The organism is Streptomyces tyrfis (genome assembly GCF_037034285.1).
GTDB lineage: Bacteria > Actinomycetota > Actinomycetes > Streptomycetales > Streptomycetaceae > Streptomyces.
The window spans coordinates 57,672-112,530 of the sequence record NZ_JBAGJZ010000028.1 but is presented as its reverse complement, the minus strand read 5'-3'; the positions used below and the strand labels follow the sequence as shown (position 1 = coordinate 112,530).

Genomic DNA, 54,859 nt, shown 5'->3' with positions numbered 1-54,859 from the left:
CTGCGTTTCCGACTCTATCAGACTCTTTCGCGTCCGATTCCCGGTCGAAGCGGGTTCGCCGTTCCGGTTCCACGCTTTCGCGTTTTCCCTTTCCGGCGGGGCCGACTCTATCAGGCCTTTTCCTTTTCTCCGACCAGGCTCCCCGCAGACATACGGATGCCGATCACGGAAAAGGATCGTGTGCTTCAAGAGTCGTCGTCGGCTCCGATTGCGGATCGCGGCGGGGCCAGACGGAGGTACGACCATACAGGCGGCCGATGGCCGAGGCAAATCGCCTCCGGCATCCCGGCAGGGGCGCGAATCCTCAGCAGTCGGGCGGAATCGGATCTTCTTATGACTTACGCTGCTGGACAGCACGCCGTCGTCCACCAGCCGTGACGGCACCACAACAGGCTCCACCCCTGGGAGGTTTCCCCATGACCACTGTGACGTCGCCTCTTGCCGGACGCGCCATCGGGCTCTCCGCCGTCCCGGATCCGGTGTTCTCCGGCGCGATGGTGGGGCCCGGGACCGCCATCGACCCCGCGCGCGAGCGTTCCGTCGCGGTGTCGCCGGTCGACGGCATCGTCGTCTCCCTCCATCCGCACGCGTTCGTCGTCGTGGACGAGCAGGGGCACGGCGTCCTCGTCCACCTCGGCATCGACACCGTTCAGCTCAACGGCGAGGGCTTCGAACTGCTCGTGAAGAAGGGGGACACGGTCGCGCGCGGCCAGGGCGTCGTCCGCTGGGACCCCGCGGGCGTGGAGGCCCTCGGCAAGTCCCCGGTGTGCCCGGTCGTGGCGCTGGAGGCCACCGCCGACTCCCTCTCCGACGTCCGCGAGAGCGGGGACGTGAAGGCGGGCGACACACTCTTCGGCTGGCAGTGAGGGACTCTGTCGCATGACGACGGACCGGATATCCACCGCGGCGGCACGGGCCGCCGCCCGACCGGGGACGGGTGAGATGGAGACAACGCTGCGAGGCGTCGGTGTGAGCCACGGGGTGGCGATCGGCGAGGTGCGCCATATGGGGACGGCGGTGCTCGAACCGCCGGCCAAGCAGATCCCGGCCGAGGAGGCGGAGCGCGAACAGGGGCGCGCCCGCCAGGCGGTCGAGGCCGTGGCGGCGGACCTGGTCGCGCGCGGCAATCTGGCCGGCGGCGAGGCCCAGCACGTGCTGGAGGCCCAGGCCATGATGGCGCAGGACCCGGAGCTGATGGCCGACGTGGAGCGGCGCATCGCCGTCGGCAGCACCGCCGAGCGGGCGGTCTACGACGCGTTCGCCTCCTACCGGGCGCTGCTCGCCAACGCCGGGGAGTACCTCGCGGGCCGGGTCGCCGACCTCGACGACGTGCGCAACCGGATCGTGGCCCGGCTGCTCGGCGTGCCGATGCCCGGTGTGCCGGACAGCGACGAGCCCTATGTGCTGTTCGCCCGGGACCTGGCGCCCGCCGACACGGCCCTGCTCGACCCCGCGCTGGTGCTCGGCTTCGTGACCGAGGAGGGCGGGCCGACCAGCCACAGCGCGATCCTGGCCCGGGCGCTCGGCGTGCCCGCCGTGGTGGCCCTCCCCGGCGCCACCGAGCTGGCCGAGGGCACGGTCGTAGCGGTGGACGGCAGTTCCGGTGAGGTCTTCGTCGACCCCGGCGCGGAGAAGCGTGCCGAGCTGCGCGAGGCCGCCGCCGCGCGCAGGGCCGCGCTGGCCGCCTCGACCGGTCCGGGGGCGACCTCCGACGGCCACAAGGTCCCGCTGCTCGCCAACGTGGGCGGGCCGGCGGACGTGCCCGCGGCGGTCGAGGCCGGCGCGGAGGGCGTGGGGCTCTTCCGTACCGAGTTCCTGTTCCTGGACGACAGCGAGCGGGCGCCGTCCGAGGAGAAGCAGATCGCGGCGTACCGGGCCGTGCTGGAGGCGTTCCCCGAGGGACGGGTCGTGGTGCGGGTGCTGGACGCGGGCGCCGACAAGCCGCTCGCCTTCCTGACGCCCGGGGACGAGCCGAACCCGGCGCTCGGCGTGCGCGGGCTGCGGACCCTGCTGGACCACCCGGAGGTGCTCCGGACGCAGCTGACCGCGCTGGCCAAGGCGGCCGAGGGGCTGCCGGTGCATCTGGAGGTCATGGCCCCGATGGTCGCGGACCGCACCGACGCGCGGGCCTTCGCCGACGCCTGCCGGGAGGCGGGGCTGGGCGCGAAGTTCGGCGCGATGGTGGAGATCCCGTCCGCCGCGCTGCGGGCGCGCTCGATCCTGCAGGAGGTCGAGTTCCTCTCGCTGGGCACCAACGACCTGGCGCAGTACACCTTCGCGGCCGACCGTCAGGTCGGCGCGGTGTCCCGGCTCCAGGACCCGTGGCAGCCGGCGCTGCTCGATCTGGTCGCGCTGTCGGCGGAGTCGGCCCGGGCCGAGGGGAAGAGCTGCGGCGTCTGCGGTGAGGCCGCCTCCGATCCGCTGCTGGCCTGTGTCCTGACCGGGCTGGGCGTGACGTCGTTGTCGATGGGCGCCGCGTCCATTCCGTATGTCCGCGCCACCCTGGCCAAGCACACGCTGGCGCAGTGCGAGCGCGCCGCCTCCGCCGCGCGTGCGGCGGACACCGCGGAGGAGGCGCGGACGGCCGCGCAGGCCGTGCTGTCGGGCGAGTAGCCGGGCGGCGCGGTGCCGAGGACCGGGAGGAGAGGGGCTCCCCGCCGCTGACGGCGGGGAGCCCCTTTTCGGGGTCCCGGTGGCGCCGGCCCGGCAGTCGTGTCCGGCGGTCGCGGGTCCGGGGCTCTCAGTGGTGTTCCCCCGGCTCGTCCGCGCCGATGTCGAAGCCCGCGCAGTACTCCACGTGCGGCTCCGGGGCGATGGGTTCGCCGGTGTCGGCGTCGGTGCAGTAGGCGTTGAAGACCTCGCCGGCGGTGAGCGGGACCAGACCGCCGCGGTCCAGCAGCCAGCCGTGCACCCGGTCCCGGGCGCCGGGGCCGCTCGTGCGCAGCACCACTCCTCCGGGCTTCTCCAGGGCGATCCCCACGGCGAGCACCATGACGAACTCGGCGCCCTCCGCCGACGCGAGACGGGCCGGGCCCGCCGCGTCGCGTTCGATGTGCAGGACGGCGAGCAGCCGTTCGTCCTCCAGGGGCGTGGAGCAGACCAGGTGGTGGGTGCCGGGCCCGGCCGTCTCCAGCATGCGCAGCAGGAGGTGGGACGCGCGGTCGAAGGCGCCGCGGCCGATGTCCTGGCCGCAGTCCGCGCAGTCCCCGAGGCCGGCCAGGATCATCGTGGCGTACGTCCGGGTGGCCTGGCGGACGGCCCGGTCGATCAGCAGCGGGACCAGGTCGTCGATGGGCTGTCCGGTGTACGCGACGGTGGCGCCGGCCGAGGCGATCTCGGCGGTGAAGCGGCTGCGGCTGGCGGGGGCGTCGGCGGCGATCCCGGTCTCGCCGCAGAACTCCTCGTACTCCTCGGGGTCGAAGAGCGCGACCGTGGTGTGGATGCCCTGTGCGGCAAGGGACTTGAGCAGGCGCTCGACCTGCCGGAGGTAGGCGGTGTGGTCGTCGAAGGCGAAGGTGCGGTAGCGGCGCATCGCCGCGAAGTCCCGTTCGTCGGCGAGCAGGCCGACGGTGCTGGGGGCTTCGCGGCGCAGCGTGCGCCGCGGGGAGGACCCGGTGCGGCCGCGGGGCCGCGCGGTCCCGCCGGGCCGGGGCCGGTCCCGGCCGGCTCCCTCGCTCCGGGGTCCGCCGGGTCCTGCGGCGTCCCGGACGGCCGGGTCCTGGCCGTCCGGGAGGTGTGCGGTCTTCTCGCGCCCGGTCCGCCGGACGTTCCTGCTGTGCGCCATGTGACTCCCCCAGTGCGCTGACGATCGTTGCTCACTCAGAGTAATCGCGGGCACTGACAAGGGGACGCTCAGCGACGGCGGCGGGCCAGGTCCTCGTAGAAGCGGAGGAGTTCGAGGTTGTCGATCGAGCCGGGGTTGACCGCCTTGGTCAGGGCCGTGCCCTGCAGGAGGCGCTTGACCGGAACCTCGATGCGCTTGCCCGTGAGGGTGTGCGGGATGCCGGGTACCTCAATGATCTCGTCCGGGACATGGCGCGGCGAGAGGTTCTCGCGGATGGTGTGCTTGACGCGGTCGCGCAGCGCGTCGTCGAGCACGGCGCCGGGGGCGAGATGGACGAACAGCGGCATCCAGTAGCCGCCGTCGGGTTCCTCGATGCCGACGACGAGGGACTCGCGGATCTCGGGGAGCCGCTCGACGGCCTCGTAGATGTCCGCGGAGCCCATGCGGACGCCCTGGCGGTTGAGGGTGGAGTCGGAGCGGCCGTGGATGACGACCGAGCCCCGTTCGGTGATGGTGATCCAGTCGCCGTGCCGCCAGACGCCGGGGTACATGTCGAAGTAGCTGTCGTGGTAGCGGCTGCCGTCGGGGTCGTTCCAGAAGCGGATCGGCATGGACGGCATGGGGGCGGTGACGACCAGTTCGCCGACCTCGCCGATGAGCGGTCTGCCCTCGGGATCCCAGGACTGGAGGTCGGTGCCCAGGCACGGGGCCTGGAGCTCGCCGATGTGCACGGGGAGGGTGGGCACCGCTCCGGCGAAGCAGCTGCACACGTCGGTGCCGCCGCTGACGGAGGCGATCCACAGGTCGCCGTCGACCTCGTCGCGCAGCCACCGGAATCCGTCGGGCGGCAGCGGGGAGCCGGTGGTGGCGACGCACTGGACGCGGGAGAGGTCGAGGTCGCGGCCCGGGTGGAGGCCGGCCTTGCGGCAGGCCATGACGTAGGCGGCGGAGGTGCCGAAGAGGGTGGCGCCGGTCTGTTCAGCCACCCGCCACTGGGCGCTGATGTCCGGGAAGCCGGGGCTTCCGTCGTACAGGACGAGCGTGGTGCCGGTGAGCAGGCCGGAGACGAGGAAGTTCCACATCATCCAGCCGGTGGAGGTGTACCAGAAGAACCGGTCGTCGGGGCCGAGGTCGCAGTGCAGGCCGATCTGCTTGAAGTGCTCCAGCAGGATGCCGCCCTGGGACTGGACGATCGCCTTGGGGAGCCCGGTGGTCCCGGAGGAGTACAGCACCCACAGCGGATGGCCGAAGGGAACGGGTTCGAAGACCGGCTCCGTGTCGCCCGCGGTGAGCTCCGACCAGGCGAGTGCCCCCTCCGGGGCGTCGGTGCCCAGCAGCGGGATGTGGACCACGGCGCGCAGGGTGGGGAGTTCCCGGCGCAGCTCCGCGACCGTGTCGGCGCGGTGGTGCTCCTTGCCGCCGTAGCGGTAGCCGTCGACGGTGAACAGCACGACGGGTTCGACCTGCTGGAAGCGGTCGAGGACGCTGCGGGCGCCGAAGTCGGGGGCGCAGGAGGTCCAGACGCCGCCGACGGCCGCGGTGGCGAGGAAGGCGATGACGGCCTGGGGGATGTTGGGGAGGTAGGCGCTGACGCGGTCGCCGGGCCGGACACCGAGTTCGCGCAGCGCGGCCGCCAGCGACCCGACGCGGCGGCGGAGTTCGGACCAGGAGATGGCCGACTGGGCGTGGGTCTCGTCGACGTGGAGCAGTGCCGGGGCGTCGGCGCGCAGCGGGTCCTCGGCGGTGCGCAGGGCGTGTTCGGCGTAGTTGAGGGTGGCGCCGGGGAACCACTGGGCGCCGGGCATGGCGCGGTCGCCGACGACGGACTCGTAGGGGGTGGAGAACCGCACGTCGAACCACTCCGCGACGGCCTTCCAGAACGTGTCGAGCTCCTGGACGGACCAGCGGTGCAGCGCCGGGTAGCCGCCCTCGGCCGGTGCTCCGTGCCGCCCGGCCGCCCAGTCCTGGAAGCGGGTGACGGCCGCGGCGGCGATGCGGTCGGGGCCCGGCTGCCAGAGCGGGGTCTCGTCGGTTGCTGCGGTCATGGGGCGACTCCCTGGACTGTCCGGAAATACGCGGGTGGGCGTGGGCGCGCGCACGTGCCGGGGTGTGCGCGTGAGGCGGTCGTTACGGACGATGCCATGTGATCGTCGTTCGCACCAGGGTTCGCCGCCCATGCCCGCGCGTGGGGACATGTGGTCCGACCACGGGTGAACGGAAGTTGAACGGGGCCCGCACACGGTACGCCGGGTGGCAGGGTGAGCTGCATGGATGGTCGTGACCTGGTGCGCTCGGTGAAATTGATCGGTTCGGCGCGGGGGCTGCGCATGGTGCGCTCCGCCGTGCGCAGGCGGAACGCGGACGCGCGGGCGCTGCCGCGGCGCGGGGCGGAGCGGGCGAGGGTGCCGGGGCCGGTGACGGGGGCGGAGCCGGGGCCGGGCGGCGGTGTGGTGCGGTTCGCGCGGTCGGAGCTGCGGGTCCGGGTCGCGGTGGGGGGTGCGGTGTTCTGGAGCTGGGACGGGGCGGATCCGCTGCCGTCGTACGCGTTGTCCGGGGCGCCGCCGGAGGCGGATCCGCGGGCCCGGCTGGAGCCGGACAAGGAGGACGGCTGGCAGGTGGTGTCGGAGCGGCTGACCCTCGCGGTGTCGCGGCACGGGGCCGTGGAGCTGCGGACGCCGGGCGGGGTGCTGCTCCGGCGGGAGCTGCCGCCGCGCTGGTGGGAGCCGGTGTCGGGGGGCGACCGCCGGTGGGTGCAGCGGTCCGAGGTGCCTGCGGACGCCCGGTTCTTCGGGCTCGGCGGGCGGGCGTCGGGGCCCCGGCTGCGGGACGGTGTGTACCGGCTGTGGAACACCGATCCCGGCGGGCGTTTCGGGCCGGGCGACGATCCGCTGTCCCTGACGATGCCGGTCCAGCTGGTGGTGTCCGACGCGGGGACGCACCTGGTGTTCCACGACAACACCTGGTCGGGTCGGGTGACGCTGCACGAGGGCGAGGAGGGCGCGGGATCCGGCCACGACCGGCCGGGCACGTGCGAGGTGCGGATGGACGGCGGGCCGCTGCGGTGCTGGGCGATGGCGGGGACCCCGGCCCGGGTGCTGCGGACCTGGACGGCGCTGACCGGCGCCCCGGCGCTGCCCCCGTCCTGGGCGCTGGGGCCGCAGCACGCCCGCTGGGGGTTCGGGGACGAGCGCGAGGTGCGGCGGGTGGTCGCCGGGTACCGGGAGCGGGGGCTGCCGTTGTCGGCGCTGCATCTGGACATCGACCACTTCGACGGGAACCGGGTGTTCACCGTGGACCGCGAGCGCTTCCCGGATCTGCCCGGGCTGGCGAAGGAGCTGCGGGAGGAGGGCGTGCGGCTGGTGTCCATCGTCGATCCCGCGGTGAAGGCGGAGCCCGGGTACCCGGTGTTCGACGCGGGCGCGGCGGTCGGGGACCGGGGGGCGTTCGTGCGGGACGCGCGGGGGCGGGTGGTGCGCGGGGAGGTGTGGCCGGGCGAGTGCGTGTATCCGGACTTCACCGATCCGGAGGTGCGGGAGTGGTGGGGCGGGCTGTACGGGGAACGGCTCGCGCAGGGCTTCTCCGGGGTGTGGCACGACATGAACGAGCCGGTGTCCTTCGCCGCGTTCGGCGATCCGACGCTGCCGCGGTCGGCGCGGCACTGTCTGGAGGGCCGGGGCGGCGATCACCGCGAGGCGCACAACGTGTACGGGCTCGCCATGGCGCGCGCCGGGCACGAGGGGCTTCGCCGGCTGCGGCCGCGGGAGCGCCCCTTCCTGTTCTCGCGTTCCGGCTGGGCGGGGATGCAGCGGTACGGGGGCACCTGGTCCGGGGACGTGGCCACCGGCTGGCCCGGGTTGCGGGCGTCGCTGGCGCTGGTGCTGGGGCTCGGGCTGTGCGGGGTGCCGTACTCGGGTCCTGACGTGGGCGGGTTCGACGGGTCGCCGTCGCCCGAACTGTTTCTGCGGTGGTTCCAGCTGGGCGCGTATCTGCCGTTGTTCCGGACGCACTCGGCGATCGACGCGGGCCGGCGCGAGCCCTGGGAGTTCGGGCCGCGGGTGCTGGAGTACGCGCGGGCCGCGCTGGCGGAGCGGGAGCGGCTGCGGCCGTACTTCGCGACCCTGGCCCGGCTGGCCGAGCTGACGGGGGCGCCGTATGCGCGGCCGCTGTGGTGGCGGGCGCCGGGGGAACGGGCGCTGCGGGACTGCGAGGACGCGTTTCTGCTGGGCGACGCGCTGCTGGTGGCTCCGGTGCTGGAGGAGGGCGCCGGCCGCCGGGCAGTGCGGCTGCCGCGGGGCCGGTGGTACGACACGGCGACGGGCGAGGCCCACGAGGGCCCCGGGCAGGTGGTGCTGGACACCCCGTTGTCGCGGATTCCGGTGCTGGCGCGTGCCGGTTCGGTGCTGCCGGTGCGGGGGGCGGACGGGGGCGTGGAGCTGGAGGTGTGGGCTCCCGCCGCGGGGCGCCCGGGAGGCGGCTCGGCGGCGCCGGATCCGGGCGACGGGCCGGACCGGGCGGAGGTCGAACGCTATACGACGCGGCTGGAGGGCGGAAAGGTCGTGGTGGAGCGCGAGGGGGTGGCGGGGCCGGTGGGCCGCCCGGTGCGGGTGCGCGGGCTGTGAGTCCTGCGGGCGGCGGGCCGGGGCCGTCGGCCGCCCTGGGGCGGGGGCACGGGTCGCGGTCCCGCGCCGGCAGGGCGCCGGGGCCGGCCGTGCGGTGCGAGTGCGCGGGCAACGGGCGGGGCCGAGGCCCGGTGCGGGAGTCGGGCGGCCGGGCCGCGCGGGGCGGGCGGCGGCCCGGTCAGCGGTAGCGGCCCTCGAACCACCGCCGGACGGCGCGGGTGTGCAGCGGGAACGCGAGCTCGGTGGGCGCGCCCAGCACCCGGAAGCCGGAGGTCTCGTCGGTGGGCGCGGAGGGCGGGAGGGAGTCGGCGGGACGTTCCGGAAGGAGTCCGAAGAGGAGCAGATGCCCTTCCGGATCGCTGAGCGCGTCGGCGAGCCGGACGTCGCCCTCGGCGGCCTCGATGCCGGTCTCCTCGCGGAGTTCGCGGACGACGGCGTGCTGCCAGTCCTCGGCGTGGTCGATGAAGCCGCCGGGGAGCGCGGTCCCGCCGAGCCGGGGCGGGATGGTCCGGGTGATGACGACGAGACCGGCGCCGTCCCGGCCGGTGACGGGCAGCAGGGCCACGGCGACGGGCAGCGGGTTGCGGTAGGCGGTGTCGCCGCAGACGGCACAGGTACGGGGCCAGGCGGCCCGGGCGTCGGGCGGGGCGGCGTAGGGGGTGCCGCAGGAGGCGCAGTGGGAGCCCTTGACCGGCTTCTCGGGGCGGTTCGTGAACGCGGACACGCGCGGACTGTATCCGATCGGCCGCCGGAGCCTCCCCCACTCCGGGATTATGTGCCCATGACAGGAATGGCTTCCGCTCTCCGTGTCCTGGCGGCCTCCGCCGCCCTCCTCGCCGTCGTCGCGACCGCTCCCGCGGCCGGCGCCCTGCCCGAGCCGCGCGCCCCCGAAGAGTTCGTCGCGCTGCGCTCGGTGGACCCGACGATCATCCAGGAGATGCGCTATCCGACCGCGCACACCTTCATGGGCGTGCCGGTGGACGGCTACCGCGAGCCGCTGTGCATCCTGACCCGGCCCGCGGCCCTGGCCCTGCACCGCGCGCAGTCCCGGCTGCTGCGCCGGGGGTACTCGCTGAAGGTGTACGACTGCTACCGGCCGCAGCGGGCGGTCGACCACTTCGTGCGCTGGGCGAAGGACCTCGACGACCAGACGATGAAGGGCGAGTTCTACCCGCGGGTCGACAAGTCCCGGCTGTTCGCGGACGGCTACATCGCGGAGAAGTCCGGGCACAGCCGCGGCAGCACGGTGGACCTGACGCTGGTGCGGCTGCCCGTTCCGCCGGCCGGCCCGGACCGTCCCTCGGCGCCCTGCTACGCGCCGCGGGACGAGCGCTTCCCGGACAGTTCCGTGGACATGGGCACCGGTTTCGACTGCTTCGACACGCTCGCCCACACCGACGACCCGCGGATCCGGGGGGTGCGGCGGGCCAACCGGCAGTTCCTCAAGAAGGTCCTCACCGAGGCGGGCTTCGTGAACCTGGCCGAGGAGTGGTGGCACTACACCCTTCGCGCGGAGCCGTTCCCGGACGCCTACTTCGACTTCCCCGTCGCCCGGGGGTCCCTGACGGGCCGCTGAACCGTACGGAAGGGCCGGCCGGGACCACCCCCGCGAGCTCCGGCCGGCCCGCCTCCCCCTCCGACGCGTCCGGGCCGTTTCCGGTTGCCGTCGGAGCCACTACGGTGCCCCATATGCCACAGCAGACGTTCGATTCGTACGAGGAATTCTGGCCCTACTACGTCGCGATGCACTCCAGGGCCGCGACCCGCTGGGTCCATCTGGCCGGCACCCTCACCGGTCTCGCGGTCGCCGCCTACGGCCTGTCGCGGGGCCGGAAGAGGTACGCGGCGGCGCTGCCGCTGATCGGTTACGGGACCGCCTGGCCCGCCCATTTCCTGATCGAGAAGAACAACCCGGCCACGTTCGGGCATCCGCTCTGGTCGCTGCGCGGTGACGTACGGATGATCCGGACGATGCTGGCGGGCCGCGACCACGAGCTGGCGGAGACGGCGGCCGAATGGCTCGCCGAGGACCGCCGGTCGTGATCCGCGATCGACGATCGTGACCCGCGGCCGGCGGCCGGCGCGGGATGCCGGCCGCCGGCCGGGCGGGCGCGCTACGTCCTGGCCGGCTCCGCGTCGCGGGGGCGCTCCACCCGTTCCACCGCGTGCTCGACGACCGTGACCAGCACGTCCCGCGCCGAGGAGCGGTCCCGCGCGTCGCACAGGACCACCGGCACCTCGGGGTCGAGGTCCAGGGCCGCCTGGACCGTCCCCACGGGAAAGCGCTCGGCACCCTCGAAGCAGTTGACGGCGACGACGAACGGGATCGCGCGGCGCTCGAAGTAGTCGACCGCGGCGAAGCAGTCCTCCAGCCGCCTGGTGTCGGCGAGCACCACCGCGCCCAGCGACCCCTGGGCGAGTTCGTCCCAGAGGAACCAGAACCGGTCCTGGCCCGGCGTGCCGAAGAGGTAGAGCACCAGGTTCTCGCGGAGGGTGATCCGGCCGAAGTCCATGGCCACGGTGGTGGTGGTCTTCGCCTCCACGCCCGCCACGTCGTCCACCGGGCGGCCCGCCTCGCTGAGCTCCTCCTCGGTGCGCAGCGGGCGGATCTCGCTGACCGCGCCGACCAGCGTCGTCTTGCCCACGCCGAAGCCGCCCGCCACCAGGATTTTCAGGGTGACGGGCTCGACGGGCCGCTTGCCGCGGCTAGAGCGCCCGAAGGCCATTGATCACCTCGCGAAGAATGCTCACGTCCGGCAGTTCGGCCGGCGGAACGGGACGGGTCACGTGCACCAGCTCGCTCTCGACGAGGTCGCCGACCAGGACCCGGACCACCCCCACGGGGAGGTCCAGGCCGGCCGCGAGCTCGGCGATCGACTGGGGCATGGCGCTGCACAGTTCGACGATCTCCACGTGTTCCGGTGAGAGCGTCCGGTCCCCGCCGGGGTCGTCGGCCGCGGGTTCGGGCACGACGACCGCGATCAGGTCGAGTCGATGGCGGGTGGCGCTGCTGGTACGGCCGCGGGTCATCGCGTACGGACGGACCACGGGCCCCGCCTCGGCGTCGTACCACCGCGACGCCTGCGGGTCGGTGCGCGGGGTCGGCGGTACGGAGGAGTCAGCGCTCATGCCGTCGGCTCACCCCCCGGCGGACTGGCCGGTCGTCCGGGGCGCGTTGGCCAGGTGGGCGCCGACGCGCTTGACCATCAGCGTCATCTCGTACGCCACCAGGCCGACGTCGGAGTCGGCGTCGGCCAGCACGGCGAGGCAGCTGCCGTCGCCCGCCGCCGTGACGAAGAGGAAGGCCTCGTCCAGCTCGACGACGGTCTGGCGGACCCGGCCCGCGTCGAAGTGGCGTCCGACGCCCTTGGCGAGGCTGTGGAATCCGGAGGCCACGGCCGCCAGGTGTTCGCTGTCCTCCCGGGTCAGTTCCTCGGACGTGCCGGTGGCGAGGCCGTCGCTGGAGAGCACCAGCGCCTTGCGGATGCTGGCCACGCGGCCGACGAGTTCGTCGAGGAGCCAGTTGAGCTGACCGGACCCCCGGCGTTCGGCGTTGGTTGCTACGGCGTTCGGTGCGGTCATCGACCGTCCCCTCCCGGAGTGGTTCCTTGTGCTGTGTCACCGCGTCCGGGCGCGTCCTCGGCGTTCTGCCGACGTCCGCGTTGCCAGCCGCGTTGGAGCGAGGCCATGCGACTGCGCACCTCGTCCGCGTCGCGTTCGAAGTCATGGGCCGGGCCCGTCCCGGCCGGTTCGGCGGCGCCGCCGGGTTCGTCGCGCAGCTGCGGGGCCAGGCTCGCCTGCCGGACGCGGCGGGGCAGGCCGCCCACGGTCTCGCGGGGCGGGCGCGGGCCCGGCGCGGGCTCGGCGGGGCGCGGGCCGGCGTCGCCCTCGGGGCGGGACGGGGAGCCGGGCCCGGCGGCGGGGCGGGCGCGTCCCGGGTCGTCGACCCGGCGTCCGTTCTCCGCGACCAGGGTCGGCGGGGTGCGGCGGGGCAGCGGGGCCGGACCGCCGGCGGGGCGTCCCGGGCGGGCGTCGCCCGGGGCGTCCCCGGGCCGGTCGGGCGCCTGCCGGTGCGGCTCGGGGTCGCCGTCGCGCCGCGGGTCGCGGGCGCGGAAGATGCCGCCGCGCTCGCTCTCGGCGTCGTCGAGGTCGGCCGCGCCGCGCAGCAGCGGGTCGAGGAGGGGGTCGGCCGGGAGGTCCATCGTCTCGACCGGGCCCTCGAGCTCGACCGGACCGTCCAGGAGGGCCGGGTCGACGGCGCCGGCGGGAACGGGGACGAGCCCCGGGGCCCGGCCGGGGGTCCGGCGGTCCGGCGCGCCGTCCGGCCGCCCCTTGCCGCCCGGTCCGCGGCCGGAGCTCCGCGCGCCGCCGATCGCCCGTTCGGAGCGCCGGTCGAGGCGGAAGCCGGTGCCGTGCGTCTCCGGGGCGGAGTCGGTGAGCACCGTCGCGGGGATGAGGACGACCGCGGTCGTGCCGCCGTACGGGGAGGGCTGCAGCGACACCCGGACGTTCTGCCGCTGGGCGAGGCGGCTGACCACGAAGAGGCCGAGCCGGTCGGTGTCGGAGAGCTCGAACTCGGGTGTCTCGGCCAGCCGCAGGTTCGCGTCGAGGAGGGCGTCGGGGGCCATGCCCAGGCCGCGGTCGTGGATTTCGAGGGTGAAGCCGTTGGAGACGCGCTCCCCCAGCACCTGGACGGCGGTGTGCGGGGGCGAGAACACGGTGGCGTTCTCCAGGAGTTCCGCGATCAGGTGGGTGAGGTCGGCCACGGCGGGGCCGCTCACGCCGATGCGGGGCAGCCTGCGGACCTCGATCCGTTCGTAGTCCTCGACCTCGGCGACCGCCGCCCGTACCACGTCCATCAGCTGGACCGGCTTGCGCCACTGGCGGGACGGGGCGGCGCCGGAGAGGATCACCAGGCCCTCCGCGTGCCGCCGCATGCGGGTGGTCAGGTGGTCGAGGCGGAACAGGTCCGCGAGCTCGTCGGTGTTCTCGGTACGGCGCTCCATGGCGTCCAGGAGCGTCAGCTGGCGGTGCAGCAGCACCTGGTTGCGCCGGGCGAGGTTCACGAAGACCTCGGACACCCCGCGCCGCATGTCCGCCTGCTTGACGGCGGCCTCGACGGCGGCGCGCTGCAGGGTGTTGAGCGCCTGCCCGACCTGGCCGATCTCGTCCCGGTCGTACTGGAGGTGCGGGGCCTCGGTCTCGACGTCGACCTGCTCACCGGCGGCGAGCCGGCGCATCACACTCGGCAGCCGGACGCCGGAGACCTCGTGCGCGTCCTTGCGGAGCCGGGACAGGTCGCGGATGAGCTCGCGGCCGATGCGCACGGAGACGAACACCGAGGCGAGCAGGGCCAGGAAGCCGAGGACGCCCGCGACTCCGGCCTTGACCAGGACGCCGTAGCCGGCCGGCCGGCCGCGTTCCTGGAAGCGGTCGTTCATCTCGGTGAGGTCGGCGGCCAGCCGGTCCAGGACCGGGGTCGCCGCCTGCTGCCAGCGCTCGGCGTCGGCCGTGCGCGGGTCGTCGGTGGGCCCGGCGTCGAGGAGCGACTTCTCCATGGCCCGCAGCGCCTCGGTGTCCGGACTCGACCAGTACCGCTCCACGCTGCGGCGTTCCGCGGCCGGGAGCAGCTCGCCGTTGATCTCGTAGAGGAGCCGGCGGTTGGCGGCGAAGTCGGAGACCTGCCGCAGTTCCGCGGCGGTGAGCCGGCCGGCGATGAGCGACGAGGCGACCAGCGCGTCTTCCCGGGAGAGCGTTTCGCGGGCCCGGGAGATACCGGCCAGGGCGCGGACCTGCCTCTCCGCCGACACGTTCTCCATCGTGCGGAGGCCGGTCAGAAAGCGGTAGCAGGGGTCTATCAGGCGGCTGTAGAACTCCATCGCCTTCGCGCGGTCGATGGTGCGTCCGTCGACGGATTCCCGGAGCGCGCCGAGGCCCTCGGCGGTGTCGAGAACGGAGTTCAGCTGTTTTCCGTCCTCGGGCCGCAGCGCGTCGCGCATGTCCTTGCGCCGTGCGCTCTCCCTGACGTCCGCCAGGACGCGGTCGGTGACGGCCCGTTGGCGCCGCAGCAGCGGCAGTGCGTCGGAGGTCCGGGGATCGGCGAGGAGGACGAGGGTCTGACGGCGCTCGTCCTGAAGGGCGCGGACGGTGTCCTCCAGGGGGTGGCCGACCTTTTCCACCACCGCGTTCGCGTGAATCAGATGACTGGCCTCGCGGCCGGTCAGAAAGGTGGCGAAACCCCAGAGTCCGGTGAGGGAGACGAGGGGCACCAGCAGCAGCGCCACGATCTTCCTGCGGATGGACTTCCCGCGAAAGCGCACGGCCTCCCCCAGCCCGACCCCACGGGTCGAGGGGTCGTGTTCCGTCAGCAAACGGCGAGAGCCTACTACTGACGGAGAGACAACCCGAAGAGATGTCCGGAACGTTTTTCAGCCGCCCTCCCCCTTGGCGATCATGAGTTGTCCCGGTATTCCGGACCGTGAATTTCGCGAAAGCGGCAGAAGAGACCCTCCGGTGCCGCACACTGTCAGACAGGGCAGTTGGCCGGAATTCTTCGCTCGATGACGGTTCGGGGGAATCTTCCCGGCCTTTTGCTCGTCTCTCTGTACGGGGACAGGGGGACGTGGGGAGCGCGGGGAACACACGGTGCAGGACGGTCCGACCCGCCCGCGTAGCGACGGCGCATGCCGGGCAGCAACCCAGAAGTCGGACATCGGTGGGGAGTTGAGAGTCCTTGGATACGGAAGAACGCCGGGGACCGGTGTCGTCGGCACCGGTCGCGAGATCGGTCCCGGCGGCCGCCCCCGGTACGCACGTCCCGCCCCGGCAGCGCCGTCCGCTCTGGGTGGAGGAGCCGGCCACCCGCCGGCGGATGCCGGACCCGGTCCGCACGGCCGCGGTGCGCGCCGTGCTCATCATGTCGCTGACGATCATCCAGGCCGTGATCGCCTTCCTCTGCACGCTGACGGAGTCCTGGCTGGCCTTCCCGATGGTGCTGAGCGGTGTGGCCAGCACGGTGATCGCGACCTGGTCGGTGCTGGACGTCTGGGTCACCCGGCAGGTCTGGAACCAGCGCCACGGCGTGGTGTCCACACCGAGCAGCTCGGCGCGGGAGCTGCGCCGGGAACGGCGCAGGGCACGGCGGGCCCAGCGGTCCGCGGAGCGGGAGGACGCGCGGATACGCCGCGGGGGCACGGGCGGCTTCTCGCAGGCGTGAACGGGCTCGGGACGGCCCCGGCGCCATGGGCCGGGGCCGTCGGCGCGTGCCCGCCAGGGGTTACGGCGACACCCCTTGCGCGCCGGACGGGGCCCCGGCGGTGGTCCGGGGGGCGTCCGCCCCCGTGCTGCTCCGCTTGAACATGCGGGTGGCGGTGATCTCGCCGTGCACCGTCTCGCCGTCGGGGTCCTGCTGCGGCAGCCCCGGGCGAAGGTGCTCCTCCACGCTGATGTACTTCAGCCCGGCCCTCAGGTCCGCGTCGTTGCGCAACCGGATGACCAGCGGGAACTCCGCGAGTGCCGTGGTGTCGAACAGCCCGGTGGTGTAGAGCAGCTGCACCCCGAGGGCGTCGGAGACGGCCCGCTGGAGCTCCAGCAGATAGGTGGCGTTGGCGCGGCCGATGGGGTTGTCCAGGAAGAGCGTGCCCGCGTGGCGGTGCCGGACCCGGTCCTGGCCCCGGTCGTTGCTGCGCAGCGCGGCCATCGTGCAGTACAGGGCGATGGCGGCGGTGAGCAGCTGCCCGCCGGAGAACACGTCGCCCATCTGCCCGACCGGGACCCGCTCGGCGCGGAGCACCGCGTCCGGCTTGAGGATCTCCACGGCGACGCCCCTCGGCTCCAGCGCCGCCTGCACACCGCGCAGCAGCAGCGACATCCCGTCCCTGCGCAGGTCGGAGTTCTTCCTGAGCGCGGAGCGGGTGGCCTCGTCGACGACCTCGCCGAGCCGCTCGGTGAGGGTCGCCTGGTCGGGTTCCTCGAAGCGGATCCGGAGGAACTCCTGGCCGGACCACTCCCCCAGTCCCTCGGGGAGCCGGGAGAGCCGCTGGGCGGAGCGCAGGGTGGTGAGCGCGGACTCCACGAGGCCGCGCAGCCGGTCCACGATGGAGTCCCGGTTGCGCTCCAGCTGGGCCAGCTCGTCGGTGAGGACGCGCAGGCGCGGGGCGAAGGCGGCAGCCCACTTCTCCGCGTGCTCGGGCAGCGCGGCGGCCGGCAGTTCGCGGATCTGCTGTCGGGCCGGGGTGCGGACCTGCTCGTAGCGGGTGGAGTTGGCGTGCCGTACGAGGACGTCGCTCGCCTCGCGCACGGCGCTCTCCGCCGCGGACAGGTCGGCGGCGCAGCCCCGCAGCGAGCGGCGGGCCTCGGCGGCGGACCGCCGCGCCTCGTCGAGGCTGCCGGGGTAGGGCTCGGGGGTCTCGGCGTCGTCGTCCGCGCCGTGGTCCCTGAGCAGGTCGCGCAGGAGTGCCGCGGTCTCGTCGAAGCCGCCCGCCGACTCCTCGGCGGTGCGGTGGGCGTGCAGCAGTTCGGTGTGGGCGGCGCGGGCGGTGTCCAGGGTGGCGGTGGCGGCGGCCAGTTCGGCCGTGGCGATGCGCAGGAGCGTCTGGGCCTGGTCGGCGTCGACGGGGACCAGCTCCGGGGAGAGCTCCGTGTGGTGGGTCTCGCCGTCGGCCGGGGCCAGGCGTTCGGCCTCGCCGCGCAGCCGGCCGAGCTGCTCGCTCGCCGTGGAGGCCCTGGTCTCCAGGAGCTGGACCAGGGACTCGGCCCGGGCGGCGGCGGCCTGCCGGGAGGGGCCGTCGGCGCCGTCCGGGCCCTCGAGGAGCTGGGCGGCCCGGGTGCGGACCTTGTTGGTGAGCCGGTCGAGCTCGGCGAGGGCGGCGCTCTCGTCGCTCTCCGCGCGGGCCTGTTCGGCGCGCAGGTCGGCGCCGACGCCCACCTTCTCGTACAGCTGGGACGCGGCGCGGTACGCCTCCCGCAGCGCGGGCAGGGCGGGGCGCGGGCCGTCGTCCTCGGGCTCCGGGAGGGGTTCGGGGGCGCCGGCGATCTCGGCGCGCTCGGCGCGCAGCGCGCGGGCCGTGCGCCGGGCGTCGTCGGCGGCGCGCTGGGCGGCCCGGCGGTCCTCGTCGGCGGCCCTGGCCCGCTCCAGGCAGTACGTGGCGCGCGCCTCCGCCTCGGCGAGGTCCTCGGTCAGCTCGCGGAGCTTCGCCTGCCAGCCGGCGCGCTCGCGGAGCCGGTGCGCGAGTCCCGCGAGGGCGTCGGCGGCGCGGCGGGCGCGCTGGGCGGTCTCCTGGCGTTCGTCGCGGACCCGGGCGGTGTCCCCGGCGGCCTCGTCGGCCTCGGCGCGGGCCGTACGGGCCTCGGCCAGCTCGGCCTCGGCCGTCCCGGCGGCCTCGCGCGCCCCGCGGGCGGCCTCGGCCAGCTCGGCGAGCATGCCGGGCGGGCAGTCGGCGCGCCAGGAGCCGATGCGGGCGGCGAGGGCGCGGTCGGCGGCCAGCCGGGCGGCGAGGGCGCGGATGTCCTCGTCCCGGGCGGCGGCCCGGCTCCTGAGGGCCTGCCGTTCCTCGTCGGCCGCGTGTTCGTCGTGCATCGCCGGGTTCGGCGGCACGAGGAACACCTGCCCCGTGTCCGGGTCGGGTCCGGCGGCGGGCACGGGCGCGAGCAGCGCCGCCGCGGTGCCCACGGCGACGGTGGACCGCGGCAGCAGGGCCGCGCCGCTCAGCACCTCGCGGGCGCGGGCGTGCGAGTCGGGGTCGGTGATGACGACGCCGTCGACGAGTTCGGGCCGGGCGGCGAGCACGGAGGCGTGGTCGGCGGGGTCGACGGCCTGGGCGAGGTAGCGCCAGCCGGGCAGGGCCGGGATGCCGTGCTCGCCGAGGTACTCGACGGTGGCCAGGACGTCGGGGCCGGGCGGCAGCAGTCCGCCGTCGCCCAGCGCGCCGAGGATCCGGGCGTCGTCGGCGGCTGCGGTGCGCAGGTCGAAGAGGCGGCGTTCGGCGGAGGCGACGGCCTGGTCGAGCAACTCCCTGAGCTGGTCGGCGGAATGGTCGAACTCCTCGGCGTCGAGGGGCCCTTCACGGCCGGCGGACCGGTCCTCGGGGCGCGGTCCGCCGGCCTCGGTGGCGTCCGGGCCGGGTCCGTCCGCGCCGCTCCGGGGCCGGGGCACGCCGGTGTGCTGGGCGGCGGGCAGGCCCAGCAGATCGGCGAGGCGGGGGTGGGCGGCGATCGACTCGGCGGCCTTGCGCTCGGCGTCGTAGGACCGCTCCGCGGCGAGGGCGGCGTCGGCGGAGCGGGCGGCGGCGAGTTCGGCGCGGCTCTCGGCGGCCGCGGTCTCCCTGGCCCGTTCGGCGGCGGAGCGGGCGGCCTCCTTCGAGGTCTCCCAGGCGGCGACGGCGGCCTGTTCGGCGTCGCTGGCGGCGAGGGCGGCGCGCGCCGGGTCGGCGTCGGGCGCGGTGTCGTCGAGCCAGCCGGCCCGGACCGCCTCCGCCGTCTCCTGCTCGACCTCGGCGAGGCGCTGGCGCAGGTGGCCGGCCTCGCTGCGGGCCCGCTGGGCCTCGGTGGCGGCGATGGTGGCGTCGCGGTGGGCGGTCTCGCCGGCCGCCTGGAGGGCCTCGGAGCGCGCCTCCTCCTCGTTGGCCAGGGTCTCGCCGGCCTCGGCCGCGCCGTGCAGGGCGCGGACGAGATCGGCGGCGGCCCGGGCGCGCGCGGCCAGGGCGGGGGCGGCGTCCCGTTCGGCCTCGCGGATCGCGGCGGCGACCCTGGCCGCACGGTCGGCGGCGGCGCGGTGGCGCAGCACGGCCTCGGCGGCCTGCCAGGCGGAGTGCAGGGTGCGGGCGTCGCCGAGTTCCCGGCGCTGGGCGGTGGCGCCCTTCTCCGCCGCGGCCAGGGCCAGGGAGGCGTGCCGGTAGGCGAGTTCGGCGGCGATCAGGGAGCTGCGGCCGCGGGCCTCCTCGGCCTCGGTGACGGTGTGCGCGGCGGCGGTGACCTGCTGGGCGAGTTCGGCGGCGCGGGCGCGTTCCCCGCCGGCGCGGGCGGAGAGCCTGCGGGCGAGGAGGCGGGTGCGGCGCTCGGCGCCCGCGTGGACGTCGCGGGCGCGGGCCCGGGTCTCCGTGGCCTCCACGATCCGGCCGAGCAGGTCGACCGAGCCCGCCGTGAAGTCGCGTTCGGCGGTCAGCTCGGCGCGGCGGCCCAGCTTGTTGCCGAAGCCGCTCACCAGGTCGGCGAGGCCGTCGGTGTCACGGGTGTCGGTGACGGCGCGCAGCAGCAGGTCGGTGAAGTCCGAGTCCTTCTTGACCGCGAAGAGCCCGGCCGCCTCGCCCTCGTCGGCGTTCATCTCGCGCTGGTAGCGGAAGAGTTCGGGGTCGAGGCCGAGGTCGCCGAGGTGTTCGTTCCAGCGGTCGTGGATCTCCTCCCAGTGCACGTCGAGGTGCTGGTAGAACTTGCCGGCCTCCGTCAGGGCGTCGCGGAAGCCCTTCATCGTGCGCCGTCGGCCCTTCGCGCCGGAGGCGCCCTCGGCGGGGCGGTGCACGGTGGTGGCCTCGGCCACCGGCAGGGAGTCGAGGCTGAGGCCGGGGCCGGGGCGGAAGGAGTACCAGGCCTCGGCGAACTTCCGCGGGTCGTTGGAGACCTGGCGGCCGCGCCACTCGCTGACCTTGCCGACGACCACGCATGCGCCGGTGAGGGTGTGCTGCCATTCCAGGGCGACGTGGCCGCAGTCGTCGGCGAGCAGGAACTTGCGCAGCACGCCGGAGCTGGCGCCGCCGAGGGTGTTGCGGTGGCCGGGCAGCATCACCGAGAAGATGAGTTTCAGCAGCACCGACTTGCCGCCGCCGTTCTCCAGGAAGAGCACCCCGGCGGGGGCGGGGCGGCGCGGCGGGCCGACGGGCTCCTCCTCGAAGAACTCCGCCTGGGCCGGGGCCGGGTCGGGCACGGGGTCGCCCACCCCGCGCAGGTCGAGCACGGTGTCGGCGTAGCGTGCGCCGGCCGGCCCGATGGAGTAGAGGCGGACCCGGGACAGCTCGTACATTTCGGCGGACTCTCGTCGTTCGGGAAGCGGGGAGGGATGTCGGGAGGGAGCGGGAAGGGACGGGTGGCGTCCGGAACCGTGCGGGGACGGCGGCGCCCGCGGGCGGCCGCGGGGCGTGCCGGGGGCGGGCGCCGTGCCGGTCAGGCGTGGAAGGGCAGCCCGGCGTCGGCGGCCAGTTCGAGGTCGTCCCCGTCGGGCGGCGGGAGCAGCGTCGCCATTCCGTCGGTGACCGGTACGACGCCGAGCTCCAGGAGCTCGGTCAGGGCGGCGCCGCCGGCCATGTCGCGGACCTGGAGCTGGTAGCGGGCGGTGGTGCGGTAGGCGCCCCCGGCGTCGTCCCCCGTGCGCTGGAGGAATCCGGAGTCGGTGAGGAAGGCGACGGCCTTTCCGACGATGCCGGTGGTGGAGCCGGCCAGCCTCCGGGCGTCCTTGGTGGCGCCGGTGGCACTGCGCCGGGCGTATATCCGCCAGGCCGCCTCCAGCCCGGGGGCGTCGGTCGCCGGGTCGGTGTTGTCGCCGTGCTCCTCGGCGTGTTCCTCCAGGCGGCGGCACGCCTGGCGCACGAAGGCGTCGACGCCGTTGACGGTGATCCGGCCGATGTAGGCGTCGTCGGCGAGGTCCTCGGGGCGGGGGAAGGCCATCGCGGCGACGGCGAGATGGGCGAGCCCGTGCAGGAAGCGGTCGGCGGAGTCCGCCGAGGCGCGGCGGGCGTAGTCGCCCATGCGGACGGCGAACACGGAGTCCTCGCCGGCGGTGACGACCATTCCGGCGCGCGGGGACACCTCCAGGACGACCAGGCCCAGGCCGGTGGCCACGGCGTCGGCGAGCCGGGCGAAGCCGGGCTCCTCCCGGTAGCGGCGGAGGAGTTCGCCGTAGGCGAGGTCGCGGGCGGGCGGCAGCTTGGGCTGCAGGCCGAAGGCGACCAGCCGGGCGGCGTCGGCGGCGTCGGCCGGGCTGAGGGCCGCGGGCGCCGGTCCCGCGGGGGCGGCGGGCCCGGTGGTCTCGCCGGCGTGGGCGGCGGTCGGCTCGGTCCACGCGTCGGCGTGCTGTGCGTGGTGGTCGGTCACGACGGTCGCTCCTCGGTGCGGAAACTCTGTGGTACGGGGTGGAACGGGTCGGGGCCCGCGGCGCCGACCGGGGCGGGGCGGTCCGGGCGCGGCTTCGGCGCGGCGCCGGGGCGGACCGTCCGGCGGGGCGGGACGTCGTCGGTGCGCCGGGGCGGGGCGCCGGGCCCCGGGTGCGCGGCGGGGGCCGTCCGGGGCACCGCCGGGGCACACGGGGCGCCGGTCATGAGGCCTCCGAACGGTCCGCGGCCATTCCGGCCGCGTCGAGCAGGGCCGTGCCCACTATCAGGTCCGCGCCGCCGAAGTCGGGGTCGTCGAGCGGTGTTCCGTCGTCGACGGAGAACAGCAGCCGCTCCTCGCCCTGCCGGTAGGCGGTGCCGACGGGCGGGCTCGCGGCGTGCACCGCGAGCAGGGCGACCAGATAGGCGAGTTCGGTGCCGCCGCGGCGCCGGGCCTCCGCGAGGAGTCCGGACAGCCGGCGCGGGGCGTCGTGCTCCAGGTCGAGGAGTTCCGTGGCGGTCGCCAGCTGCTCCTCGCTGAACCTGCTGTCGTCGGGGGTGGCGATCAGGTCGGGTTCCGGCATCTCGGCGCCCAGGTGCTCCCGCTCCTGGGGCGGGGTCAGCAGCATGTCGACGAGGTCGCCGAGCCGGACGGAGACGGGCGTGCGCAGCCCGGTGCCGCGGGCGAAGAAGGCGTCGGTGACCCTGATGGCCTGTTCGACGGGGAGCGGCAGCAGCGGGGCGACCAGCTGGCCGTACAGATCGAGGCCGGCGCGGGCGGCGGGCGCGGCGAACGCCTGCCGGTCCTGCTCTGCGCGGAAGAGCGGGCCGGCCTCCAGCAGCCGGGACTGGAGCTGGGTGTGACGGCGGATGCAGTCCTTGACTATGTCGACGAGTTCGGCGGCGCGGCGCTTGTGCTCGGGGTCCTCGGCCTCGTCGCGCGCCCGGCGGATGTTGGTGAGGATCGCGTTCTCGTGGCGGTAGCGGTCTGCGACGTGGTCGAGCGCCTCGGCGATCATGTCGGGGACGGCGTTGAGCCAGTCGACCGCCCGGACGTTGCGCCGGGTGGCCTCCAGGGTCTTGCGGAGGGTCTCCGCGTACTGCACGGTGCGGTAGCGGGCCTGTTCGGCGGCGAGCTGGGCGTCGGCGAGACGGCCCCGGCTGATGAGGACCTCCAGCTTCACCTCGGCGGCGATCTGGGCGCTGGTGACGTCCGTGTCGAGGGCCCCGACCAGGACGTTGACCGCTTCGTCGGTGGTCCGGAGGTAGACGGTGCCGCCGGGGCCCGGGACCTCCTCGATGAGTTTGAAGTCGTAGTCGCGGCGGACGTACAGGCCGTCGGCGCCGAACGTGCCGTACACGGCGCGGAATCCGCGGTCGACGCTGCCGACGTTGATCAGGTTCTCCAGGACCCAGCGGGCGACCCGCTCGTGCTCGGCGGCGGGGCGGTCGGGGGCCTGGGCGGCGACGCGGGCGAGGAGCCTGGCCACTATCTGGTCGTGGTCGGCGCCCGTGTCGAAGTCCATGTTGAGGGTGACGAGGTCGATCGCGGCGAGTGCGACCTCGGCCATCGCGTAGACCGTGTACTCGCCGGCCAGGTTCGCCTTGCGCGTGTCGAGGTCGTGCAGCGGCGCCGTGCAGGCGAGGGCGCGCAGCCGCCGCGCGAGCCCCTCGTCGGCGGCCGGGCCCGGCGCGGGCCGCTGCCCGGCGCCGGACCGGGGCGCGCCGTTGTCCGTGTTGGCAGGCGAAGTCACGGTGCACAGCGTAGGTCCTCACACTGACAACGGTCGAAACGACGCAGAAGCGACCCGCCCTCTCCGGGGCGGGCGCCTGCGGGCTCACCCGGGTTCGTTCCCGTGGCCGGCGCGGTCGTCGGGGCCCGGTTCCGGGGGTCCGTACCCGCCGCCGCCCGGGGTCCGGAGCACCAGGACGTCCCCGCGTTCCAGTTCGGCGGTGTCGCAGCCGCGCAGCGGGGTGACGGTCCGGCCGTCGGCGCGTTCGACGTGTTGTTCGCCCAGGGCGCCGGGCTCGCCTCCGGCCATGCCGTAGGGCGGGACCCGGCGATGGCCGGACAGCAGCGCCACGGTGACGGGTTCGAGGAAGCGGAGGCGCCGTTCCACGCCGTCGCCGCCGTGCCAGCGGCCGCGGCCGCCGCTGCCCTCCCGTACCCGGAAGCTCTCCAGCAGCACGGGCAGGCGCCATTCGAGGATCTCGGGGTCGGTGAGGCGGGAGTTGGTCATGTGGGTCTGCACGGCGTCGGCGCCGTCGAAGCCGTCGCCCGCGCCGGAGCCGCTGGCCACGGTCTCGTAGTACTGGACGCGTTCGTTACCGAAGGTGAGGTTGTTCATGGTGCCGGAGCCCTCGGCCTGGACGCCGAGGGCCGCGTAGAGCGCGCCGGTGACGGCCTGGGAGGTCTCCACGTTCCCGGCGACGGTGGCCGCGGGGTGGACGGGGGCCAGCATGCAGCCCTCCGGGATCCTCACCTCCAGGGGTTCCAGGCAACCGGCGTTGAGCGGGATGTCCTCGGCGACCAGGGTCCGGAAGACGTACAGCACCGCCGCCATGACCACGGACCGGGGGGCGTTGAAGTTCCCCGGCTGCTGCGGGGAGGTGCCGGCGAAGTCGACGACGGCGCTGCGGGCGGCCCGGTCCACGGTGAGGGCGACCTCGATGACCGCGCCGTCGTCGGTCTCGTAGCGGCAGGAGCCGTCGTGGAGTCCGGCGATGATCCGGCGGACGGACTCCTCGGCGTTGTCCTTGACGTGTCCCATGTACGCGGCGACCACCTCGGGGCCGAACTGGGCGACCATGCGCCGGAGTTCGGCGATGCCCTTCTCGTTGGCGGCGATCTGGGCGCGGAGGTCGGCGAGGTTGGCGTCCGGGTCGCGGGAGGGGTGGGCGGCGGTGGTGAGCAGCGCGCGCGTCTCGTCCTCGCGGAACCGGCCGTCGCGTACCAGCAGCCAGTTGTCGAACAGGACGCCCTCCTCGTCCACGGTGCGGCTGAAGGCGGGCATGGAGCCGGGGGTGATGCCGCCGATCTCGGCGTGGTGCCCGCGCGAGGCCACCAGGAAGCGCAGCTCGGGGCCGTCGTCCCCGGTCTCGTCGAACACGGGGGTCACCACGGTCACGTCGGGCAGATGGGTGCCGCCGTGGTACGGGTCGTTGATGGCGTACACGTCGCCGGGCCGCAGGGCGCCGGCGTTGCGGCGCAGCACCTCCTTGATGGACTCCCCCATGGAGCCGAGGTGGACGGGGATGTGCGGGGCGTTGGCGATCAGGTCGCCGCCGGCGTCGAAGAGCGCGCAGGAGAAGTCGAGCCGTTCCTTGATGTTGACGGAGTGGGCCGTGTTCTCCAGGCGCACGCCCATCTGTTCGGCGATGGACATGAAGAGGTTGTTGAAGATCTCCAGTCTGACGGGGTCGACGCGGGTCCCGACGGCCGTGCGGTCCGGGCGCGGGCGGGCCCGGGTGAGCACGAGGTGTCCGGTGTCGGTGAGGGCGGCCCGCCAGCCGGGGTCGACGACGGTGGTGGCGTCGGCCTCCGCGACGACGGCGGGGCCGGTCACGGCGTCGCCGGTGCGCAGGTCGGCGCGCCGGTGCAGCGGGGTGTCCCGCCACCGTCCCTCGCTGAACATCCGCACGGTGTCGTGCGGCGGCGGCGCCGTCTCCGCGCGGGGCGCGGTCCCGGCCGGGCGCGGCCGGCGCCGGCCGGCCGTCCCGGTCGCCTCGACCGACACCGCCTCCACGACCAGGGGTTTGTCCATGGTGAAGCCGTAGCGGGCGCGGTGCCGGTCGGTGAACGCCCCGGCCATGGCGGGCGCGTCGGCGAGTTCGACGGGGAGGGCGGTGTCGGTGCCCGCGTAGCGCAGGAGCACCCGGGCGCGGGTGGTGATCGCGTCGTCGGGGATGCCGTCGGCGCGCAGGTCGGCGCGGGTGCGTGCGGCGAGGTCGGCGCAGACTTCGCCGACCCGGGCCCGGGCCGCCTCGTCGAGTTCCGCCTCGACGGAGCGTTCGCGCATCGCGGTGGCGTCGGCGAGGCCGATGCCGTACGCGGACAGCACGCCGGCCAGCGGCGGCACGAGGACGGTGTCGACGCCCAGGGCGTCGGCGACGGCGCAGACGTGCTGGCCGCCGGCCCCGCCGAAGCCGGTCAGGGCGTAGCGCGTGATGTCGTGTCCGCGTTCCACGGAGATCTTCTTGACCGCGTTCGCCATGCTGAGCACGGCGATCTCCAGGTATCCGGCGGCGACCTCGGCGGCCGTGCGGCGCGTCCCGGTGGCGCGTGTCACCTCCTCGGCGAGCTCTTCGAACCGCCGGCGGACGAGGTCCGCGTCGAGCGGCAGGTCGCCGTCGGGTCCGAAGACGGCCGGGAAGTACGCGGGCTGGACGCGTCCGAGCATCACGTTGGCGTCCGTGACCGTCAGCGGTCCGCCCTTGCGGTAGCAGGCCGGGCCGGGGTGTGCGCCCGCGGAGTCGGGGCCGACGCGGTGGCGGCGGCCGTCGAAGTGCAGGATCGAGCCGCCGCCGGCCGCGACGGTGTGGATGTTCATCATGGGGGCGCGCATCCGCACCCCGGCGACCCGGGTGCCGAGTTCGCGCTCGAACTCGCCCGCGTAGTGCGAGACGTCGGTGGAGGTGCCGCCCATGTCGAAGCCGATGACCCGGTCGAACCCGGCCTGTTCGGAGGTGCGGGCCATGCCGACGACGCCGCCGGCGGGTCCGGAGAGCACCGCGTCCTTGCCCCGGAAGTGGGACGCCTCCCGCAGTCCGCCGTTGGACTGCATGAACATCAGCCGGATGCCGGGGAGTTCGGCGGCGATGCCGTCGACGTAGCGGCGCAGCACGGGCGAGAGGTAGGCGTCGACGACGGTGGTGTCGCCGCGCGGTACGAGCTTGATCAGCGGGCTCACCTCGTGCGAGCAGCTGACCTGGGTGAAGCCGGCGGCACGGGCCTCGGCGGCCACGGCCTTCTCGTGCGCGGGGTGGCGGTAGCCGTGCATCAGGACGACGGCGGCGGCGCGCGGTCCTTCGGCCCGGGCGGCGCGCAGCCGCTCGGCGACCGCGTCCCGGTCCAGCGGGGTCAGGATCCGGCCGCGGGCGTCGACCCGCTCGGGCACCTCGACGACCCGGTCGTACACGGCCTCGGGCAGCAGGATGCGGCGGTCGAAGAGCCGGGGCCGGTTCTGGTACGCGATGCGCAGGGCGTCCCGGAAGCCCTCCGTGATGACGAGGACGGTCGGCTCGCCGCGCCGTTCCAGCAGGGCGTTGGTGGCGACCGTGGTGCCCATCTTCACGATGCCGACCCGGTCGGCGGGCACCGGCTCGTCGGGGCCCAGGCCCAGGATCTCGCGGATTCCGGCGACGGCGGCGTCGCGGTAGCGGCCGGGGTCGTGGGAGAGCAGTTTGCGGGTGACCAGGCGGCCTTCGGGGGCCCGGGCCACGACGTCGGTGAAGGTGCCGCCACGGTCGATCCAGAACTCCCAGCGTCCGGTCATCCCCCCATACTGACGGGCGGCGCGTCCGGTGGACAGAGCGGCGGGGCCGGGCGGCGCGCCGCCGGGGCGGGCCCGTGCCCGGCCGCCGCCCGCGCCGGTCGTGGCGGGCGGCTCCCGAGGCTGCTCCCGAAGCGGCCCCGGCACGGATTCCTTCGACGGGCGGCGGCTGCGGCGCGGAGGGGTCTCCCCCCGTACGCGCCGCCCTCCCCGTACGCGGACGGCGGCGGCCGCTCAGGCCATGGGGGCGTCCGGGCCGATCCTGCTGCGGACCGCCGTCTGGACCTCGGCCTCCTCGGCGGGGTCCGCGGCGAGTCTGCGGAGCCGTTCGGCGACCCTGATGTCGCCGGTCTCCGCGTGCAGTGCGGCGACCTCGCGCGTGGTCTCCTCGCAGTCCCACAGGCATTCGACGGCGAATCCGGTGGCGAAGGAGGGGTCGGTGGCGGCCAGGGCGCGGGCCGCCCGGCCGCGCAGGTGCGAGGAGGACGTCTCGCGGTAGACGTGGCGCAGCACGGGGGCCGCGCAGGCGATGCCCAGCCGGCCGGCGCCGTCGACGAGGGTCCACAGGCGTGGCGCGTCCGGTCCCTCGCCGCGCACCGCCTCGCGCAGGGCGCCGAGGACCAGGGGGGCGTCCTGGGCGCCGCCCCGGCAGGCCAGCACGCCGGCCGCCGAAGCGCCGAGCGCGTCGGGGCGGCGGGCCCAGCGCCGGGCGCGCTCCACGGCCGGGTCGCCGCACATGCGCTCGAAGGCGGCGACCGCCGCGTCGGCGACGGTGCGCGAGGCGTCGGCCGCGGCGAGCTCGATCAGGTCGAGGGCGGCCGGGTCGGCGGCCTCGGCCAGGTAGTGCAGGGCGGCGCAGCGGGCGGCCTCCGGGCCGCCGCGGGCCGCCTCGACGATCAGGGGGCGGTCCTCTGGGCCGGCGACGGCGGTGAGGCAGCGGGCGGCCGGCACGTGCAGCGCGCTGCCGCGTTCCAGTCCCTGCTGGGCCCAGTCGAGGACGGCGCGCACGCTCCAGCCGGGGCGCGGCCCGCCGGGGCGCATCTGCCGCTGCCAGCGGTCGAAGGAACCGCGTTCCGAGGCGGCCCTGACCCGGGCGCCGACCGCTTCGCGCGGGTCGTCGGCCCAGAGCCGCCAGGGGCGGGGTTCGAAGGCGTCCCGTACGGCGGCGGCCAGCTCGGCGTCGCCCTCCTCGGTGGCCGGGAAGCGGCCGAGCACGGGCTCGGCGAGGACGCGGAGCCCCGCGTCGTCGTCGCGCAGCGCGAGCTCGTCGAGCGCCCAGGCCCAGTTGGACCCGGTCGCGGCGTAGCGCCGCAGCAGGGCCAGGGCGTCGTCGCGCCCGTACGAGGCGAGGTGGCCGAGCACGGAGAGCGCCAGGCCGGTGCGCGAGTCGTCGGTGTCGAGGTGGTCCTCGGGGGCGCACAGGTGCCGCTCGATCTCCTCGACGCCGCCGTCGAGGTCGAGGTAGAGGCGGGCGTAGTACAGGGAGCGGTTCTCCACCTGCCAGTCGTGGCGCGGGTCGCTCAGGACGCAGTGGTTGAGCGCCGCCAGGGCCTCGGGGCGGGGTGCGGCGAGCGCGTGGAGCGTGCCGTCGCCGCGGCCCCGCTGCAACAGGCCGAGCAGGGTGCCGCTCGGCGCTATGAACGGATCAAACATGGGAAGCCCTCACATCAAGCTGTCGACGCAACCGGGACTGTGCAGTTCCACGTGCCTGGCGGGCACTACGCCGCGCAGCGACATGATCGTCCGACCGCCGTCTTCCGCTTGGTGTAGAGCATCTTCCTCTGCCTCTCGTCGTCGGCCCGGAGCGGGCCCGTGACGTCATGATGACCCAGCCATTTCGCCACCGCGACCACATTTACGGCGTACCCCGTCAGCGGTCGCCGAAGAGTTCCAGCAGGTCGGCCCTGCCGAACATGCGCGCGGTCTCCCGCGCGGAGGGCGTCCCGGCCGCCGGGTCGGCGCCCGCCGCGAGCAGCGCGTCGATCACCGCCCGCTCGTCCTTGAAGACGGCTCCGGCGAGCGGCGTCTGGCCCCGGTCGTTGGCCCGGTCCGGGTCGGCGCCGCGCTCGACGAGGGCGGCGACCGCGGCGGCGTGTCCGTGGTAGGCGGCGAGCATCAGCAGCGAATCGCCCCGGTCGTTGGTGAGGTTGGCGGGCACCCCCGCGTCGACGTACGCGGCGAGGGCGTCGGTCTCGCCCCGGCGGGCCAGGTCGAAGACCTTCGTCGCCAGCGCGATCACCTCGGGATCGGGGGTTTCGCTCATCGTCGGACCGCCTTTCGTGAACCGGTAGCACCGCTGTTGACCTGCTGAGGCGTACGCCGGGAGGCGCACGAGTGAACCGACAGAGTACTGCCCGGACGCGTCGGCGGCCCGGCCCGGAGCGAGGACGGACCGCCTCGCCCCTCCCCATCGGGCATCCCGTCCATTCGGGTGAAAATACCGACTTTTCACCCGAATGCGACTTTCGTCACATAGATACTTCCGGTGAATCTGGAAGGACTCATGGTGACCGTCCCACCAACCAGGAGAAGCTCTCATGATCCTGTCCATGTCAGGCGTCGTCATCCTCGGCATCATCGTCTTCCTGTTCTTCAGGAAGGACGGCCTCAAGGCGTCGCACGCCCTCGTCACCGCCCTGTTCGGCTTCTATCTGGCGGGCACCGCCATCGCACCGAGCATCACCGCGGGAGGCGCGAGCCTCGCCAGCCTGCTGGGCGGGATCAAGTTCTGACCCTCCGTGCGACCGCTTCCGCCCCCTTCAGGTTCAGGAGACCGACGTGGCCCGGCGACCACTCCCCCGCATCCTCAGCAGCGGCGGCGTCTCGATCACTCGCGGTCGCGAGTTCGCGCGCACGGCCGCCGACGGCGCCGCCGACGTCCTCCAGCCGCTGATCACGATCGCGCGCGGGCTGCGGCGGCTGGCGGGGGCCGGACGGCGGAAGTGGGCCGCGACGCCCAAGGACAGGCGCGGCACGGCGCTGTTCTCCGTCGCGGCCTGCGTGTTCGTGCTCGCGCTCGTCCCGTACGGGTCGATCATCGCCCTGCTGTCGGTGATGGCGGCCGCCGCCTGGATGGGGCGGGACCGGACGCCCGTGAGCACCGGGCCCGACGAGACGGAGACGGGGCGGCTGCGGTCCCTGTACGAGGCGCTGGTGCCGTACTTCTCCGTGGCCGACGACCCCGATCCGCTGTACGCGCACGGCGGCGACTGGCAACGGGCCTTCGGCGACGCGGCGTTCGACGGCGACGGGCGTCCGACGCGGCTGCGGGTGTCGTACCCCGCCTGCTTCACCGACGGCGAACCCGCCTGCCGCGCCCGGATCGAGGAGGTGCTGCACGCGAAGTCGGGCCGCGGGCGCGAGTACCGCTTCGACTGGGACGAGGAGGCCAACCGGCTCCTCATGACCGTCCTCGACCCCCTGCCCACCACCGTCGGCGCCCAGCGCTTCGTCACCGCGCCCGGCGAGACGGTGCTGGGCTTCACCGACGGCGACGCCGTGCCGCGCACGGTCCCGGTGACCGACGGCGACGCCACCCGGGACGCGCCCCCGGTGGTCTGGCGGACCGGAGCCCGGTCCACCGAGCCGCATCTGCTCGTCGTCGGACAGCCCGGGAGCGGCGTCACCACGCTGCTGCGCTCCATCGCCCTGCAGGCGCTCCAGCACGGGGACGTCCTGGTCGTCGAGGGCAACGGGACCGGCGAGTACGCCTGTCTGGCGGGGCGTCACGGGGTGGCCGCCGTGGAGTGCGGCCCGGCCGGGGCGCTCACCACCCTGGAGTGGGCGGCCAACGAGACCGAGCGGCGGCTGATCACCGCGAACCGGGCCCGGCAGGCCGGCCATCCCGTCCCCGAGGACGTCCGGCGCCCGCTCTGGATCCTGCTGGACCGGCCGGGTGTCCTCGGCCATCTGGCGGCCGGCGACGGCGGGCCCGACCCCCAGGAACTGCTCCGGCTGCCGCTGCGGCACGGCAGGGCGGCCAACGTCACGGTGGTCCTGGGCGAGCAGTTCGACGACCTGGACGCCCTCGGGGAGACCGTGCGCACCCACACCCGGGCCCGGGTGGCGCTCGGCCGGTGCTCCCGTGAGCAGATCGCGTCGGTGCTGGGCGCGGAGCCGCACACCACGCCGACGCCGGAGGTCCCGCCCGGCCGGGGGTACGCGCGGCTGGGCGCCGGTCCGGTGCTGCGGCTCCAGGTCCCGGCCACCCCCGACCCGTACGACGAGGCGACCGGCGAACCGCTGCGGCGGGCGGTCCTGGGGCTGCTGCCCGGACTGCGGGCGGAGGCGGCCGGGCCCGCCGCCGGCGAGACGCCCGGCCCGGTCGAGGCGGCCCCGCCGGCCGGGACGGGCGTCCCGGACCCGGCGTCGCCGCCCGCCCTGCCCCCGGCGCTGCTCTGCGACGGCGGAAAGGGCGAAGGCTGAGCGAGGCCGCGGCCCGGGGCGCGCGGGGCAGCGAGGGACCGGGGCCCCGCCGCACGCCTCCCCCGCGTCCGCACCTCCGCGCCGCCCGTGCCGTACGCGCGGCCCGTGCCGTCCGCCCGGCGAGGGACGTGCTCAGGCCACGAAGGTCCTGGGCGCCTCGGTCTCCGCGCCCGCTCCGGAACCCACCAGCCGCGCCGCCGCCGCGAGCCGCACCGCCGCCTCGTCCGCGACCGGCCCCGCCACGGTGAACGGCAGCCGCACATACCCCTCGAAGGCGCCGTCGACCCCGAACCGGGGCCCGGACGGCACTCGCACGCCCACCCGCTCCCCCGCCACCGCCAGCCGGGAGCCGGAGAGCCCGCCGGTGCGCACCCACAGGGTCAGGCCGCCGTCCGGCACCGAGAACTCCCAGTCCGGCAGCTCCCGGCGGACCGCCGCGACCAGCGCGTCCCGGTTCTCCCGGGCCTGTTCGCGCCGCAGCCGCACCGCCTGCTCCCAACCCCCGGTGCGCATGAGCCAGTTGAGGGCCAGCTGCTCCAGGACGGGCGTCCCCATGTCCGCGTAGGCGCGGGCGGCCACCAGGCTGCGGATCACGTCCGGCGCGGCCCGCACCCAGCCGATCCGCAGGCCCGCCCAGAACGCCTTGCTCGCGGACCCGACGGTCACCACGGTGGAGCCCGCCGGGTCGAAGGCGCAGACCCGGCGCGGCATCCGGGCCTCCGGGTCGAAGTGCAGCTCGTTCATGGTCTCGTCGACGACCAGGACGGTGCCGGCGGAGCGCGCCGCGTCCACCAGGGCGCGCCGCCGGTCCTCGCCGGCCAGCGCGCCGGTGGGGTTGTGGAAGTCCGCGACCACGTAGGCGAGCCGCGGCGCGGCCTCCCGCAGCACCTGCCGCCAGCGGTTCATGTCCCAGCCGCCGAGCCCCTCCTCCATCGCCACCGGCACCAGCCGGGCCCCCGTCTCCCGCATGAGCTGGAGGATGTTGGCGTAGCTCGGGGACTCCACCGCGATCCGCTCCCCGCGCCCGGCGAAGAGGTGGCAGATGGCGTCGATCGCGCCCATCGCCCCGGTGGTGACCATGATCTGCTCGGGCATGGTCGGGACGCCCAGGGCGGTGTAGCGGTCCGCGATCATCTGCCGCAGCGCGGGCAGGCCCGCCGGGTAGTCGCCGTGGGTGTGGGCGTAGGGCGGGAGCTCCTCCAGGGCGCCCTGGACCGCCCGGGTCAGCCAGGGCTCGGGGGCGGGCAGCGAGGCGCAGCCCAGGTCGATCATGGAGCCGAGCGACTCCGGGGGCAGCGGTTCCAGGCCCCGGGCGGGCAGCGGGTTCCCGGCCGGCACGGCGGTCCAGCTGCCGGCCCCGCGGCGGGACTCCAGGAACCCCTCGGCCCGCAGCGCCTCGTACGCGGCGGCCACGGTGGTACGGCTGACGGACAGGGCGAGCGCCAGTTCGCGTTCGGCGGGGAGCCGGGCGGCCACCGGCACCCGGCCCTCCAGGACGAGCAGCCGCACCCCGTCGGCCAGCGCGCGGTAGGCGGGCGGCTTGCGCGCGCCCGGCACGGCGGGACGGGTCCGCTGGGCCCGGAGCTGCCGGGCGAGCTGTGCCGCACCAACCGCCGAAGTCCATTGCGCCATGGAAATCAGTCCACCTTCCTCGGATTGGCCATAGTTGAGAGCCGAATCCCTGCCACAGAGTGACACGCGGCAGTCCACTCCCACCACTCCAGGGGGCAAACCGTGTCCATCACCCCTGTCCCTCACGGGACACGCCTCGCCCGAAGGCTGACCCAGCTGTACGTCGGCCTCGCGCTGTACGGGGCGAGTTCGGCGCTGCTGGTCCGCTCCGGTCTCGGCCTCGAACCCTGGGGCGTGCTGCACCAGGGCCTCGCGGAGCGGACCGGGCTGACCATCGGGGTCGTGTCGATCGTCGTCGGGGCCGCCGTCCTGCTGCTGTGGATACCGATCAGGCAGCGCCCCGGGCTCGGCACCGTCTCCAACGTCTTCGCCGTCGGCCTCGCCATGGACGGGACGCTGGCGCTGGTCCCGGACGCGCACGGGCTCGCGGCGCGGACCGCCCTGATGGGCGCGGGAGTGGTGCTCAACGGCGTCGCGACGGGGCTGTACATAGCCGCGCGGTTCGGCCCGGGGCCGCGCGACGGGCTCATGACCGGACTGCACCGGCGCACCGGCCGCTCGATCCGGCTGGTCCGCACCCTGATCGAGGTCTCGGTGGTGGCGACCGGCTTCGCGCTCGGCGGCTCCCTCGGCGTCGGCACGGTCGTCTACGCCCTGGCCATCGGCCCGCTCGCCCAGTTGTTCCTGCGCCTCTTCACGGCCGGCGGGGAGCCGCGCGGGGGCGGGCCGGACGTCGCGTCCGGGCCGCACGGCGGCGCCGCGGTCACCGGCGGGACACCGGGGCAGGCCATACTGCCGCGGTGACCTCCCTACGCCATCCCTATCTGGACCATCCCGCGACGATCCCCTTCGCCCACCGGGGCGGCGCCGCCGACGGGATCGAGAACACCGCGGCCGCGTTCCGCCGGGCCGCCGACGCCGGCTACCGCTACTTCGAGACCGATGTGCACGCCACGGCGGACGGCCGGCTGGTGGCCTTCCACGACGCGACCCTGGACCGGGTCACGGACAGCCGGGGCCGGATAGCCGGGCTGCCGTGGAGCGAGGTGCGGCGGGCCCGGGTGGCGGGGCGCGAGCCGCTGCCGCTGTTCGAGGAGCTCCTGGAGAGCTTCCCGGAGGCCCGTTGGAACGTCGACATCAAGGCCGCGCCGGCGCTGGCCCCGCTGGTCGAGCTGATCCGCCGGACGAACGCCTGGGACCGGGTGTGCGTCGGCTCGTTCTCGGAGGCGCGGGTGGCCAGGGCCCACCGGCTCGCCGGTCCCCGGCTGGCCACCTCCTACGGGGTGCGCGGGGTGCTGGGCCTGCGGCTGCGCTCGTACGGCCTCCCGGCGGCGCTGCGGTCCGGCGCGGTGTGCGCGCAGGTGCCGGAGAGCCAGAACGGGATCCGGGTGGTCGACCGGCGCTTCGTGCGCGCGGCGCACGCCCGCGGGCTCCAGGTGCACGTGTGGACGGTCAACGATCCCGAGCGCATGGCCGCGCTCCTCGACCTCGGCGTGGATGGCATCATGACCGATCACATCGAGACGTTGCGCACGGTGCTGAGCGGGCGCGGGGACTGGGCCTGACATGGCGGGCGACGACTCACGGGGAGAGACGAGGGGGAGCGGATTGAGCACCGGGGCCGCCGGGAGCACGGACACCGCGGGGCCGGCGGAGCACCCGCCCGGCGCGGCGGACGCCGCGGACCGGAGACGGGAGCAACACGGCTGGTACTTCTACGACTTCGCCTGCTCCGTCTATTCGACGAGCGTGCTGACGGTGTTCCTCGGCCCGTATCTGACGTCGGTCGCCAAAGCGGCGGCCGACGCCGACGGTTTCGTGCACCCGCTCGGCCTGCCGGTGCGCGCCGGCTCGCTCTTCGCCTACGCGGTCTCGGTCTCCGTCGTGGTCGCGGTGATCGTGATGCCGTTGGCGGGAGCCGCGGCGGACCGCAGCGGGCGCAAGAAGCCGCTGCTCGCGGCCACCGCCTACGTGGGGGCCGCCGCCACCACCGGCATGTTCTTCCTGGACGGCCACCGCTATCTGCTGGGCGCGGCGCTGCTGATCGTGGCGAACGCGTCGTTCTCGGTGTCGATGGTGCTCTACAACGCCTATCTGCCGCAGATCGCCGGACCGGAGGAACGCGACACGGTCTCCTCGCGCGGCTGGGCGTTCGGCTACACCTCCGGGGCGCTCGTCCTCGTCCTCGACCTGGTGCTGTACACAGGCCACGCGTCCTTCGGGCTGTCCGAGGCGGACGCGGTCCGGATCTGTCTCGCGTCCGCCGGCGTCTGGTGGGGCGTCTTCACCCTGGTGCCGCTGCGGCGGCTGCGCGACCGTCGGGTGCCGCCGGGCGGCGGCGCGGGCGGGGGCGCGGTCGGCTCGGGGTGGCGGCAGCTGGCGGCCACCCTGCGGGACATGCGCCGGCATCCGCTGACGCTCTCCTTCCTGCTGGCGTACCTGGTCTACAACGACGGCGTGCAGACGGTGATCTCCCAGGCGTCGGTGTACGGCTCCGAGGAGCTGGGCCTCGACCAGACGACGCTGATCACAGCCGTGCTGCTGGTCCAGGTGCTCGCGGTGGCGGGGGCGCTGTGGATGGGCCGGCTGGCCCGGCGGTACGGCGCGAAGCGCACGATCCTCGGCTCGCTCGTGGTGTGGACGCTGATCCTTCTCGCCGGCTACGTGCTGCCGCCCGACGCCCCGCTGTTCTTCTACGCGCTGGCCTCGGCGATCGGCATGGTGCTCGGCGGCAGCCAGGCGCTGTCGCGGTCGCTCTTCTCGCATCTGGTGCCGCGCGGCAAGGAGGCCGAGTACTTCTCCGCGTACGAGATGAGCGACCGCGGACTGAGCTGGCTGGGCCCGCTGGTGTTCGGCATCGCATATCAGCTGACCGGAAGCTACCGGGATGCGATCATCTCGTTGGTCGTCTTCTTCGTGATCGGTTCCGTGCTGCTCGCGAGGGTGCCGGTTCGCCGGGCCGTGGCGGCCGCGGGGAACCCTGTTCCGGAACGGATCTAGCCAAGTGATCCGGAACGGATTTAGACGTTGAAGTGAAAGGCCGGTAGTGTACGCCTTTGGCCTGCCCGGAGGACCGTTACTGCGAGTGGAAGAAGCAGAACCGTTGGGTGACAACTTCCGCCAGATGTGACAAACCGGGCGTTGGCGGGTACCTCAACCCTGAAGAAGCAGCGGCACGACGGGCGACGCATGACCGGCAACGGGAATCTTTGCCGCCGACCGGACGTTGACCGGATGACGACGACAGCGACACCTGTCCTGTGGGCGACAAGCCCGGGAGGCACGATTCATGAGTGAGCGAGCTCTCCGCGGCACGCGGCTCGTGGTTACCAGCTACGAGACGGACCGTGGCATCGATCTGGCCCCGCGCCAGGCGGTGGAGTACGCATGCCAGAACGGACATCGATTCGAGATGCCGTTCTCGGTGGAGGCGGAGATTCCGCCGGAGTGGGAGTGCAAGGCGTGCGGCGCCATGGCACTCCTGGTGGACGGCGACGGCCCCGAGGAGAAGAAGGGCAAGCCCGCGCGCACGCACTGGGACATGCTCATGGAGCGGCGCACCCGTGAGGAGCTGGAAGAGGTCCTGGCCGAGAGGCTGGCGGTGCTGCGCTCCGGAGCCATGAACATCGCCGTGCACCCGCGGGACAGCAGGAAGTCCGCCTGACCGCACCATCCCGGCGCGGCGGGTGACCTGGCATGACGGAGCCGCGGGCCGTGGCACACCGAGTGTGTGCACGGCCCGCGGCTCCGTCGTGCCACGGCGGGTCCGCCCCGCCGCCCGGGCCGCGCCCCCGCGGGGCGGACCTTGCGGGGCGGGCGGGCCCGCCGTGATCGGATCAGGGGGTCAGCGGCGGCCGGGGGCCGTCGTCGGGACGGGCGTCCCGCTGCCGCTCGTCCTCGTGGCGGATGACCTCACCCTGCACGATCTTCCCGTCCGGCCGGTGAATGCGGGCCTGCTGAAAGGCGTCGGAGAGGCTTCCCGGCGACGCGGCGCGCATCCGGCGGTCCAGCGACCGCTCCGCGTACCGGCCCAGCGCGGACCGCACCCGCGGGATCAGCAGCAGGAGCCCCGCCGCGTCGGAGACCGGACCCGGGATGATCAGCAGCAGTCCGCCGAGCATCAGGAAGCCGTTGCCGCCGCCGGTGGGGGCGGCCGGCTCGGCGGCGTCGGCGCCGGGCTGCCCGGGCATCCGCTGAAGCGTCTCGGCGAGATTGCGGAAGGCCCGGCGGCCCGCCCGCTTGACCACGGCCGAGCCGAGGACGATCCCCGCCACCAGGAGCAGCAGCACGGCGAGCCCGCCGGCCGCGTCGGCCACGACGGTGAGCAGCCAGATCTCCAGCACCGCCCAGGCGGCGACGGCGAGCGGGACGAAGGTGCGGGTGCGGGAACGCGGTGGGGCGGTCGGAGGCGGTGTTCCGGTCGTCATGGTCCCCAGTGTGCCCGTACGCGCGTCCCGGCGGCGTAGGGGGGTGGGGTGATCGTGGCGCGGGCGGCGGTCCGCGCCGCGCCGCCGCGGGGGATCAGTCGGCCCTGCGGCCGAGGACCCGGTTCGTACGGGAGGCGACCCCCCAGGAGGTGACCCGCCAGAGGGCCTCGACCAGGATGTCGCGGCTCATCTTCGAGTCGCCGATCTCGCGGTCCACGAAGGTGATCGGGACCTCGACGACGTGGTACCCCGCCTCGACGGCGCGGCGGGCCAGGTCGACCTGGAAGCAGTACCCCTGGGAGGCGACCTGGTCGAGGCCGATGCCCTGGAGGGTCTCGGCGCGGAAGGCCCGGTAGCCGCCCGTGACGTCCCGGGTCCGCAGCCCCAGCAGCAGCCGGGAGTAGGTGCTTCCGCCGCGCGAGATCATCTCCCGGGACTTCGGCCAGTTGACGACCCGGCCGCCCGGCACCCAGCGGGAGCCGAGCACCAGGTCGGCGCCCTTGAGCGCGGTGAGTAGCCGGGGCAGTTCCTCGGGCTGGTGGGAGCCGTCGGCGTCCATCTCCACCAGGACGCCGTAGCCGCGCTCGATGCCCCAGTGGAAGCCCGCGAGGTAGGCGGCGCCCAGGCCCTCCTTGCCCTCGCGGTGCAGCACCCGGACCTGCTCGTCGCCCGCGGCGATCTCGTCGGCGACCTTGCCGGTGCCGTCGGGGCTGTTGTCGTCGGCGACCAGGATGTCGGCCTCCGGCACGGCGGCGCGCACCCGGCTGACGATCGGCCCGATGTTCCCGGCCTCGTTGTAGGTCGGGATGATCACCAAGGTTCTGCCGAGCGGGCCATATCGCCTCTGACCGCCGTCGTTCACTTACTGCCCCTTCAGTCGCAACGCAGGAGCACACCATATCCAGCGCGCGGGGGCCGTACGCCGACGCGGTCGGGCACACGCGCGCGGCACCGCGGACAGAAGGAGGGAAGTGCGGACAGAACCGCGCGAGGGGGATCTACGGTGGGGGCCCGGCGCCCTTCGGGCCGGCCTGGGACCCGCTGGCTGCGGGTCGACCGAGAGCCGTTGTCTACTGGACGTCCGGGCCCCACCGGGTCGCACCCCCGTCCGGCCGATGTCCTCCCTCGCCACCGAGGCGCGGGCGCTGAACCTGGCTGTCAGTGGTGGTGCGCCGGTGCGGCACGCCACCCCGTGACCCAGCGGCGTTCGACGACTGCGTGGAGGTTCGACCGGTCGGGCGTCCTGTGGTGGACCCGGCCGAACCTACCGGCCGGTGGGCGCGTTCTGTCAATACCCACCTGACCTGCGACATTCAGAGAACTTTCCTGGTCAGTAGCAAAGATCCGCAGGTCGTGACGGAACGGGAGAACCCTCGATCGACGGTGCGAAATGTCCGCACGTCACTCGTTCGGCCGTACGTAGACAGTTTGTCCGAAGACCACGGTCCGCAGACAGACCGGGAGGTCGGCGCCCGGGGTGAGATCGGGCAGGCCGGGGGTGCCCGACCTGGGGTCGGTCGACCAGCGGGCGACCCGGTCGTCCGGTGCCTGGACCAGCAGGCCGCCGGTGCGCCAGACCGCGTAGTCGGCCGGGGCGCCGGGCACCAGCGTGCCCGCGTCGTCGCGGCCGACGGCCCGCCAGCCGCCCCGGGTGTGCGCGGTGAAGCCCGCGCGCACGGAGATCCGGTGCTCGGGCGTGCGGTGGAACGCGGCGGCCCGCACGGTCCCCCACGGGTCCAGCGGGGTCACCGGGCTGTCCGAGCCGAACGCCAGGGGCACACCGGCCCGCAGGAGCGCCGCGTACGGGTTGAGGGTCCTGGCCCGTTCGACGCCCAGCCGCCGCGCGTACATGCCGTCCTCCCCGCCCCAGGCGGCGTCGAAGGCGGGCTGCACCGAGGCGGTCAGCCCCAGTTCCGCGAAGGCGGCGACGGTCTCGGGGGTGAGCATCTCGGCGTGCTCGACCCGGTGCCGGGCGGCCCGGATCCGGGCAAGGCCGAGCTTCTCGGAGGCGGCCCGGACGCCCTCCACCACGGCGGAGACCGCCGCGTCGCCGATGGCGTGGAACCCGGCCTGGAGCCCGGCCTCGGTGCAGGCGGCGACATGGGCGGCGACGGCCGCCGCGTCGAGATGGGCGGTGCCGGTGTGCCCGGCCGGGCCGTCGGCGTACGGCTCGTGGAGACAGGCGGTGTGCGAGCCGAGCGAGCCGTCGGCGAAGAGGTCCCCGGCGGCGCCGATCGCGCCCAGTTCGCGGACCCGGCGGGCGTCCTTCTCGTCGGCGACCCGCTCCGCCCAGTAGCCGAGGACCCGCGGTCCGGGCTCCTCGGCGGCGAGCTTCAGCAGCCCGGTGAAGTCCTCCTCGTCGGAGATGTCCGGGCCGCCGCACTCGTGGACGGAGCCGATGCCCAGGGACGCGGCGCGGCGCAGCGCGGCCCGCTGGGCGTCGGCGCGCTGGCGCGGGGAGACGGCGCCGTGGGCCGCGGCGCGCACCGCGTGGTGGGCGGCGTCGGTCAGCGGGCCGTCGGGGTGGTGACCGGCCAGCGCGGTGACGCCGGGGACCAGGTCGAGCAGGGCGGTGGTGACGACCGCGGAGTGCACGTCGACGCGGGGCAGGTAGGTCGGCCGGCCGCCGGCCGCCTCGTCGAGCTCGGCGCGCGACGGGGGCCGGCCCTCCGGCCAGCGGGCGGCGTCCCAGCCGTGGCCGAGGACGACCCGGTCGGCCGGGTGCGCGGCCACGTGCGCGCGCAGCAGCCCGAGGGCCTCGCCGAGGGTCCGGGCGGCGGAGAGGTCGAGGCCGGTGAGCGCCAGGCCGGTCGACGTGGTGTGCACATGGGCGTCGGTGAACGCCGGGGTGACCAGGGCGCCTTCGAGGTCGATCACCTCGTCGACGCCGCTCGCGAAGGCGTCGGCGGCCCCCTCGGAGCCCACCCAGGCGACATGGCCGCGTTCCACGACCATGGCGGTGGCGAAGGGGTCGGCGGGGCTGTGGACGTCTCCACCGCGCAGCAGCACGGTGCGGTGTTCGCTCTGGGGGGCGGTGCTCTCGGTCATGGGACCAGTCTCCCGCCTGCCCGGAGCCGTGCCGTCCGCGCCCCCCTCGGCCTCGCCTCGCCTCCCCTCCGGATCCGCCGGCCCTCCCGGGTCCCCCGGTCCTTCGGGGCCGGCGGGCCTCTCCCCCGGTTCCTCGGCCCCCCGGTTCCTCGGCCCCCCGGTTCCTCGGACCCCCGGTTCCTCAGACCTTCGGGGGCCGGGCCTCGTACGGCGTGGACAGGACCACGGTGGTCCGGGTGGAGACGCCGGCCAGCGAGCGGATCCGGGTGAGCAGGTGCTCCAGCTCCAGCGGGGAGGCGACCCGCACCTTGAGGATGTAGTTCTCGTCGCCCGCGACGCTGTGGCACGCCTCCAGCTCGGGGACGTCCGCGAGCCGGTCCGCGATGTCGTCCGGCGCGCTGGGGTCGAAGGGTTTCACCGAGATGAACGCGGTGATCGGCAGGCCGACGGCCTCCGGGTCGACGACGGCCGCGTAGCCCCGGATCACCCCGCGCTGCTCCAGCCTGCGGACGCGCTGATGAACGGCCGAGGTGGACAGGCCCGTGGCCTTGCCCAGGTCGGTGTAGCTCATCCGCCCGTCCTTGACGAGCAACTCAACGATCTGTCGGTCCAGCTCCTCCATGCGGATCAACCTATTGCCCGGGCGTCTCCAGGAACAGCGGGGAGGGCCCCTCGGAGGCATCTGCGGCAGGCATGTGACGAACGCCACATGCTTACGACGCGGTAGGCGGTCACCCCGCGGTTACGGCCGACGCCCGACGGGAAGTGCTTGCTGAGGTCCAGGCCGTGGCGCCGGACCGGCCCACCCGAGGGGGGAAATTCCCATGCAGAGCCTGAAGCTCACCGAACGTCCCGAGCCGGAATCCGTCGATCCGGTCGAGGACGACACACCCGACGCGTACGACATGTGCGAGATGTACCGGGTGATCTGCCCCGACTGCACCCGGCCGATCGCGCTGCTGGCGGACGAGGACGTGCTCCCGGAGCACGCGCTGTGCCCGACGCCGTGGAACCCGTTCGTCCTGAAGGTCTGCTCCGGCACGGGCCGGTCGGTGTCCCGGACGCTGCCCGCCGACGAGTCGCCCGACCTCCAGGAGCAGGAGACCGGCCTGCTGCTGACGCTTCCCCAGGGGCTGGACTGGCGGATGCAGCCGTTCTCGCACGCCGGCGGTCCCGGCTCGCGTCCGCTGCGGGCGCCGCGGATGCGCCGCGAGGCCGCCTGAGACACGCTTCCGCCCCCGGTCGCACGGGGGCCCGGCCACCGTCCGGGCCCGTCCGCCGGGGGTCACGTACGTCGGGGGGCGTGCGCGGCGCGCGACACGGGGCCGCCCCACGCGCCGGACACCGCGGACGGCTCGCAGCGGGCCGCCGCGCCCGGACGGCCCGGAACGGCCGCGGCCGCGCGGCGTACGGCCGGAAGCGCCCCGCCGGACCCCGGTGGCGGCGCCGCGCGCGGAGCCGGCCGGAGGACCGGTGCCCGGGAACCCGCCGAACGGGCTCTCGAATCGGCCGGGCAGTGACCCGGGCCCGCCGCCCGCCGTTGGCCCGGTATGACCCCGCCGCATCCGACGGCCCGTGCCGGTCGTCTCCCCACCGCCCCGCCCTCCGAAGAATCGGTTCCGCAGCCGGGTGCGCAGCCGCCGCCCAGGACGCCGCCGCACTCCGCCGATCCGCCCATCTTCCGGGCGCTGCTGCGCCATTGGGAGAACACCGGGCGGACCGTGCCGGGCCGCCACGACCAGGAGTGGAACCGGATCGTGGCGACGCCCGTGTGGTCGCGGCGGCCGCCGTGGGTCAGCGGCTCTCGGGACCCGCGAGGTGGCGGGCGATGACCATGCGCTGGATCTGGTTGGTGCCCTCGACGATCTGCAGCACCTTGGCCTCCCGCATCAGCCGCTCGACCGGGAAGTCGGCGGTGTAGCCGTAGCCGCCGAGGACCTGGACGGCGTCGACGGTGACCTGCATGGCCGTGTCCGTGCAGAACAGCTTGGCCATGGCCGCCTGCCGTGAGAACGCCTTGCCCTCGTCGCGCAGCCGGGCCGCCTCCAGGTACAGCGCCCGGCCCGCCTCGATCCGGGTGGCCATGTCGGCGAGCATGAAGCGCAGGCCCTGGAAGTCGGCGATGGGGCGGCCGAACTGCTGCCGGCCGGTGGCGTAGGAGAGGGCCTCGGTCAGGGCCGCCTGGGCGACCCCGATCGCGCAGGCCGCGATGCCCAGGCGTCCGGAGTCCAGCGCGGACAGGGCGATCGCGAAGCCCTGGCCCTCGTCGCCGATGCGGCGGGCGTCGGGGACCCGTACGCCGTCGAAGTTCAGCTGGGCGGTGGGCGAGCCCTTCATACCCATCTTCTTCTCGGGGGCGGCCGCGTTCAGGCCCTCGGCGTCGCCGGGGACCAGGAAGGCGGTGATGCCGCGGGGGCCCTCGCCGCCGGTGCGCGCCAGGACCGTGTAGAAGTCCGCGATGCCGCCGTGGGTGATCCAGGCCTTGGTGCCGGTGACGACCCATTCCTCGCCGTCCCGCACGGCCTTGGTGCGCAGCGAGGCGGCGTCGGATCCGGCGGCGGGCTCGGAGAGGCAGTAGGCGCCGAGCAGGCCCCCGCCCAGCATCGCCGGGAGGTGTGCGTCGCGCTGCTCCGCGGTGCCGTATCCGGCGAGCGCGTGACAGGCGAGGGTGTGGACGCTGACGCCGAGGCCGACGGTGAGCCGGGCGGCGGCGAGCTCCTCCAGGACCTGGAGGTAGACCTCGTACGGCTGGTCGCCGCCGCCGTGGGCGGAGTCGTAGGGCAGCCCGAGCAGTCCCGAGTCGGAGAGCAGGGCGAAGACCTCGCGTGGGAAACGGCCCGCTTCCTCCTCCTCGGCCGCCCGGGGGGCGATCTCCCGCTGGGCGATGTCACGGACGAGCGCGAGCAGTTGCCCGGCTTCCTCGGTCGGCAGACGGCGTTCCACCGAGTGCGGGGCACGGTCGGACATGGTGCGCTCTCCTCCCTGTCGGGCGTTGCGTCGGCCGCGCGCGCGGGGTGTGGGCGGCGCCGCCGGGGCTTTCGGACAGCGCCCGAAGGAGCACTGCCGCCCAGCCTGCGCCGGTCCCCCGGATTACGAGAGCTGCTGGCCAGCGGCTGTGGCGGCTTGAGTATGCCCGATCGGACGATATCCGTCACGGGGTCGCCGGGCGACTCGGCGGAGGCCGGAACGATCACCGGGAATTGGTCCGAACCATTGACCCAACTGGTCTAGTCCATCTACGGTTTCACCCGAACCGGCATTTCCGCGTTCATGCCAAGTGCACGGCATGGCCGGGATCGCTCCCCCCACCGTTCCCTCCCCCACGAGGAGACAAGATGTCCGGACAGCACCGCGCCCGTACCCGCGCCCGGGCGTTCGCCGCGGCCGCCTGTACGACGGCCCTCGGCGCCGCCCTGCTGGGCGTGGCCGGCACCGCCCCGGCCGGCGCGACCCCCGCCGCACCGGCCGCCTCCCCCACGGCGGCCGGTGACAAGGTGGTCGGCTACTTCACCGACTGGGGCGTCTACCAGCGCGATTACCACGTGAAGAACATCGAGACCTCGGGCTCGGCCGACGAACTCACCCACATCAACTACGCGTTCGGCAACGTCACCGGCGGCAGGTGCGCGATCGGCGACGAGTACGCCGACTACGACATGGCGTACACCGCGGACAAGTCCGTCGACGGCGTCGCGGACACCTGGGACCAGGATCTGCGCGGCAGCTTCAACCAGCTGCGCAAGCTCAAGAAGCTGCACCCGAACCTCAAGGTGCTGTGGTCGTTCGGCGGCTGGACCTGGTCCGGCGGCTTCGGCGAGGCCGCGAAGAACCCGGCCGCGTTCGCCGAGTCCTGCTACAACCTGGTGAAGGACCCCCGCTGGGCCGATGTCTTCGACGGCATCGACATCGACTGGGAGTACCCCAACGCCTGCGGCCTGACCTGCGACACCAGCGGACGCGACGCCTTCGGCGGGCTGCTGGCCGCGGTGCGCTCCAAGTTCGGCGCGGACAACCTGGTCACCGCCGCGATCTCCGCCGACGCCTCCGACGGCGGCAAGCTGGACGCGGTGGACTACGGCGCCGCGGCGAAGTACGTCGACTGGTACAACCCGATGACGTACGACTTCTTCGGCGCCTGGGACGCGCAGGGCCCGACCGCCCCGCACTCCCCGCTGACCTCCTACGAGGGCATCCCGCGGGACGGCTTCAACAGCGAGGCCGCCATCGAGAAGCTGAAGGCGCAGGGCGTCCCCGCCTCCAAGCTGCTGCTCGGCGTCGGCTTCTACGGCCGCGGCTGGACCGGCGTCACCCAGGACGCGCCCGGCGGCACCGCCACCGGCGCCGCCCCCGGCACCTACGAGGCCGGCATCGAGGACTACAAGGTCCTCAGGAACAGCTGCCCCGCCACCGGCACCGTCGCCGGCACCGCGTACGCGCGCTGCGGCTCCAACTGGTGGAGCTACGACACCCCGGAGACCCTCGCCGGGAAGATGGACTACAAGAACCGGGAGGGCCTCGGCGGCACGTTCTTCTGGGAGCTGAGCGGCGACACCGCCGACGGAGAGCTGATCAAGGCGATCGGCTGAGGAACGTCCGGTCCCGCGGCGGACCGGACCAGGGCCGCGCGGCCGGGTGACCCCACCCCCCGGCCGCGCGGTGCGCAACGACCGGGGCGCGACGGCGGACCACTGTGGCGGTCCACCTGCGCCAACAGGCATGATGAGCACATCAGTTCCACACGCCCCAACATGCCGCGCGCCCCGTCCCGCCCCGGGAAGCGGGGTCCGGGAGGTAAGAACGTGTCACGCCAGGTGCTCACCGTCGCAGCGGACGGGACGGGCGACTGCCGCACCATCGCCCAGGCCGTCGCGCAGGCCCGTACCGGAGCGGTCGTCAGCATCGCCCCGGGGCGGTACGAGGAGAGCGTGACCGTGTCGGCCGCCATCACCCTGACCGCCGCCGAGGGGCGCGGGACGGTGGAGCTGGCGCCCCGGCGCGGCTCGGCGCTGACGCTCACCGGGGACGCCGTGATGGTCAGCGACCTGGTGCTGCGCGGCCACGACGACGAGCTGCCGGTCGTGGACGTGCCGCGCGGCCAGCTCGCCCTGGACCGCTGCGATGTGCACGGCTCGGCGTGGGCGGCGCTGTTCGCGCGCGGCGGCGGTTCGCTGGCGCTGCGTCAGTGCCGGGTCAGCAATCCGGCGGGCGCGGGCGTCGTCGCCACGTCCGGCACCGAGAGCTTCCTGGAGGACTGCGTCGTCGAGCACCTGGGGACGTCCGCGGTGGTCGCCGGGGAGCGCGGCCGGATCTCGGTGCGGGCGAGCCGGCTGCGCGACGCCCGGGGCAACGGCGTGCTCGCCAACGGCCAGGCCCAGGTGCTCGTCGAGGACTGCGAGATATCCGCGGCGGACAAGCCCGGCATCGCCGCCGAGGAGGACAGCTCGGTCAAGGTCGTGCGCGGGACGGTCCGCGAGTCCGTCGTCGGTGTGTTCGTGAACAGCACCGGGCCGGCCGTGCTGGAGGACGTCACGGTCCAGGACACCACGGGGCACGGGTTCGTGGTGGGCTCGGGCGCCTCCCCCACGCTGAGCGGCTGCCGCAGCGAACGCACGGCCGGGCACGGGCTGCTGGTCACCGAGCGCAGCCGCGGCACGGTGAAGGACTGCGCGTTCGCCGCCGCCGAGGAGCCCGCGGTGCGGGTCTGCGGCTTCTCCTCCCCGGTGCTGACCGGCGTCGTGGTGCGGGACGCGGAGGGCGCCGGGCTGCTGCTCGACGAGGACTCGGCGGCCGAGATCGACCGGCTGGAGGTGGCGGACTGCGCGGCGAGCGGGATCGTGATCCGCGGCGGCGCCAACCCGCTGGTGCGGCGGGCCACGGTCACCCGGTCCGGCTCGCACGGCGTGGAGGTCGCCAAGGACGGCCGGGGCCGGCTGGAGGACTGCGTCGTCGAGGAGGCGTCCGGCTCGGCGGTCCATGTGTCGGGGCACGGCAATCTGTACGTCGGCGGCGGGCGGCTGCGCGCCGCGTCGGCGGCGGGCGTCCACGTCGGCGCGCTCGGCACGCTCACCCTGCGCGACACCTCGGTGGAGGACTCCGCCGCCTCGGGCGTCCGGGTGGACGCCGAGGGCGAACTCACCGCCGCACGGGCCCGGGTGACCGGTTCCGGCGAGCACGGCGTGCTGGTCGCGGCGGGCGCCCGCGCCTCGCTGAACTCCTGCGAGGTGACCGGTTCCGCGGCGGACGGGGTGCGGGTCGAGGGCGCCGACCCAGTGTCCCTGATCGGCTGCACGCTGCGGGAGAACCGGGGCAGCGGGCTGCGCCAGGCGGTGCCCGGCGACCGGCTCGCCGTCGAGGGGCTGACCAGCGCGGAGAACGGGGCGCAGGATGCCTGGGGCACCGCTGCGGGTGCGGAGGCGGCGGGCGACGGCCGGCTGCCGGGCGGCGCGGTTCCGGCGGCGGACGCCCCGGAGACCGGGACCGGGCCGGTGGCCGAGCTGGAGTCGCTGATCGGTCTGGACGACGTCAAGCGGCAGGTGCTGACGCTGATCAACCTGAACCGGATGGCGCAGCGCCGGGCCAGCCTCGGCATGCCCGCCCCGCCGATGAGCCGTCATCTGGTCTTCGCCGGGCCGCCCGGCACCGGCAAGACCACAGTGGCCCGGCTCTACGGCTCCATCCTGGCCTCGCTCGGCGTGCTGCGCTCCGGCCACCTGGTGGAGGTCTCGCGGGCCGACCTGGTGGCGCAGGTCATCGGCGGCACCGCCATCAAGACCACCGAGACGTTCAACAAGGCGCTGGGCGGGGTGCTGTTCATCGACGAGGCGTACACCCTGCTGTCGGACGGCGGCGGTTCCGGCGCCGACTTCGGGCGCGAGGCCATCGACACGCTGGTGAAGCTGATGGAGGACCACCGGGACGACGTCGTCGTGGTCGCGGCCGGGTACCCGAAGGAGATGACCGGGTTCCTGGCCTCCAACCCGGGGCTGGCCTCCCGTTTCACCCGCGAGGTCGAGTTCACCGACTACACCTCGGACGAACTGGTCACCATCGTCGAGCGGATGTGCACCGGTCACCACTACGAGCTGGAGGCGGCGGCGCGCGGCGCGCTGCGCGCCCGCTTCGAGCGGATCCCGCGCGACGCGGGCTTCGGCAACGGCCGTACCGCGCGCAAGGTGTTCGAGGAGATGGTGGACCGGCAGGCGTCCCGGCTCGCCGCCCAGGCGGACGTCAACGAACGCGACCTGGCGGTGCTGACGGCCGAGGACGTCGGGGCCGCGGCGGCGGGCGGCGCGGACGCAGGCGCCGACGAGGACCCGCTGCTGCGGCTGGACGGGCTGGTCGGACTGGCCGCCGTCAAGCGCGAGGTGGGCGACCTGGTCAATCTGCTCGCCACCACCCGGCGGCGGGCGGCGGCCGGGCTGCCGACCCCGCGGATCAGCAACCATCTGGTCTTCGCCGGGCCGCCCGGCACCGGGAAGACCACGGTCGCCCGGCTCTACGGCGAGCTGCTGGCCTCTCTGGAGGTGCTGCCGCGCGGGCAGTTGGTCGAGGTGTCGCGCGCCGACCTGGTGGGCCGCTGGGTCGGGCACACCGCGCAGCTGACCCGGGAGGTCTTCGAACGGGCCCTGGGCGGGGTGCTGTTCATCGACGAGGCCTACACTCTCACTCCGGAGCGGGGCGGTGGCTCGGACTTCGGCCAGGAGGCGGTGGACACGCTGCTGAAGCTGATGGAGGACCACCGGGACGAGGTGGTGGTGATCGTGGCCGGGTACACGGCCGAGATGGACCGCTTCCTCGGCTCCAACCCCGGCTTGGCCTCCCGTTTCACCCGGCACGTCGAGTTCCCCGACTACTCCTCGGACGAGCTGGTCACCATCGTCCGCCAGCACGCGGCGGACAACGGCTACGAGTGCGCGCCGGGGGCCGCGTCCGCGCTGCGCGCGCACTTCGACGCGGTGCCCAGGGGCCGCTCGTTCGGCAACGCCCGTCTCGCCCGGCAGACCCTGGAGCAGATGATGACCCGTCAGGCCGGGCGGCTCAGCGCGGTCGCGGCGCCGAGCCTGGACGATCTGCGGATGCTGCTGCCCGAGGATCTGCCGCACCACTGAATCCCCGCCCGAGACCCCGCCCGCCGAGCCGTCCGAGGACCGGTCCCATGCGTCGCCGTACCACGCTGTTGCTGTGCGTCTCCACCCTCGCCGCCGTGCTGTCGGGGCCGTCGGCCCACGCCGAGGACGGCGCCCGGGTGGCCCTGCCCGGGATGCCCGAGCGGCTGGCCGCCGATCAGAAGTGCACGTCCCACAGGGGGCGCGCCACCCCGGACGCGCCGTGGACGCGGCAGGCCCTCTCCCTGGACCAGGTGTGGCGGCTCTCCCGGGGCCGGGGCGTGACGGTGGCGGTGGTGGGCACCGGGGTGAGCGACTCCCCCGCCGTGCTGGCGGGACGGGTGAAGGCGCTCGGCGACGCGGACCGGGACTGCGTGGGCCGGGGCACCTTCCAGGCCGGTCTGGCCGCGGGAGCGGCGACGGCGGGCCAGGGGTTCGCCGGGGTCGCCCCGGAGGCGGCCGTGCTGGCGGTACGGGGCACCGGCGTCCGCGGCGAGCCGGACCCGGCGCGGCTGGCCGCCGGGGTCCGGCAGGCGGCCGAGGCCGGGGCGGACGTCATCACGGTGACGGCCCCGCTGGACGGCGCGGACGGGGCGGTGCGGGCCGCGATGGCGGTGGCCGCGCGGAAGGACGCGCTGGTGGTCGTCCCGGCCGCGGCGGACAGTCTGTCCTCGGGGACTTCCGAGGCGCCGCCCGCGCCGGAGGCCCCGCCGGGCGCCCTGGCGGTCCTTGACACCGGTCCGCAGGGCGGCCGGGCCGAGGGCGCGCCGGGCTTCCGGCGCGCCGATCTGTCGGCGCCGGGCGACGCGCTGGTCGGGCCGGGTCCGGCTGGCGACGGGAAGTGGACGGGGTCGGGCTCGTCGCTGGCGGCGGCGGTGACGGCGGGCGCGGCGGCGCTGGTTCGCTCGTACCACCCGGAGCTGACGGCGGCGCAGGTGCGGTCCCGGCTGCTGGAGACGGCCTATCCCGGCGACCTGCGGGCGCTGGACCCGTACGGCGCGGTGGCGGGGGTGTCCCGGGCCGCGGCGCCGTCCCGGGCGGCACTGCCCGAACCGGTGCGGCTTCCCTCGCGGCCGGACACGGCGGGGGCCCGGGCCACCGCGTATCTGGTCGCGGCGGGGGCGGCGGGCACGATCCTGCTGGTGGCGTTCCTCGCGGTGGTGCTGCCGCGCGGCCGGGACCGGCGCTGGCGCCCGGGCCGGCTGGGCGCGGACGGCCCGCCCGCGGCCTGACGCCGGGCGGGCCCGGCGCGGGTGTGTACGCGTACCGGCCGGGGCGGGGCCGGGCCCGTGTTCCCGGGCCGGTGCGGGCGGGACGCCGACGCGCCGCTCGCCTCACTCCTCCTCGGCCGGGCCGTCCGGCTCGTCGGGCAGGGCCAGTTGCACGAGGGCGGACTTGCGCCGGGCGATCCGCAGCGCCCGGCCGGGCGGCAGGATGCGCGGCTTGATGTTCTCGAAGACGTAGCCCTCGGTGGGCGGGCAGGACATCAGCAGGGCCGGGGAGTTGACCTCCTGGAGCTTGCGCATGACCTGGTCGAGTCGGCTCGCTCCGGCGGCGGCGCGGGCGATCACCAGGTGCAGACCGAGCTCGTAGCCCAGCGGCAGGTGCGGCAGGAGCGGTTCGAGGGGGCTGTTGAAGCCGGAGCCGACCATCTCGTAGTCGTCGACCAGCACGAACAGGCGGGGGCCCTGCCACCAGTCGGCGCGGCGCATCCGGGCCGGGGAGATGTCCTCGCCGGGGGTCCGCACGACCATGGCGCGGGTGACCCCGTCGATCAGCTCGCGCAGCGGGTCGGCGGCGACCGCGTGGCCCAGGCGGTACGCCTCGGGGACCGCCTCGACCAGTTCGCGGCGGTAGTCGACGACCAGGATGCGGGCCTGGTCGGGGGTGTGGGCGGCCATGATGCGCTGGGCGATCAGCCGCAGCGCGCTGGTCTTGCCGCTCTCGGTGTCGCCGACCAGCGTCAGGTGCGGGCTCTGCGCGAAGTCGTGCCAGACCGGGGCGAGTTCGGCCTCGTCCAGGCCGAGGGGGATCCGCAGCGGTTCCTCGGCGGCGGGGAGTTCGGCGGCGGGGAGGCTGGTCGGCAGCATCCGCACCTGGGGCGCGTACGGGGCGTCCCAGCTCTCCGCGACGGCCCCGACCAGGTCGGCGAGCGCCTCGGTCAGGTCCTCCGACTGCTCCTGGCCGTCGATGCGCGGCAGCGCGGCGAGGAAGTGCAGCTTCTCCGGGCTCAGGCCGCGGCCCGGCAGGGTGGGGACGGAGCCGGCCTTGCGGATGTCGACGGCGGAGTCCATGGGGTCGCCCATCCGCAGTTCCAGGCGGGTGCCGATCTGGTCGCGGAGCGCGGCGGACAGCTCGACCCAGCGGGAGGTGCTCACCATCAGGTGGACGCCGTAGTTGAGGCCGCGCGAGGCCAGGCCGTTGAAGACGGACAGGTCGTCGAACATGTCGGTGCGGACCGTCGACCACCCGTCCACGACGAGGAACACGTCGCCGAACGGCTCGTCGGGGTACTGTCCGGCGGCCCGCCGCTTGCGGTAGGAGGCCATCGAGTCGATGCCCTCCTCCTGGAAGAACAGCTCGCGGCGGTTGAGCAGCGAGGTGACCTCGGCCAGGGTCCGGGAGACGCGCTCGCGGTCGAGACGGCCCGCGACGCCGCCCACGTGCGGCAGCCCGGCGAGTCCGGCGAGCGCGCCGCCGCCGAAGTCGAGGCAGTAGAACTGCACTTCGCGGGGGGTGTGGGTGAGGGCGAGCGCCGTGATGAGGGTGCGCAGCAGGGTGCTCTTGCCGCTCTGCGGGCCGCCGGCGACGGCGATGTGGCCGCCCGCGCCGGAGAGGTCGACGGTGAGCAGGTCGCGTACCTGCTCGAAGGGCTTGTCGACGATGCCGACCGGCACCCGCAGCCTGCCCCGGTCCGGTGATCCCGCGGTGGTGAGGCCGAAGTCGGGGTCCGGCACCAGCGGGGGCAGCAGGGCGTCCAGGGCGGGCGGGGCGTCCAGCGGCGGCAGCCACACCTGGTGGGCGGGCGGACCGCTGTCGCGGAGCCGGTCCAGGGCCAGTCCGAGCAGGGTCTCGCCGGTCTCCTGCTCGGACGCCGGTTCCGGTTCGGGGGCGGCGGGCAGGGTGCGGGGCACCACCCAGCCGGTGCCCCACGGCACCACCTGCCGGGCGATCTGGGCCTGTTGCACGCTGCCGCGCCGGGTCTTGTACGTGCCGGAGACATAGGCGGCGCGGAACCGGGTGAGGGCCTCGACGCCGCTCTTGAGGTAGCCGCTGCCGGGGGTGGGCGGCAGGTGGTAGGCGTCGGGCACGCCGAGGACGCCGCGGCTCTCGATGGCGGAGAAGGTGCGCAGGCCGATGCGGTAGGAGAGGTGGCTCTCCAGCTGGTGCATGCGTCCTTCCTCCAGCCGCTGCGAGGCCAGCAGCAGATGGACGCCCAGGGAGCGGCCGAGGCGGCCGATCATCACGAACAGCTCCATGAACTCGCGGTGCGCGGCGAGCAGTTCGCTGAACTCGTCGACGACGATGAACAGGCTCGGCAGCGGGGCGAGCGGGGTCCCGGCGGCGCGCGCCCTCTCGTACTCCAGCACGGACGAGTAGTTGCCGGCCTTCCGCAGCAGTTCCTGACGTCTGATCAGTTCGCCGTGGACGGCGTCCTGCATGCGGCCGACGAGCGCGGTCTCGTCGGCGAGGTTGGTGATGACGGCTGAGGTGTGCGGCAGTTCGTCCATGCCGAGGAAGGTCGCGCCGCCCTTGAAGTCGACGAGGACGAAGTTGAGCGTCTCGGAGGAGTGGGTGAGGGCGAGACCGAGGACCAGGGTGCGCAGCAGTTCGCTCTTGCCGGAGCCGGTGGCGCCGATGAGCATGCCGTGCGGGCCCATGCCGCCCTGCGCGGATTCCTTGATGTCGAGTTCGACGGGGGTGCCGTCCTCGCCGACGGCGATCGGGACGCGCAGCCGCCGGCGGCCCTCCAGCGGACGGTCCCACAGCCGGGCCGGGTCGTGCCGGCGCAGGTCGGCTATGCCGAGGAGGCTGGTGAGTTCGGTGTCGGCGGCGAAGGGTTCGGCGGCGGTCGCCCCGCCGCCGAGCCGGAAGGGGGCGAGCCGGGCGGCGAGGGTGCGGGCGGCGGCCGGGCCCAGCGCGTCGGGGCGGCCGAGCAGGGTGGCCTGCTCCTTGCGTTCGCGGTCGGTGCGCACGAGGTGGAGACCGCCGTCCTCGAAGCGCAGCCGCAGGGTGCCGCGGGCGGCCTTCCAGGGGAAGGCGGCGGACAGGTCGAGGACGACGGTGTTGCGGTAGCCGGGGCCCTCCAGCCGGTGCCCGCCGGGGACCGTTCCGCCGTCGACGACGATCAGGGTGAAGGGTTCCTCGCGGCCGGGCGGGGTGTCGGGGTCGAAGGGCGGGCGTTCGGTGAAGTCGGCGCCGAGCAGCTCCTCCAGTTCGACGAGTCCGGCGGCGGCGATGCGGGCCTGGCCCGCGCCGTCGCGCTGGTAGGCGTGCTGGGCGTGCGGCAGCCACTTCACCCACTCCCAGTCGGCGCGCCGCTCGTCGTCGACGCAGAGGGCGACGGTCAGTTCCTCGGGCGCGTGGAAGGCGGCGAGCTGGGCGATCAGGGCCCGGGCCAGGGCGCGGGCGGCGTCCGGGTCGCCCTGGACCAGGATCCGCGACCACGCCCGCAGATAGAGCGCGATCGGCTGGTCGGGAACGGTGCCGTAGGCGCGGATGAAGCTGCGCAGCGCGTGCGCGGAGAGCGGTTCGAGGTCCTCGACGGGCTTGGTGGCGAGCGGGGCGAGGCGGGTGCCGAGCTTCTGTTCGCCGACCGCGACCCGCACCTCGGCGAAGTCCTCGTCGGCGGGGCGGCGTTCCCACTGCCTGCTGGTGCCGGTGAGGGCCCACAGGGCGGCCGGGTGGGGGTGCCGCCAGGCCAGCGCCTTCTGCTGCTGGCCGACGGTGCGGCGGATCTTGCGCCGGGTCTGCGCCAGGTAGCGCAGGTAGTCGCGGCGTTCGCCCTTGAGCTTGCGCTTGCGCTCGCCGGCGCTGCGGATGAACTGGCCGACGATCATGCCGACGGAGGACAGCAGCATCAGGCCGATCGCCATGTAGCTGAAGGTGGTGGCCTGCCCGGGCTTGATGAACATCATGAGCATCGCGAGCGACGTGAGGCCCATCGGGAGGTACATCCAGATGGCGGAGGTGTTGGGGGTGGCCTCCGGCAGGGTCGGCGGCTCCTGGAGGCTCAGTTCGCCGTCGGGCATGTCGGGACCGCGCCTGCGGGCGGGCCTGCGGAACAGAACGGTGCTCACGCTGAAGTCTCCTCGGGCTCGTCGCGCCGTCTCCCGGGTGCGCGCGGGGCCGGAATGCCGGGCACGCGCGCCGCGTTCGTCGCGTCCGGGCCGGTGGTGGGCGCGGGGCACACGCTCCGCGCGGCACGCTCACGGCCGGAACGGGGTCCTTGTGACCTGACGCGCGGCCAACGGTAGTGTGCGGTGATCGACTTCGGTATCCCGGCCCCTCGGAGAGGTGCGGCCAGCCACCATGACTGACATATCGAGCCCCGGCCTGTGCCGGCTCACGGTACGAACCCCCCGGCGGACCCTGGACCTCGCCGTTCCCGGCGACGTCCCCGTCGCGGACCTGCTCCCGACACTGCTCGACCACGCCGGGGAGGACCTGGCGGAACAGGGCATCGAGCACGGCGGCTGGGTGCTGCAACGCCTCGGCGAGGAGCCGCTGGACGAGGAGAGCACCCCCGAGGCGCTGGGGCTGCGCGACGGGGAGACGCTCCATCTGCGCCCGCGCGCCGAGGTGTTGCCGCCGATCCACTTCGACGACCTGGTGGACGGGGTGGCCGGCGCCATGCGGGAGCGCCCGCACGGCTGGGACACCCGGACCAGCCGGTGGCTGCTGCGCGGCACCGCGGTGGTGCTGCTGGCGGCCGGGCTGCTGGTGCTGGCGCTGCCCGGCGGTTCCGCGCCGCTGCGGGCGGCGGTCGCCGCGGGCACGGCGCTGCTGGTGCTGTTCGGTGCCGCGTCGGCCAGTCGCGCGGTCGGGGACTCGGCGGCGGGGGCGGCGCTCGGTGCGCTGGTGGCGCCGTATCTGGCGCTGGCGGGTGCGCTGCTGCCGGTCGGGGATCCCGACGCGGGCGGGCAGTTGCTGGGTGCGCGGCTGCTGGCCGCGTCGGCGGCGGCGGCCGGCGGGGCGATCCTCGCGGTGGCTGCGGTGGCGGCGTTCGTGCCGTTGCTGTTGTGTGCGGC

37 protein-coding genes (1 of these 37 running past the window's edge) are annotated in these 54,859 nt (G+C 74.7%); 17 read left to right on the top strand and 20 right to left on the bottom strand.

Annotated features, from left to right (window positions below; all coding sequences use genetic code 11):
* Positions 1-416: 416 nt before the first annotated feature.
* Both WA762_RS21800 and ptsP read left to right on the top strand, forming a co-directional pair.
* Entirely contained in the window at positions 417-866 is a 450-nt protein-coding gene (locus tag WA762_RS21800) for a PTS sugar transporter subunit IIA (protein ID WP_335937661.1), read from the top strand.
* Positions 867-942: 76 nt separating this feature from the next.
* A complete protein-coding gene (ptsP, locus tag WA762_RS21795; RefSeq protein ID WP_335937660.1) occupies positions 943-2,613 on the top strand; it encodes a phosphoenolpyruvate--protein phosphotransferase in 1,671 nt (556 codons plus the stop codon).
* Between the two features lie 127 nt (positions 2,614-2,740).
* Here ptsP and WA762_RS21790 read toward each other — a convergent pair whose 3' ends face one another.
* Together WA762_RS21790 and WA762_RS21785 are read right to left on the bottom strand one after the other, a co-directional pair.
* Complete coding sequence (locus WA762_RS21790; RefSeq protein WP_335937659.1) at positions 2,741-3,784, bottom strand: hypothetical protein; 1,044 nt, start codon at positions 3,782-3,784, stop codon at positions 2,741-2,743.
* 68 nt (positions 3,785-3,852) lie between these two features.
* A complete protein-coding gene (locus WA762_RS21785) occupies positions 3,853-5,829 on the bottom strand; it encodes an acetoacetate--CoA ligase (RefSeq protein WP_335937658.1) in 1,977 nt (658 codons plus the stop codon).
* 222 nt (positions 5,830-6,051) lie between these two features.
* Between WA762_RS21785 and WA762_RS21780 the strand changes: the two genes are divergently transcribed.
* The gene (locus WA762_RS21780) at positions 6,052-8,403 is read left to right on the top strand and encodes a glycoside hydrolase family 31 protein (RefSeq protein ID WP_335937657.1); all 2,352 of its coding nucleotides are present in this window, start codon (positions 6,052-6,054) and stop codon (positions 8,401-8,403) included.
* Positions 8,404-8,581: 178 nt separating this feature from the next.
* Here WA762_RS21780 and WA762_RS21775 read toward each other — a convergent pair whose 3' ends face one another.
* Positions 8,582-9,127, bottom strand: coding sequence for an NUDIX domain-containing protein (locus WA762_RS21775; RefSeq protein WP_335937656.1), 546 nt, complete (start codon positions 9,125-9,127; stop codon positions 8,582-8,584).
* 57 nt (positions 9,128-9,184) lie between these two features.
* Between WA762_RS21775 and WA762_RS21770 the strand changes: the two genes are divergently transcribed.
* Together WA762_RS21770 and WA762_RS21765 are read left to right on the top strand one after the other, a co-directional pair.
* Positions 9,185-9,979, top strand: coding sequence for a M15 family metallopeptidase (locus tag WA762_RS21770; protein ID WP_335937655.1), 795 nt, complete (start codon positions 9,185-9,187; stop codon positions 9,977-9,979).
* Positions 9,980-10,092: 113 nt separating this feature from the next.
* The gene (locus tag WA762_RS21765; RefSeq protein WP_335937654.1) at positions 10,093-10,446 is read left to right on the top strand and encodes an Mpo1-like protein; all 354 of its coding nucleotides are present in this window, start codon (positions 10,093-10,095) and stop codon (positions 10,444-10,446) included.
* A gap of 71 nt (positions 10,447-10,517) precedes the next feature.
* Here the strand turns inward: WA762_RS21765 and WA762_RS21760 are convergent, their stop codons facing one another.
* Genes WA762_RS21760 through WA762_RS21745 form a run of 4 tightly spaced genes read right to left on the bottom strand, consistent with a single transcriptional unit; the run spans position 10,518 to position 14,723 of the window.
* Positions 10,518-11,129: a GTP-binding protein gene (locus WA762_RS21760; protein WP_335937653.1), complete on the bottom strand. Its 612-nt coding sequence runs from the start codon at positions 11,127-11,129 to the stop codon at positions 10,518-10,520.
* Positions 11,110-11,532, bottom strand: coding sequence for a DUF742 domain-containing protein (locus WA762_RS21755; RefSeq protein ID WP_335937652.1), 423 nt, complete (start codon positions 11,530-11,532; stop codon positions 11,110-11,112). Before WA762_RS21755 ends, WA762_RS21760 begins: the two co-directional genes overlap by 20 nt.
* 9 nt (positions 11,533-11,541) lie before the next feature.
* Positions 11,542-11,985 carry a roadblock/LC7 domain-containing protein gene (locus WA762_RS21750; protein ID WP_335937651.1) on the bottom strand — a complete coding sequence of 148 codons (444 nt, stop codon included), beginning with the start codon at positions 11,983-11,985 and terminating at the stop codon, positions 11,542-11,544.
* Positions 11,982-14,723, bottom strand: a complete 2,742-nt coding sequence (locus tag WA762_RS21745) for a sensor histidine kinase (protein WP_335937663.1) — start codon at positions 14,721-14,723, stop codon at positions 11,982-11,984. The genes WA762_RS21750 and WA762_RS21745 overlap by 4 nt, the downstream gene beginning before the upstream one ends.
* A gap of 413 nt (positions 14,724-15,136) precedes the next feature.
* Between WA762_RS21745 and WA762_RS21740 the strand changes: the two genes are divergently transcribed.
* Positions 15,137-15,619 (top strand): hypothetical protein, encoded by a 483-nt coding sequence (locus WA762_RS21740; protein WP_335937650.1) that lies wholly within the window; start codon positions 15,137-15,139, stop codon positions 15,617-15,619.
* A gap of 60 nt (positions 15,620-15,679) precedes the next feature.
* Here the strand turns inward: WA762_RS21740 and WA762_RS21735 are convergent, their stop codons facing one another.
* From WA762_RS21735 to WA762_RS21710, 6 genes are all read right to left on the bottom strand, one after another.
* Positions 15,680-20,416 carry a hypothetical protein gene (locus WA762_RS21735; protein WP_335937649.1) on the bottom strand — a complete coding sequence of 1,579 codons (4,737 nt, stop codon included), beginning with the start codon at positions 20,414-20,416 and terminating at the stop codon, positions 15,680-15,682.
* Between the two features lie 140 nt (positions 20,417-20,556).
* Positions 20,557-21,483 (bottom strand): hypothetical protein, encoded by a 927-nt coding sequence (locus tag WA762_RS21730; RefSeq protein WP_335937648.1) that lies wholly within the window; start codon positions 21,481-21,483, stop codon positions 20,557-20,559.
* Between the two features lie 220 nt (positions 21,484-21,703).
* Complete coding sequence (locus tag WA762_RS21725; protein ID WP_335937647.1) at positions 21,704-23,233, bottom strand: hypothetical protein; 1,530 nt, start codon at positions 23,231-23,233, stop codon at positions 21,704-21,706.
* A gap of 84 nt (positions 23,234-23,317) precedes the next feature.
* Complete coding sequence (locus WA762_RS21720) at positions 23,318-26,974, bottom strand: hydantoinase B/oxoprolinase family protein (RefSeq protein ID WP_335937646.1); 3,657 nt, start codon at positions 26,972-26,974, stop codon at positions 23,318-23,320.
* A 231-nt stretch (positions 26,975-27,205) separates the two neighbouring features.
* Entirely contained in the window at positions 27,206-28,624 is a 1,419-nt protein-coding gene (locus WA762_RS21715) for a HEAT repeat domain-containing protein (RefSeq protein WP_335937645.1), read from the bottom strand.
* A 217-nt stretch (positions 28,625-28,841) separates the two neighbouring features.
* Entirely contained in the window at positions 28,842-29,234 is a 393-nt protein-coding gene (locus WA762_RS21710; RefSeq protein WP_335937644.1) for an ankyrin repeat domain-containing protein, read from the bottom strand.
* A gap of 274 nt (positions 29,235-29,508) precedes the next feature.
* Between WA762_RS21710 and WA762_RS21705 the strand changes: the two genes are divergently transcribed.
* Positions 29,509-29,703 carry a hypothetical protein gene (locus WA762_RS21705; protein ID WP_335937643.1) on the top strand — a complete coding sequence of 65 codons (195 nt, stop codon included), beginning with the start codon at positions 29,509-29,511 and terminating at the stop codon, positions 29,701-29,703.
* Between the two features lie 46 nt (positions 29,704-29,749).
* Entirely contained in the window at positions 29,750-31,396 is a 1,647-nt protein-coding gene (locus WA762_RS21700) for a hypothetical protein (RefSeq protein WP_335937642.1), read from the top strand.
* A gap of 132 nt (positions 31,397-31,528) precedes the next feature.
* On the opposite strand, the gene WA762_RS21695 is transcribed toward WA762_RS21700, so the two are convergent.
* Positions 31,529-33,028, bottom strand: a complete 1,500-nt coding sequence (locus tag WA762_RS21695) for an SCO1417 family PLP biosynthesis transcription factor (protein WP_335937641.1) — start codon at positions 33,026-33,028, stop codon at positions 31,529-31,531.
* A 102-nt stretch (positions 33,029-33,130) separates the two neighbouring features.
* Between WA762_RS21695 and yczE the strand changes: the two genes are divergently transcribed.
* The 4 genes from yczE (at position 33,131) to WA762_RS21675 (ending at position 36,692) form a co-directional block, all read left to right on the top strand.
* Complete coding sequence (gene yczE, locus WA762_RS21690; RefSeq protein WP_335937640.1) at positions 33,131-33,832, top strand: membrane protein YczE; 702 nt, start codon at positions 33,131-33,133, stop codon at positions 33,830-33,832.
* Complete coding sequence (locus WA762_RS21685; RefSeq protein ID WP_335937639.1) at positions 33,829-34,593, top strand: glycerophosphodiester phosphodiesterase family protein; 765 nt, start codon at positions 33,829-33,831, stop codon at positions 34,591-34,593. The genes yczE and WA762_RS21685 overlap by 4 nt, the downstream gene beginning before the upstream one ends.
* A 43-nt stretch (positions 34,594-34,636) precedes the next feature.
* Complete coding sequence (locus tag WA762_RS21680; protein WP_335937638.1) at positions 34,637-36,028, top strand: MFS transporter; 1,392 nt, start codon at positions 34,637-34,639, stop codon at positions 36,026-36,028.
* A 289-nt stretch (positions 36,029-36,317) separates the two neighbouring features.
* The gene (locus WA762_RS21675) at positions 36,318-36,692 is read left to right on the top strand and encodes an RNA polymerase-binding protein RbpA (protein WP_007262928.1); all 375 of its coding nucleotides are present in this window, start codon (positions 36,318-36,320) and stop codon (positions 36,690-36,692) included.
* A 172-nt stretch (positions 36,693-36,864) separates the two neighbouring features.
* Here WA762_RS21675 and fxsA read toward each other — a convergent pair whose 3' ends face one another.
* The 4 genes from fxsA to WA762_RS21655 all read right to left on the bottom strand — a co-directional run bounded on the left by fxsA (position 36,865) and on the right by WA762_RS21655 (position 41,125).
* A complete protein-coding gene (fxsA, locus tag WA762_RS21670) occupies positions 36,865-37,455 on the bottom strand; it encodes an FxsA family membrane protein (RefSeq protein ID WP_335937636.1) in 591 nt (196 codons plus the stop codon).
* Between the two features lie 94 nt (positions 37,456-37,549).
* On the bottom strand, positions 37,550-38,317 hold the full coding sequence (locus tag WA762_RS21665) for a polyprenol monophosphomannose synthase (protein WP_335937635.1): 768 nt from the start codon (positions 38,315-38,317) through the stop codon (positions 37,550-37,552).
* 539 nt (positions 38,318-38,856) lie between these two features.
* Positions 38,857-40,503 carry an amidohydrolase gene (locus tag WA762_RS21660; protein ID WP_335937634.1) on the bottom strand — a complete coding sequence of 549 codons (1,647 nt, stop codon included), beginning with the start codon at positions 40,501-40,503 and terminating at the stop codon, positions 38,857-38,859.
* Positions 40,504-40,684: 181 nt separating this feature from the next.
* Entirely contained in the window at positions 40,685-41,125 is a 441-nt protein-coding gene (locus WA762_RS21655; protein WP_335937633.1) for an Lrp/AsnC family transcriptional regulator, read from the bottom strand.
* A 202-nt stretch (positions 41,126-41,327) separates the two neighbouring features.
* Between WA762_RS21655 and WA762_RS21650 the strand changes: the two genes are divergently transcribed.
* Positions 41,328-41,726, top strand: a complete 399-nt coding sequence (locus WA762_RS21650; protein WP_335937632.1) for a hypothetical protein — start codon at positions 41,328-41,330, stop codon at positions 41,724-41,726.
* Positions 41,727-42,297: 571 nt separating this feature from the next.
* Here WA762_RS21650 and WA762_RS21645 read toward each other — a convergent pair.
* The gene (locus WA762_RS21645) at positions 42,298-43,470 is read right to left on the bottom strand and encodes an acyl-CoA dehydrogenase family protein (protein WP_335937630.1); all 1,173 of its coding nucleotides are present in this window, start codon (positions 43,468-43,470) and stop codon (positions 42,298-42,300) included.
* Positions 43,471-43,838: 368 nt separating this feature from the next.
* On the opposite strand from WA762_RS21645, the gene WA762_RS21640 reads away from it, so the two are divergent.
* The 3 genes from WA762_RS21640 to WA762_RS21630 all read left to right on the top strand — a co-directional run bounded on the left by WA762_RS21640 (position 43,839) and on the right by WA762_RS21630 (position 49,840).
* On the top strand, positions 43,839-45,089 hold the full coding sequence (locus WA762_RS21640; RefSeq protein ID WP_335937628.1) for a glycoside hydrolase family 18 protein: 1,251 nt from the start codon (positions 43,839-43,841) through the stop codon (positions 45,087-45,089).
* A 213-nt stretch (positions 45,090-45,302) separates the two neighbouring features.
* A complete protein-coding gene (locus WA762_RS21635; protein ID WP_335937627.1) occupies positions 45,303-48,611 on the top strand; it encodes a right-handed parallel beta-helix repeat-containing protein in 3,309 nt (1,102 codons plus the stop codon).
* A gap of 47 nt (positions 48,612-48,658) precedes the next feature.
* On the top strand, positions 48,659-49,840 hold the full coding sequence (locus tag WA762_RS21630; protein WP_335937626.1) for a S8 family serine peptidase: 1,182 nt from the start codon (positions 48,659-48,661) through the stop codon (positions 49,838-49,840).
* A 102-nt stretch (positions 49,841-49,942) separates the two neighbouring features.
* Here the strand turns inward: WA762_RS21630 and eccCa are convergent, their stop codons facing one another.
* Positions 49,943-53,908 (bottom strand): type VII secretion protein EccCa, encoded by a 3,966-nt coding sequence (eccCa, locus tag WA762_RS21625; protein WP_335937625.1) that lies wholly within the window; start codon positions 53,906-53,908, stop codon positions 49,943-49,945.
* A 232-nt stretch (positions 53,909-54,140) separates the two neighbouring features.
* Between eccCa and eccD the strand changes: the two genes are divergently transcribed.
* Positions 54,141-54,859: the 5' portion of a type VII secretion integral membrane protein EccD gene (gene eccD / locus WA762_RS21620; RefSeq protein ID WP_335937624.1), read on the top strand. 679 nt of this gene lie beyond the right edge of the window; the window shows 719 of its 1,398 coding nt (coding positions 1-719); it begins with the start codon at positions 54,141-54,143; its stop codon lies beyond the right edge, outside the window.

What these genes read in the sequence shown, in the direction of transcription:
- WA762_RS21800 (WP_335937661.1), top strand. Translation starts at nt 417, where the DNA reads ATGACCACTGTGACGTCGCCTCTTGCCGGACGCGCCATCGGGCTCTCC.
- ptsP (WP_335937660.1), top strand. Translation starts at nt 943, where the DNA reads ATGGAGACAACGCTGCGAGGCGTCGGTGTGAGCCACGGGGTGGCGATC.
- WA762_RS21790 (WP_335937659.1), bottom strand. Translation starts at nt 3,784, where the DNA reads ATGGCGCACAGCAGGAACGTCCGGCGGACCGGGCGCGAGAAGACCGCA.
- WA762_RS21785 (WP_335937658.1), bottom strand. Translation starts at nt 5,829, where the DNA reads ATGACCGCAGCAACCGACGAGACCCCGCTCTGGCAGCCGGGCCCCGAC.
- WA762_RS21780 (WP_335937657.1), top strand. Translation starts at nt 6,052, where the DNA reads ATGGATGGTCGTGACCTGGTGCGCTCGGTGAAATTGATCGGTTCGGCG.
- WA762_RS21770 (WP_335937655.1), top strand. Translation starts at nt 9,185, where the DNA reads ATGACAGGAATGGCTTCCGCTCTCCGTGTCCTGGCGGCCTCCGCCGCC.
- WA762_RS21765 (WP_335937654.1), top strand. Translation starts at nt 10,093, where the DNA reads ATGCCACAGCAGACGTTCGATTCGTACGAGGAATTCTGGCCCTACTAC.
- WA762_RS21760 (WP_335937653.1), bottom strand. Translation starts at nt 11,129, where the DNA reads ATGGCCTTCGGGCGCTCTAGCCGCGGCAAGCGGCCCGTCGAGCCCGTC.
- WA762_RS21755 (WP_335937652.1), bottom strand. Translation starts at nt 11,532, where the DNA reads ATGAGCGCTGACTCCTCCGTACCGCCGACCCCGCGCACCGACCCGCAG.
- WA762_RS21750 (WP_335937651.1), bottom strand. Translation starts at nt 11,985, where the DNA reads ATGACCGCACCGAACGCCGTAGCAACCAACGCCGAACGCCGGGGGTCC.
- WA762_RS21735 (WP_335937649.1), bottom strand. Translation starts at nt 20,416, where the DNA reads ATGTACGAGCTGTCCCGGGTCCGCCTCTACTCCATCGGGCCGGCCGGC.
- WA762_RS21720 (WP_335937646.1), bottom strand. Translation starts at nt 26,974, where the DNA reads ATGACCGGACGCTGGGAGTTCTGGATCGACCGTGGCGGCACCTTCACC.
- WA762_RS21715 (WP_335937645.1), bottom strand. Translation starts at nt 28,624, where the DNA reads ATGTTTGATCCGTTCATAGCGCCGAGCGGCACCCTGCTCGGCCTGTTG.
- WA762_RS21710 (WP_335937644.1), bottom strand. Translation starts at nt 29,234, where the DNA reads ATGAGCGAAACCCCCGATCCCGAGGTGATCGCGCTGGCGACGAAGGTC.
- WA762_RS21705 (WP_335937643.1), top strand. Translation starts at nt 29,509, where the DNA reads ATGATCCTGTCCATGTCAGGCGTCGTCATCCTCGGCATCATCGTCTTC.
- WA762_RS21695 (WP_335937641.1), bottom strand. Translation starts at nt 33,028, where the DNA reads ATGGCGCAATGGACTTCGGCGGTTGGTGCGGCACAGCTCGCCCGGCAG.
- WA762_RS21675 (WP_007262928.1), top strand. Translation starts at nt 36,318, where the DNA reads ATGAGTGAGCGAGCTCTCCGCGGCACGCGGCTCGTGGTTACCAGCTAC.
- fxsA (WP_335937636.1), bottom strand. Translation starts at nt 37,455, where the DNA reads ATGACGACCGGAACACCGCCTCCGACCGCCCCACCGCGTTCCCGCACC.
- WA762_RS21660 (WP_335937634.1), bottom strand. Translation starts at nt 40,503, where the DNA reads ATGACCGAGAGCACCGCCCCCCAGAGCGAACACCGCACCGTGCTGCTG.
- WA762_RS21655 (WP_335937633.1), bottom strand. Translation starts at nt 41,125, where the DNA reads ATGGAGGAGCTGGACCGACAGATCGTTGAGTTGCTCGTCAAGGACGGG.
- WA762_RS21650 (WP_335937632.1), top strand. Translation starts at nt 41,328, where the DNA reads ATGCAGAGCCTGAAGCTCACCGAACGTCCCGAGCCGGAATCCGTCGAT.
- WA762_RS21645 (WP_335937630.1), bottom strand. Translation starts at nt 43,470, where the DNA reads ATGTCCGACCGTGCCCCGCACTCGGTGGAACGCCGTCTGCCGACCGAG.
- WA762_RS21640 (WP_335937628.1), top strand. Translation starts at nt 43,839, where the DNA reads ATGTCCGGACAGCACCGCGCCCGTACCCGCGCCCGGGCGTTCGCCGCG.
- WA762_RS21630 (WP_335937626.1), top strand. Translation starts at nt 48,659, where the DNA reads ATGCGTCGCCGTACCACGCTGTTGCTGTGCGTCTCCACCCTCGCCGCC.